Source organism: Kribbella sp. NPDC048837 (genome assembly GCF_055586945.1).
Genome location: NZ_JBVJHF010000006.1, coordinates 1 through 55,257, shown reverse-complemented (window position 1 = coordinate 55,257; position 55,257 = coordinate 1). Strand labels below are relative to the sequence as shown.

Genomic DNA, 55,257 nt, shown 5'->3' with positions numbered 1-55,257 from the left:
CGACCAGCTGTCGTACGACGACTTCCTCGCCCGCGGCCTGCGGGTGGCCGACGCGACCGCGATCAGCCTGGCCCGCGACAACGCGCTGCCGATCGTGATCTTCGGCCTCGAGGAGGGCAATATCGCCCGGGTCGTGCACGGCGAGAAGATCGGCACAGTCGTTTCCCCCGGTCAGTAACCCCTGGTACGGCGTACGCGCCCGTACGACTAGGATCGTTCGACACAGGTTGATGTCCGTTATCTGGTAAACCTGCGTCCGTAGGGTTGGAGTGGCCGCGCCGAGGCGGCCCTGAGGAAGCGAGGAATGTCGTGATCGACCAAGCTCTCCGCGAAGCCGAGCAGAAGATGGCGAAGGCCGTGGAGGTCGCGAAGGACGACTTCGCCGCGATCCGCACCGGCCGTGCGCACCCGCAGATGTTCGCCGGCATCCTGGCCGACTACTACGGCAGCCCGACGCCGCTGCAGCAGCTGGCCGGTTTCCAGGTGCCCGAACCCCGGACCGTGCTGATCTCGCCGTACGACAAGGGTGCGATGGCGGCGATCGAGAAGGCGATCCGCGACTCCGACCTCGGGGTGAACCCGGGCAACGACGGCGCGGTGATCCGGGTCGTGATGCCGCAGCTGACCGAGGAGCGGCGCAAGGAGTACATCAAGGTCGCCAAGACCAAGGCCGAGGAGGCCAAGGTCTCGGTGCGCAACATCCGCCGGCACGCCATGGACCAGGTGCACAAGACGGTCAAGGACGGCGACGCGGGCGAGGACGAGGGCAAGAGTGCTGAGAAGCGGCTCGACGGGTTGACGAAGAAGTACGTCGACTCGATCGACGAGCTGCTCAAGCACAAGGAAGCCGAACTGCTCGAGGTGTGATGGGCGTCGAGAGCACGCCCGCGCCGAGCCCGAGCCGCGCCGGGCGGAACCTGCCCGCGGCCATCGCGGTGGGTGTCGGCCTCGGCGCTCTGATCCTCGGATCGCTGTTCTGGCAGAAGGTCCTGTTCACCGTCCTGGTGCTGGCCGTCGTCCTGATCGCTGTCGACGAGATGATCAAGGCCCTGCGCACCGGCGGTGCGGTCATCCCGCGGGTCCCGGTGTTCGCCGGTACGGCGGCGATGCTGGTGTCGGCCTACTTCGGTGGACCGATGGCACTCTTGGTCGCACTCGCGATCACGGTGCTGGCGACGATCTTCTGGCGGATGCCGGGAGGATCGGTCGGCTTCGTCCGCGACACCAGCGCCGGGGTGTTCCTGATCGGCTACGTGCCGCTGCTGGCCGGGTTCGCGATCCTGCTGGTCCAGCCGGAGACGGACGGTCCCGAGCGGGTGGTCACGTTCTTCCTGGTCGTGGTCGCCAGTGACGTCGGCGGTTACGCGGCCGGTGTGCTGTTCGGCAAGCACCCGATGGCTCCGACGATCAGCCCGAAGAAGTCCTGGGAGGGCTTCGCCGGCTCGGCCCTCTTCTGTATCGGGGCCGGCATCGGGTCCGTCGTCTGGCTGCTCGACGGGGACTGGTGGGCCGGTGCGATCGTCGGCGCGGTCGCCGTACTGACCGCCACGGTCGGCGATCTCGGTGAGTCGATGATCAAGCGCGACCTCGGCATCAAGGACATGTCGAACCTGCTGCCGGGGCACGGCGGTGTGATGGATCGTCTGGATTCGTTGCTGGCCACGGCCCCCGCGGTCTGGCTGCTGCTGCACGTGCTGGTGAAGTCGTGACGGTCGCGCCGGACGGACGGTCCTTGGTGGGCGACGTCGTACGGCTGGATCGCTTGCAGGACGGCGATATCGAGGAGTTGTACGCCGCGATCGGCAACGAGCAGGTGTATGCCGGGGGATTCGGCGGCGGTGGTGTGCCGGAGAGCGCGGAGGCGATGCGGGCCGAGTGGATCCCGGCCGCGGAGAAGCGGTTCGCCTACGCGGTCCGGTTGGTTGCCGATGGCACGGTCGTGGGTACGTCGAGTCTCGGCGATGTCGACGTACCCAACGAGAGCATCCACCTCGGCTGGACCGGCTACGCGCCGGCGGTGTGGGGGACGGCGGTCAATCCGGCGACCAAGCTCCTGCTGCTCGGGCACGCCTTCGAGGACTGCGGATTCGGCCGGGTGAAGATCCAGACCGGGTCCAAGAACACCCGGTCGCAGGCGGCTATCGCCAAGCTCGGTGCGACGCGTGAGGGAGTGCTGCGCCGGCACAAGCGACTGGCGGACGGATCGTTCCGCGACACCGTGGTGTTCTCGATCCTGGCCGATGAGTGGCCCGAGGTCCGCAAGCGCCTAGAGGCGCGCATCAACCGGTAGCGCGAGTTCCGCAAGAGCTGCGTACGACGCCAGCAGGTCGGCGCGCTCGTACGTGTTCGTGGTGATCAGCACCTCGTCAGCGCCGGTACGACCTACCAGACCGCCGAGTGCCGCATCCACCTCGTCAGGTGTGCCGTAGATCTGACCGCGGAGCGACTGGTCGAAGAACTCTTGCTCGCGAGCGGTCAGGTCAGACGGCACGGTCGGCTGCAGTGGCGGGAACACACCGCGGGTGCGTGAGTACGCGCTGGCCCATGCCTCGGGCAACAGGATCTGCCGGGCAGCTTCGGTGGTGTCCGCGACCGCCGCGGTGACGGCGAGGATGACGTAGGGTTCCGGCGCCCAGGCCGATGCTTGGAAGGTCGTGCGGTACTGGTCGAGGGTCGCAAGCACCTCAGCCTCGGAGCGAGCGGCGAGGACCACCGGCAGGCCCAGCGATGCTGCGATCGCAGCGCCTTCGCCGACCGCGAGGATGAACGGCGGGATGTGCAGACCTTCGCCGGGACGCGCGTGGACCTGGTTCTGCTGCGTGCCGGCGAGGAAACCAAGGAGCTCGCGGACCTGCTGCGCGAAGTCTTCGGTCGCGTCCTTCTCGACGCCGAGAGCGCGACGGATGCCGTTCGTGAAGCCGACCGAGCGGCCGAGACCCATGTCGATACGGCCCGGGTACAGCGACTCCAGCACCCCGAACTGCTCGGCCACCACGAGTGGCCGGTGGTTCGGCAGCATCACGCCGCCCGTGCCTACCCGGATCTGTTGTGTGCGGGCAGCGACCGCGGCCGCCAGCACTGTGGGAGCGGAGCCGACCACTCCGGGGACGCTGTGGTGCTCTGACACCCAGAAACGCTTGTAGCCAAGCGCTTCGACCTGTTGCGCCAACTCGACGGTCGCCCGCAGTGTCTCGGCTTCCGTCTCGCCCACCCGCGTTCGCGAGCGGTCCAGGACGGACAGGGGAACGCCGGACAGGGAAGCCATGATGCACAGTCCAACGGCCGTGTCCGGGCCCTCATTCCCCCAACAGGTCCCGTAGATCGGAGCGGAAGCGGTCGCCGTCGCGCAGGGGAGCGAGGAACTCGCGTTCGACCTCCAGCCGGATCCGCTCCGCCGTTTCGAAGGTGGACTCTCCGAGTGCGGTCAGCACCACCACGTTGCGGCGCCGGTCCTCCGGACTGCGCCGGCGTTCGACGAATCCGCGCTCCTCCAGGCCGTCGAGCAGATCACCGATCGAGGTCCGGTCGACCCGCAACCGGGCGGCCACCTCGAGCTGCGACAGCGGATCCCCGGCCGCGACCGCGGACAGCACGGCCAGATCGCGGCCGTTCAGCCCGTACGGCGCCAGCGCCTTGGTCTGCGCTTCGGTCAGCCGCGCGAGGACGTGTTTGAGCAGATACCCCAGCCGGTCCGACGCCATACGGGCAAATCTACCGGGAAGCTGATCGTCAGGAGAGCTGATCATCAGTTACCCTGACGATTATGGAACTGACCTTCGGTCTGAAGACCACCCCGATGCACGTCCCGTACGCCGACATCCAGCGCGTCTGGCGGGAGGCCGACGAGATCCCGCAGATCCGCGACGCCTGGCTCTGGGACCACTTGCTCCCGCTCGTCGGCCCCAAGGACGGGGACGTACTGGAGGGCTGGACGCTACTCACCGCGCTCGCCGCGCAGACGATCCGGCTCCGCCTCGGTCTGCTCGTCACCAGCAATCGGATCCGGCCGCCGGCGGTGCTCGGCAAGATCGCCAGCACGCTCGACGTGATCTCCGGCGGACGGCTCGTCATGGGGCTGGGCGCGGGCGGTACGCATCAGCCGGCCGGTACGGGCGGCATCCCCGGACCGAACCCGGCGGTCGCGGAGTACGCGGCGTACGGACTGACGCTGGTTCCGCCGGGAGAGGGCGTGGATCGGCTGCGCGAGACGATCGAGATCCTGCGCGGGATGTGGACGCAGGACGTCTTCGACTACCACGGGCGGTACTACACGCTGGAGCAGAACCGGAACGAGCCGAAGCCGATCCAGCGCCCCGGTCCGCCGTTGCTGATCGGTGGATGGGGCAACCGGATGATGCGGCTGATCGCGGAGCACGCCGACATCTGGAACATCAGCGGACCGCCACACACCGACTTCGCCGTCCTGGAAGACCGGGTACGGCGACTGGACGCCGAGTGCGCGCGGATCGGCCGCGACCCGGGCGCGATCGGCCGGTCGCTGCAGCAGATCGTCTCGTACGACGATCCGGCCGCGACGCGCGCGATCGTCCAGCGGGCCGTGCGACTGGGGTTCGATCACATCGTGCTGTCGCTGCCTCGGCCGTATCCGGAGCGAGCCGTGCACTGGCTGGTCCGGGAGATCATCGAGCCGGTCGAGGAGGCCGCCGCCTGATCTGTTTCGACCTCGATGGAAAGGTTGTCAGATTTTCACCATGCATCGCCCTGATGTGTAAACATCAAACGAGGGATGATCCGCCCCGGTCGTCCCCACGCGAGGCTGAGGAGCTGACATGAGGAGGAGCAGCACGAAGTTCAAGGCCGCACTCGGCGGTCTGACCCTGGTCGCGGCAGCAGCCATGCCGCTGGCGTCCACACCGGCGATCGCCGTACCGACCTCGATTTCGGCCGAGTCGGTCGCGGCCGCGAAGGCGGTGCCGACGCTCGGGTCTTCGACGCAGACCCTCAAGACGCTGAACATCGACTTCCAGTACCAGCAGACCGGCTACTGGTGCGGTCCTGCCGCAACCCGGATCGCGCTGTCGGCCCGGATCTCGCCGCCGAGCCAGCAGCAGCTGGCCAACGAGCTCCCGACCACCACGAACGGCACCGACTGGATCGGGCAGGTGACCCGGGTGCTCAACAACCACCTCGGCACCGGTTGGTACGAGACCAAGGAGATGCCGAACGACCCGCCCGCCCAGGCGCAGCGCGACCTGCTCTGGCGGGACGTCGTACTGGACATCGACAACAACTACCCGATCGTCGCCAACATCGTCGCCCCGGCGAGCAACCACCCGCCGGGCTACCCGAACTACACGATCTACCACTACTTCACGGTGATCGGGTACGACTCCAGCGACATGACCGTCCTGATCGCCGACCCGGCCGGCTTCGCCCCCACGGCGACGTACTGGCTCACCTTCAACCAGCTCGCCACCCTCATCCCGCCGAAGGGCTACTCGGCCTGAGGTCAGCTCTCGTCACGGCGATACCTTTGTCGCCGTGACGAGAGAGCCGCGGTTGGAGATCGAGTACTGCACGCAGTGCAGGTGGTTGCTCAGGGCGGCGTGGACGGCGCAGGAACTGCTGACCACGTTCCCGCAGGAACTGGGGGAGGTCGCGCTGGTTCCGGGCAGTGGTGGGGTGTTCGACGTCAGCCTGGACGGGGAGCTGCTGTGGTCGCGGAAGACCGAAGGCGGGTTCGCCGAGATTCCACTGCTGAAGCAGATGGTGCGTGATCGGATCGCCCCCGGCCGCAAGCTCGGGCACTCGGATCGCAAGGAGCCGGCCGGCGAGTAGGCCTGTGATCCTCGGCACGTGGCGGATGTGAATTTGTGAACCATCGCCGCGGCAAGCGACAATAGGTCGGTTATGACTACCTCCCTTCCTCTTGTCTTCGATGAGCCGCGCCGTGCCAAGAAGCCGCCGCGGCACCTGGCCGACCTCACCGGGGAGGAGCGGCGTACGGCGGTCGCCGCGCTGGGGGAGCCCGCGTTCCGGGCCAAGCAGCTGTCGAACCACTACTTCTCCCGGCTGGTGTCCGACCCCGCCGAGATGACCGATCTGCCGGCCGCGACCCGCGACAAGCTGGTCGCCGACCTGATGCCGCCGCTGCTGAACCGGGTCCGCGACCTGGAGTGCGACAACGGGCAGACCCGCAAGACGCTGTGGAAGCTGCACGACGGTTCGCTCGTCGAGTCCGTCCTGATGCGGTATCCGGACCGCGCCACGATGTGCGTCTCGTCGCAGGCCGGTTGCGGGATGGCGTGCCCGTTCTGCGCGACCGGTCAGGCCGGGCTGACCCGCAACATGACCACGGCCGAGATTGTCGAGCAGGTCGTCGACGGTGCGCGGGCGCTCGCGCGCGGTGAGATCGCCGGCGGGCCCGGGCGGGTCAGCAACATCGTCTTCATGGGCATGGGCGAGCCGATGGCCAACTACAAGGCCGTGATCGGCGCGGTCCGGCGGTTCACCGATCCGTCGCCCGAGGGTCTCGGGATCTCGGCGCGCGGTGTGACGGTGTCGACCGTCGGCCTGGTGCCGCGGATCAACCAGCTCGCGACCGAGGGGATCCCGGTCACGCTCGCGCTGTCGCTGCACGCGCCGGACGACGAGCTGCGCGACGAGCTCGTGCCGATCAACAACCGCTGGAAGGTCGACGAGGTGCTCGACGCGGCCTGGGGGTACGCGCGGCAGACCAAGCGTCGCGTGTCGATCGAGTACGCGATGATCCGCGACATCAACGACCACGCGTGGCGGGCCGACCTGCTCGCGGAGAAGCTGTCCGCCCGCGGCGACTGGGGCTGGGTGCACGTCAACCTGATCCCGCTGAACCCGACGCCCGGCTCGAAGTGGACCGCCTCCGACCCGGCCGACGAGCGCGAGTTCGTCCGCCGCCTCGAGGCCGGTGGCATCCCGACGACCGTCCGCGACACCCGCGGCCAGGAGATCGACGGCGCCTGCGGACAGCTCGCCGCCGCCAACAAGTGATCACGCGAGGTTGCTGAGGACCTTCGCCAGCGCTGCGGGTTGGGAGAACATCGGCCAGTGGCCGGTGGGTAGCTCCGCGAGCTCCCAGGACGGCGACGTGAGTTGCTCGGCCACGTCGGACGACGGCGTGGCGCCGTCCATCAGGCACTTGATGTAGGTGGTGGGGAGCTCGCCGATCGGCCGGACCAGTTGGGCCGGCTCGGTGATGGACCGGCCGGGGTGCGGCGTACTGCGGGAGACGATCAGGGTGATGGTTTCGTCGGAGAGGTCCTGGCCGACGTAGTCCTCGGGCGTCAGGGGCGGCCAGTAGCCGCCGGACTCCTCCATCTGCCCCCGCACCCACGCCTGCCCCTCCTCGGACCAGCCGTCGACGAACGACTTGCCGTCGGTGGGGATGTTCGAGTCGACGTACACGACCCGCCGCAGCCGGTCCCCGATCCGCCCCGCTGCCTGGCCCGTCGGGATCCCGGAGTAGCTGTGGCCCGCGAGCACGACGTCCTGCAGGTCGTGCTCCTCGATCATCGCCACGATGTCGTCCACGTGCTGCTGCTGACCCGCGTCCGGCCCCTGCCGCTCCGCGAGCCCGCTCAACGTCACCGGATACACCTCATGCCCCTCAGCCCGCAGCGCCGAAGCCACCTCGTCCCACGCCCAAGCCCCCAGCCAAGCCCCCGGCACCAACACAAAGTTCGTCATGCGCCGCACCGTAAACCACCCCACCGACAATCCTCACCGGACGAGGTCGGTGGCTTCTTCGATGGTGTTGACCAGGTGGATGGAGTGGGTCATTGGGCTGTCGGTGGCCAGGGAGTGGAGGAGGGGCCAGACGGGGAGGGTGGTGGTCCAGTGGGTGATGCCGACGAGGATGAGGGGGATCTGCGTGGCTGCGTCGCCGTAGTAGTTGGGGGTTGCGGCTTGGAAGACCTCTTGGACGGTGCCGGCGGCGCCGGGGAGGTAGATGATGCCGGCGCGGGCGCGGCTGAGGAGGACGTCTTCGCGCTGGGCGTTGGAGAAGTACTTCGCGATGGCCGAGGCGAACACGTTCGGCGGCTCGTGGCCGTAGAACCAGGTGGGGATCGACACACCGCCGTCCCCGGGGAGCTCACGCCGTACGGCGAGACCCGCGGCGGCCCACGCGGCCACGGAGGGCCGGAACGACGGTACGCGCGCCAGCCCGGTGAGTGCACGGTCGACGGCGGCGTCGTCGTACCCGGAGAGTGACGCGCCGAGGTTGGCGGCCTCCATCGCGCCGGGGCCGCCGCCGGTGACCACCATCCTCTTCCGGCGGGCGAGCGTACGACCGAGCAGCACCGCGGCTCGGTAGTTGTCGTCGTCCCGCAGTACGCCGTGACCGCCCATCACACCCACCCAGGGCTTGTCACCGGGTAGATCGTCGAGCGCATCGGCGATCGCGTGGTCGTGCAGCGCGGCAGCGAGGGTCCGGCTGGTGTCACCCTTCTCGTCGTGCTGCCGGGACCAGGCGTAGATCCGGGCGTCCGGTGTGGCGTCGTACCCCTGGTGGAGGCCGGCGTACAGCTCCTCCGCGTCGTACAGCGTGCCGCGGTAGGAGTCGAAGGGCAGGGACGGGATCGCGGGGAACACCAGACCGCCGCCGTCGCGGATCCAGGTCTCGGCCTTCTCCTCCAGCGCGCAGCCGAGGAACAGGCCGCCCATGGGACGCAGCTGCAGCAGCTCCGCCGTCCGCCCGGTCAGATCGACCGACTGCACCCGCCATCCGGCCATCGAGGTGGCCCCGGCGGCCACGATCCGGTCGAAGTGCTCCAGCGACTCGATGTCCACGTGCGGAATGCTCGGCATTGTCACGCAGAGCACCCTAACCGCGATAGATGCCCACTATGAGCGAACGGCGCGATGAGGTAATGCTTAGACATGACACATGCGGAGCTCTGGGAGCGTCACAAGGCCGTCATGCCGGACTGGCTCGCGTTGTACTACGAGGAGCCGATCGAGATCGTGCAGGGGTCCGGCCGCCGGGTCACCGACGGTGAGGGCAACACCTATCTCGACTTCTTCGCCGGCATCCTGACCAACGCGATCGGCTACGACATCGCGGAGATCTCCGAGGCGGTGCGCGAGCAGCTCGGGACCGGGATCGCGCACACCTCGACGGTGTACCTGATCCGCAAGCAGATCGAGCTGGCCGAGCAGATCGCCGAGCTGTCGGGCATCCCGAACGCCAAGGTGTTCTTCGCGAACTCCGGCACCGAGGCGAACGAGACGGCACTCCTGCTCGCCACCCAGAACCGCCGCTCCAACCAGGTGCTGGCGATGCGCAACTCCTACCACGGCCGCGCCTTCGGTACGGTCGCCATCACCGGCAACCGCGGTTGGTCCGCGAGCAGTCTGTCGCCGGTGAACGTGCAGTACGTGCAGGGCGCGTACCGGTACCGCAGCCCGTTCCGCGACCTGCCCGACGCGGACTACGTCAAGGCCTGCGTCGACGACCTGCGCAACGTCATCGAGACCACCACCGCCGGCGATGTCGCCTGCCTGATCGCCGAGCCGATCCAGGGTGTCGGCGGGTTCTCGTCACCGCCCGACGGCCTGTACGGCGCCTTCAAGGAGGTGCTCGACGAGTACGGGATCCTGCTCATCTCCGACGAGGTGCAGACCGGGTGGGGGCGGACCGGTGAGCACTTCTGGGGGATCCAGGCGCACGACGTCGTACCCGATGCGATGACGTTCGCGAAGGGACTCGGCAACGGGTTCGCGATCGGCGGAGTGGTCGCCCGGGCCGACCTGATGGACAGCATCAAGGCGAACTCGCTGTCCACCTTCGGCGGCAACCCGATCTCGACCAGCGCGGCGAAGGCGACGATCGACTACCTGCTCGACCACGACCTGCAGGCGAACGCGGCCAAGCGCGGCGCCCAGCTGGCCGACGGGCTGCGCGGGATCTCCGAGGAGTTCCCCGAGCTCGGCGACGTTCGCGGCAAGGGCCTGATGCTGGCCGCCGAGATCGTCAAGCCGGAGGACCGGGCACCCGACGCGGCCAGCACCGCCAAACTCCAGCAGGAGACCAAGAACCGCGGCCTCCTGATCGGCAAGGGCGGTCTCTACGGCAACGTCCTCCGGATGGCCCCGCCGATGACCCTGACCGAAGAAGAAGCCGCCGAAGCCCTCGACATCATCCGAGACTCCTTCAACACCCTCCGCTGACCAGAGAAGAGCCCCTCCGGGAAGGAGGGGCTCTTCGTGTGTCAGACCGGGGGGATGGCTCCGGCGGCTGCGGTGGCGACGGCGGTCTGGTCGATCTGGTCGGGCGGGATGGGGCCGCCGGCCGAGCGGCCGCGGCGGCGCGTCAGCGCTTCCACCCGCTGGGCGAGCAGGCCGAGCAGGTAGTTCAGGATGACGAAGATCGCGCCGACGACGATCAGGGCCGGGAGCAGGTTCGACTTGTAGTTGCCGATCTGCTCCGCCTTCCGGAGCAGTTCCTCGTACGTGATGATGTAGCCGAGCGCGGTGTCCTTGAGGATGACCACGAGCTGGCCGACGATGGCCGGCAGCATCGCGGTGATTGCCTGGGGCAACAGGATCAGCCGCATCGTCTTCGCGTTGGTCAGGCCGATCGCCATCGCCGCCTCGCTCTGCCCCTTCGGCAACGAGTACACGCCGGAGCGGACGAGTTCGGCGACCACCGCGCCGTTGTACAGCGTGAGGCCGGTGACGACGGCGGCGAGCGCGAGCCGCTCCGGCGGGACGACCTCGTAGTGCGCGTACAGGGCGTAGGTGAACAGCATCATCAGCAGCACGGGCACCGCGCGGAAGAACTCGACGATCACGCTGCAGGGCCACCGGATCCAGGCCGCGACAGACAGGCGCCCGACCCCCAGCAGCGTCCCGAAGACCAGCGCCAGAACGACCGAGATGGCGGCGGCGGTGAGCGTGCCGATCAGGCCGGGGATCAGGTACTGGGTCCAGATCTCACCGGTCAGGAACGGCGTCCACTTCGCCGCGGTGAGCTGCCCCTTCTCGTCGAACTTGTCGATGACGAACCACAGCACCAGGATCAGGACGATGACGCTGCCCACGCCGACGGCGGCGTACAGGCGCTTGGCGCGCGGGCCGGGCGCGTCGAACAGAACGCTGCCGCTCATCGCTTCACCGCCAGTCGCTTGGACATCGAGGTGAACAGGATGCCGACCGGCAGGGTGAGGATGACGAAGCCGATCGCGAAGATGCCGAACACCACGAAGATCACGTCGGGCCGGTTCTCCATCATCACCTTCATCACCGCGGACGCCTCCGTGACACCGATGACGGAGGCAACCGTCGAGTTCTTGGTCAGCGCGATCAGCACGTTGCCCAGTGGCGCGATCGCACCCCGGAAGGCTTGCGGGAGCACGACGTACCGCAGCGTCTTCAGGAACGGCAGGCCGATCGCGCGCGCCGCCTCGGCCTGGCCCAGCGGCACGGTGTTGACACCGCTGCGGATCGCCTCGGCCACGAACGACGCGTGGTACACCGACAGGCCGAGGACGGCGAGCCGGAAGTTGTTGTCGGTGATGAACGTGTTCGAGTCCTTGTTCGCCAGCGAGACGCCGAGCTGCAGGAACAGCCCGAGGTTGCAGAACACGATGACCAGGGTCAGCGGGGTGTTCCGGACGATATTGACGTAGGCGGTGCCGATCACCTGCAGCACCCGAACCGGGGAGACCCGCATCACCGCCACCCCGGTGCCGATCAGCAGCGCGAAGAACGCCGACAGCAGCGTGAGGTAGATGGTCGTCCGGAAGGCTTGCAGACCGTCGTACTCGACGAAGAACTCCGAAATCACGTCCATGTTTCTCCAGCTGGGAACGAGGTGGAGATCAGCACGCCGGGGAGAGACCGCGCGAGCGGCCCCTCCCCGGCGATGTCAGATCAGGCGCAGGCGTCGAAGGTCTTCGGCGGGTTCGTCGCCGGGTCGAGCTTCAGACCGGACGGGCCGAGGTTCTTGTCGAAGGCCTTCTGCCACTCACCGGAGTCGACCATCTTCTTCAGCGCGTCGTTGACCTTGGTGCAGGTCTCGGTGTCGCCCTTCTTCAGGCCGACGCCGTACCGCTCGGTCGAGAACGTCTTGCCGACCACCTTGAACTTGCCCTTGTTGGCTTCCTGGGAGGCGTAGCCGGCCAGGATGGTGTTGTCGGTGGTGACCGCGTCGATCGCGCCGGCGCCGAGGGCCTCCACGCACTTGGAGTAGGTGTCGTACTCCTGCAGCTGCACGGTCTTGGCGAACTTGTCCTTGACCTTCTGCGCCGACGTGGAGCCGGTCACCGAGCACAGCTTCTTGCCGTTCAGCGTCTCCGGACCAGTGATATCGGTGTTGTCGGCCTTGACCAGCAGGTCCTGGCCGGCCGTCAGGTACGGACCGGCGAACGAGACCTTCTCCTTGCGGGCGTCGGTGATCGAGTAGCTCGCGAAGATCATCTTCACCTGGCCGTTCTGCAGCAGCGTCTCGCGCTGTGCCGACGGCGATTCCTTGAAGGTGATGTCGCCGTAGCCGAGCTCCTTGGCGACGTAGTTGGCGACGTCGACGTCCATCCCGGTGTAGTTCGCGCCTTCCTTCAGGCCGATACCGGGCTGGTCGAACTTGATGCCGATGGTGACCTTCTCGCCACCGCTGGATCCGGAGCCGGAGCTCGAGTCGTCGCCGCAGGCCGCCAGTCCGGTCGCAGCCAGACCCGCGATCCCGAGGGCAGCGATGATTCGCTGTCGCATTGTCATTTCCTCCGTTGGTTCGGTACTGCGCTGGGAACGGCCAGAGCGGTCAGTGGGTGAGGATCTTCGACAGGAAGTCCTGGGCCCGCTTGGTCTGCGGATCGGTGAAGAACTTCTCCGGCTCGGCTTCCTCGACGATCTGCCCGTCGGCCATGAAGACGACTCGGTTGGCCGCCCGGCGGGCGAAGCCCATCTCGTGGGTGACCACGACCATGGTCATGCTCTGACCGGCCAGGTCGACCATCACGTCGAGGACCTCTTTGATCATCTCCGGGTCCAGAGCCGAGGTCGGCTCGTCGAACAGCATCACCTTGGGATCCATCGCCAAGGCGCGGGCGATCGCAACCCGCTGCTGCTGACCACCGGACAGTTGCGCCGGGTACTTGTCGGCCTGGGCACTCACCCCGACCCGGTCCAGCAACGCGCGGGCCTTCTCGTCCGCTTCCGCCTTGGACAGACCGCGCACCTTCGTGGGACCGAGGGTGACGTTCTGCAGGATCGTCTTGTGCGCGAACAGATTGAACGACTGGAACACCATGCCGACGTCGGCGCGCAGCTTGGCCAAGGCCTTGCCCTCGCTGGGCAGCGGCTGGCCGTCCAGCGTGATGCTGCCGTTGTCGATCGGTTCCAGCCGGTTGATCGCGCGGCAGAGCGTGGACTTTCCGGACCCGGACGGACCGATCACCACGACGACCTCGCCCTTGGCGATGGACAGGTTGATGTCCTTCAGGACGTGCAACTCGCCGAAATGTTTGTTGACGTCGGTCAGCGCAACCAGACCGGTTTTCGTCAAGGTACCGGAATCGCTCATGGCCAGAACCTAGCGGAGCCTAGGGTTCGGTCGCAGCGCTGAGTGGTTCCACGGTGGTAACGATCTGCAATATATGGGGCGGCCTGTGATCGAATCCTCACAGGCCGTTCATCTGTATTACCGGCTGATATTAACCGGTCAACAGCGACCCGTCAGGTGACGATTCCGTACTCGCGGATCTTGCGGTAGATGGTCGCCCGCGACATCCCCAGTGCGGCCGCCGCGGCCTGTTTGTCGCCGTCGTACATGGACAAGGCGTCGACGATCGCGTCCCGTTCGAGGGCTTCGATCGGGGTCAGTTGGCGGCGGGTGGTGGCGCGGCACTCGGGTGGGAGGTCGGCGAGCTCGACCACGCCGGAGCGGCGTCGGCGGGCGACCGCGGTGAGGACTGCGCGAAGGTGGGTGATGTTGCCCGACCACGGCAGTCGCATCAGCTGGTTCATCGTCGTGGTGGAGAACGTCAGACCGCTGATCCCGGCCTTCGCCAGCAGCGATCGAACCAGGGCCGGAATGTCTTCCAGGTGGTGCCGCAGCGGCGGCACCTCGATCGTGCGCGGGAAGAAGGCCAGCAGCCGGCCGGCGATCTCGGACCGGTCCGCCGGACGGGTCAATGCGACCCAGGCGTCCCCGGCGATCGCGCCGTCGCGGACGTTCTGCAGCAACTCGGTGAGCCCGTCGAGGACCTCGCCGCTCACCAGATGCGCCCGCCGGATGATCAGGTCGGCTCCGGACTCCAGCTCCGCCCGCGCCTCGGCCAGCAGGTCTTCGCCCGCCACCTCGGGATCGAGAACGGCCAGCCGCCGGCTCGGTGCCACATGCCGACGGACCGCGCGCAGCAGGGACAACTTGCCGGCCCCCGGCTCGCCGTCGGCGATCAGCCACTCGGACCGGCTGCACGCGTCGAGCATCTCCTGGGTGACGTGCTGCCAGACCGCACTGGTCCCGGTCGTCCCGGGAACCAAGGGGAACCGGGCGACTTGCTGACTGCGCGCCGGCGGCCGTTGCTCCTTGATCTGGATCACCCCGCCGGCCAGGGTGTCGCCGACGAACGTCGGCCGGTACGCCATCCGCGCGGTCGTCCCGCTCGGCAGATCGGTCACGAAGACCTGTGGCTTCGTGCCGCCCCGCGCGTCGCGGGTGCGGTCGATCAGTGCCGCCTGGTCGATCGCGTCGAACCGGGCCTGCGCGTAGGCGTTCATCATGAACACCTCGTCGCCGAGCGCGAGCACCGGACCGCCACTGTGCCGGCAGGCGGCGTAGTAGTCGCTCAGCAGGGCGTGGTCGAGCGCGTTCGCCTCCTCGACGACCCGTTCGTGGATCCGCCGGGCGGCGAGTTTCGCGAACGACAGCAGGATCGAGTTCGAGTTCCGCGCCTGGGTGGTGATGTCCAGTACGCCGAGCAGCCCGCCGGTGATCGGATGCGTGATCGTCGCCCCGGCACACGAGAACATCCGGAGTTTCCCGTTGTAGTGCTCGGCCCCGTGGACCAGGATCGGCCCGCCGACCTCGAGCGCCGTACCGATCCCGTTGGTCCCGACCTCGGACTCGGCGTACTGGAACCCGGGCGCGAGGTCGACGGAGTCCAGCCGCCGGAGCAGGGCGGGGTCGCCGCCGCGGCGGTCGAGGACGACGCCCTTCGCGTCGGTCAGGATGATGCAGACGGGCTCGTTGTGGAGCTCCGACGACAGCGCGTCGATCACCGGCCGGGCCGCGCGCATCAGCGTGGTCTCCCGGTCGATCCGGTCGAAGTACGTCGGAGCCGGGCGGTCGATGTCCACCCGGGAGGCGTGCGAGCGCTCCCATGAGACCCGGATGGGGTCCCGGACCGGCAGTGCAGCGTCCATGGCTGCCTCCTTCACGTCCGTCACCAGCGGAACTGCCCTCCACGGTAGCGGTCCGATGTGTGACCGCCATCTCACATTGAGACACAGATCCGCCCACCTGACGGCTTTCATCCCTGTTTAACGCAGCCCGCCGTACCGCAGGAGCCGCCGGAGACGCCGGCTCCCGATCATGGAGGCACACATTGAGCAGGCAGAGTCTCACCAAGGCGCACGCCAAGATCACCGAGCTGTCGTGGGAACCGACCTTCGCGACGCCGGCGACCCGGTTCGGGACCGACTACACGTTCGAGAAGGCGCCGAAGAAGGACCCCCTCAAGCAGATCATGCGCTCCTACTTCCCGATGGAGGAGGAGAAGGACAACCGCGTGTACGGCGCCATGGACGGCGCGATCCGCGGCAACATGTTCCGCCAGGTGCAGCAGCGCTGGCTGGAGTGGCAGAAGCTGTTCCTCAGCATCATCCCGTTCCCGGAGATCTCGGCGGCCCGGGCGATGCCGATGGCGATCGACGCCGTGCCGAACCCGGAGATCCACAACGGGCTCGCGGTGCAGATGATCGACGAGGTCCGGCACTCGACGATCCAGATGAACCTCAAGCGCCTGTACATGAACAACTACATCGACCCGGCCGGGTTCGACATGACCGAGAAGGCGTTCGCGAACAACTACGCGGGCACCATCGGCCGGCAGTTCGGCGAGGGGTTCATCACCGGTGACGCGATCACCGCCGCGAACATCTACCTCACCGTGGTGGCCGAGACGGCCTTCACCAACACGCTGTTCGTGGCGATGCCGGACGAGGCCGCGGCCAACGGTGACTACCTGCTGCCGACGGTCTTCCACTCGGTGCAGTCCGACGAGTCCCGGCACATCAGCAACGGCTACTCGATCCTGCTGATGGCCCTGGCCGACGAGCGCAACCGGCCGCTGCTCGAGCGCGACCTGCGCTACGCGTGGTGGAACAACCACTGCGTCGTGGACGCGGCCATCGGCACCTTCATCGAGTACGGCACGAAGGACCGTCGTAAGGACCGGGAGAGCTATGCGGAGATGTGGCGCCGCTGGATCTACGACGACTACTACCGCAGCTACCTGCTGCCGCTGGAGAAGTACGGCCTCACCATCCCGCACGATCTGGTCGAGGAGGCCTGGAAGCGGATCGTGGACAAGGGCTACGTGCACGAGGTGGCCCGGTTCTGCGCCACCGGATGGCCGGTCAACTACTGGCGGATCGACGCCATGACCGACAAGGACTTCGAGTGGTTCGAGTCGAAGTACCCGGGCTGGTACTCCAAGTACGGCAAGTGGTGGGAGAACTACAACCGCCTCGCGTACCCGGGCAAGAACAAGCCGATCGCGTTCGAGGAGGTCGGGTACCAGTACCCGCACCGCTGCTGGACCTGCATGGTGCCGGCGCTGATCCGCGAGGACATGGTGGTCGAGAAGGTCGACGACCAGTGGCGCACGTACTGCTCGGAGACCTGCTACTGGACCGACGCGGTCGCGTTCCGCAGCGAGTACGAAGGCCGTCCGACCCCCAACATGGGCCGGCTGACCGGCTTCCGTGAGTGGGAGACCCTGCACCACAACAAGGACCTGGCCGACATCGTCCAGGACCTCGGGTACGTGCGTGACGACGGCAAGACGCTGATCGGCCAGCCGCACCTGGACCTGGACGACCCGAAGAAGATGTGGACCCTCGACGACGTCCGCGGCAACACGTTCATGAGCCCGAACGTGCTGCTGAACGAGATGTCCGACGCAGAGCGCGAGGCCCACGTCGCGGCGTACAAGGCCAACGGCACCCGCGCGGCCTGACCCACCCCCGAGCCGGCTGGTGGCGCCGCGGACGCATCGGCGCCACCAGCCGTTCCACCCCAGCCTGAGGAGGCCCGACGTGGCCGACACCCACCGGATCCGGTTCGAACCGGTCGACATCGAGATGGACGTCACCGAGGATGACAAGATCCTCGACGCGGCGTTCCGGCAGGGCATCCACCTGATGCACGGCTGCAGGGAGGGGCAGTGCTCCGCCTGCAAGTCCTACATCCTCGAGGGTGACCTGCAGATGGAGCGCTACTCGACCTTCGCCTGCAACGACGCCGAGGTCGCCGAGGGCTACGTGCTGCTGTGCCGGGCCCACGCGTTCAGCGACTGCACGATCGAGCTGCTCAACTTCGACGAGGACGAGCTGCTCGGCGGCATCGCGATCCAGACCGTGACCGCCCGGGTCGCGGCGATCGAGCCGGTCACCCGCGACATCGTCTCGCTGCGGCTGACCACCGGGCAGCCGTTCGAGTTCAGGCCCGGCCAGTACGCCGACATCACCATCCCGGGCACCGACGACCACCGGTCGTTCTCGATGGCGACGACGCAGTCGACCCCGGACCAGCTCGAGTTCCTGATCAAGAAGTACCCGGGCGGACGGTTCTCCGCGCTGCTGGACGGCGAGCTCGCGGTCGGCGACGAGCTGTCGCTGACCGGGCCGTACGGTTCGTCCACCCTCAAGGACGGCCACGTGCTGCCGGTGGTCTGTGTCGCCGGCGGGGCCGGGATGGCACCCATTCTGTCCATCCTGCGGCACCTGCGGGAGACCGGGAGTACCCGGCCGGTCCGGTTCTACTACGGCGCGCGGACCGCCGCCGACCTGTTCTACCTCGACGCGATCCGCGAGCTCGGTGCGGACCTGACCGGGTTCGAGTTCGTCGCCTGCCTGTCCGAGTCGGCCGACGGCGCGGACGGCCTGCAGGCCGAGATCGGCAACGTCACCGACATCGTCGAGCGGCGGGAGGCCGAGCTGCACCGCAGCGAGGTCTACCTGTGCGGCCCGCCGCCGATGGTCGACGCCGCCCTGTCATTGCTGGAGGCAAGCAACGTGCCGAAGGACCAGGTCTTCTACGACAAGTTCACCAGTCCCGTGACAACCGATGGAGTCTGAGATGGCGCAATCGACAGCACCGAAGCAGCGCAGTTTCCCGACGATCGAGTTCACCGACTCCGAGGCCGGCGCGCTGGAGTTCCCGAGCTCGACGAGCCGGTCCTACAACTACTACAAGCCGGCCAAGCTGCGCGCGACGATGTACGAGGACGTCACGGTCGACGTCCAGCCGGACCCCGACCGGCACCTGAGCCAGGGCTGGATCTACGGCTTCGGCGACGGTCCCGGCGGCTACCCGAAGGAGTGGACGGCGGCGAAGTCGTCCAACTGGCACGCCTTCCTCGACCCGAACGAGGAGTGGAACCAGACGATCTACCGGAACAACTCCGCGATCGTCCGGCAGGTCGACCTCGGCCTGCAGAACGCCAAGCGGGCGCGTGCGTACGACGGCTGGAACGCGGCCTGGCTGAAGTTCATCGAGCGCAACCTCGGCGCCTGGATGCACGCCGAGAACGGTCTCGCGCTGCACGTCTTCACCAGCATCCAGCGGTCCGGCCCGACGAACATGATCAACACCGCGGTCGCGGTCAACGCGGCGCACAAGATGCGGTTCGCCCAGGACCTCGCCCTGTTCAACCTGGACCTGTCCGAGGCCGACGTACCGTTCGACGGCGCCGCCCACAAGGAGGTCTGGAAGAGTGCGCCGGAGTGGCAGCCGACCCGCGAGGTGGTCGAGCGGCTGACCGCCGTGGGCGACTGGTGCGAGCTGTTGTTCGCCACCAACATCGTCTTCGAGCAGCTGGTCGGATCGCTGTTCCGGACCGAGCTGGTGATGCAGATCGCCGCCCGCAACGGCGACTACGTCACGCCGACCATCGTCGGCACCGGCGAGCACGACTACGACCGCGACCTCGGCTACACCCGCAACCTGTTCCGGCTGCTGACCCGGGACGCGGAGTTCGGCGAGAGCAACAAGGCCCTGTTCGGCGAGTGGATGGCGACCTGGGTGCCGCGCTGCCTCGACGCCGCGCACGCGCTGCAGCCGATCTGGTCGCAGCCGGCCGACAAGTCCGTCACCTTCGCGGTGAGCCTGGACACGGCCAAGCAGAAGTTCCGTTCCCTGCTCGAGGACCTCGGGCTCGACACTCCGAAGGAGCTGGACCAGTGAGCATGCAGTTCGGATCTGACACCGAGTTCTCCAACAAGTGCGGTGTGACCCTGATGAACACCCCGATCGGCCGCGTCGTCGCCGAGGTGATGGGGGCCAAGGACGGCGTCGAGCTCACCGAGTACCCCTCGATGATCCGGGTGGACGGGGTCGGCCTGCTCGACTTCGACTACGCCGAGCTGTCCGACGCGCTCGGCTCGGAGTTCGACGGGTCGGTGTTCGAGGAGATCTCGTCCACCCACTACGGCCGGATGGTGCACCTGGACGACAAGACCATCCTGTTCGCCAGCCCCGAGGACGCCGCCGAGTACATCGGCTTCGACCTCACCGCGAAGTGAGTGCGCATGTACGAGAAGAACGGTGAGAAGTACTTCGTCGTCGACGCGCACATCGCCCTGTGGGACGCGCGCGCGGCGAACCAGAAGAACATCCACGGCAAGCAGTTCATCGACTGCTTCTACGACTACCACAAGAACCTCAGCCCCGAAGAGGTCGTCTGGGACTACGACACCTACACCTACTACGGCGGCCAGCGGCTGCTGAAGGACCTCTTCGAGGACGGGTACGTCGACCACGCGATCTTCCAGCCGGCCATCCTGGGCGACTTCTACGAGAACGGGTTCGGCCAGACCGAGGAAGCCCTCGCGCTGACCAGGGCGAACCCGGGCAAGCTCACCTACAACCACGCCTGGGACCCGCGGCACGCGGAGGCGGGGCTCGAGCAGCTGCGCAAGGACGCGGCCCGGATGAACCTGCAGGGCGTCAAGCTCTACACCGCCGAGTGGTACGGCGACTCCCGCGGCTGGAAGCTCGACGACCTGTGGTCCAGGCGCTATCTCGAGGAGTGCATCGACCTCGGCATCACCAACATCCATGTCCACAAGGGCCCCACCATCCGGCCGCTGGACCGGGACTCGTTCGATGTCGCCGACATCGACAAGGTGGCGACCGACTACACCGAGCTGAACTTCATCGTCGAGCACGTCGGCCTGCCGCGGCTCGAGGACTTCTGCTGGATCGCGACCCAGGAACCCAACGTGTACGGCGGTCTCGCGGTGGCGATGCCGTTCATCCACAGCCGGCCGGGCTACTTCGCGCAGATCATCGGTGAACTGCTCTACTGGATCGGCGAGGACCGGATCCTGTTCTCCAGCGACTACGCGCTGTGGACGCCGAAGTGGCTGGTGGAGAAGTTCGTCGACTTCCAGATCCCCGCGGAACTGACCGAGTACGCGCCGATCACGGTCGAACAGAAGAAGAAGATCCTCGGACTCAACGCCGCGAAGCTGTACGGCCTCGACGTCCCCGAGGAGCTCAGGCTGCCGGCCGGTGCCGGATCGCGGGAAGAAGCCGTGGCGTCATGATCACGGTCGCCACGTCGCTGCCGTCCGAGGTCGTCGCGGCCCTGGCGACCGTTGTCGACCCCGAGCTGGACCAGCCCATCACCGACCTCGGATTCGTCCGGTCGATCCGGATCGACGACGCCGGCGTGACCGTGCACCTGCGGTTGCCGACGTCGTTCTGTGCCCCGAACTTCGCCTACCTGATGGCATCCGACGCGGTCGACGCCCTGCGCCGGGTGCCTCAGGTGGGGAAGGTGACCGTCCGGCTGGACGACCACCACGACTCGGACAAGATCAACGCCGGCCTGGCCGCGGACGCGGGCTACGTCGGCACCTTCGGGTCCGAGGCGGAGCGGGACCTGGACGACCTGCGCCGGATCTTCCAGCGCAAGGCGCACACGGCGGCGATGGAGCGCAGCGTGATGGCGCTCCTCACGTCGACCGGCACCACCGTCGAGCAGTTGCCCGGGCTCACGCTCGGGCAACTGCCCGGCGGTCCGCACAAGGAGGCCCTGCTGCGCCGCCGGACCGACATCGGGCTCGGCATCCGCCCGGACGACCTGGTGCTCGTCGACGACGACGGCGTACCCGTGCCGCCCGAAGCGGTGCCGCTGCGGTTGCGGTTCGCGAAGGCGGTGCGGATCTCGGTCGAGGGCAACGCGCACTTCTGCCGGGGCCTGCTGGCCACCAGGTACGACGACGAGCCGGGCGGCCTGGCCACCCGGATCACCAATACGAGGAGGACCGCATGAGAGCCGTCCAGGTCATCGGCTATCACAGCAAGCTTCAACTGGCCGACGTTCCCGAGCCGAAGGTCACCGGGCCGCTCGACGTCGTGGTCAGGATCGGCGGCGCGGGTGTCTGCCGGACCGACCTGCACATCCTCGAAGGGCAGTGGGCCGAGAAGAGCGGCGTACGGCTCCCGTACACGATCGGCCACGAGAACGCGGGCTGGGTGCACGCGGTCGGCGACGCCGTCACGCACGTCTCCGTCGGCGACAAGGTGATCCTGCACCCGCTGATCACCTGCGGGCTGTGCCGGGCCTGCCGCTCGGGCGACGACGTGCACTGCGAGTCCAGCAGCTTCCCGGGCATCGACACCGACGGCGGGTACGCCGAGTACCTGCACACCACCGCCCGCAGCGTCGTACGGATCGACGATCGCCTGGAGCCGGCCGATGTGGCGGCGCTGGCCGACGCCGGGCTGACGGCGTACCACGCGGTGGTCAAGGCCGCCCGGGCACTGCGGCCGGGTGCCGTCTGCGTGATGATCGGCGCCGGCGGGCTCGGGCACATCGGGGTCCAGGTGATGAAGGCGATCTCGGCCGCCACCGTGGTCGTCGTCGACCGCAACAAGGCCGCGGTCGACCTGGCCGTCGAGATCGGCGCCGACCACGGAATAGTTGCCGATGGCACCCATGTGGACCAGGTCCGGGAGCTCACCCGCGGGCAGGGCGCCGAGGCCGTCGTCGACTTCGTCGGCGAGGGCGGCGCGACCGCCGACGGGGCGGCGATGCTGCGGCGGGCCGGCAACTACTACGTCGTCGGGTACGGCGAAAACCTCGACGTACCGACCATCGACGTCATCTCGACCGAGATCAACTTCATCGGGAACCTGGTCGGGTCCTACAACGACCTGCAGGACCTGATGGAGCTCGCGGCGCAGGGCAAGGTCGCGCTGCACACCACGAAGTACCCGCTGGAGAAGTTCCAGCAAGCCCTCGACGATCTCGACCACGGCCGGGTCCGCGGCCGGGCGATCCTCATCCCGTGACAGCGAAGGCGGTCTGACCATGGCGAAGGAAGTACGGTTCAACACGGATGCGCGACGGTTGCTCGAGTCCGGGGTGAACGCGCTCGCGGACGCGATCAAGGTGACGCTGGGCCCGAAGGGCCGCAACGCGGTGCTGGAGAAGCTGACCGGTCCACCGACCATCACCAACGACGGAGTCACCATCGCGCGGGAGATCCAGCTGCGCGAGCCGTTCGCCAACATGGGCGCGCAGCTGGTGAAGGAAGTCGCGATGAAGACCAACGGCGTGGTCGGCGACGGCACCACCACCGCGACCGTGCTGGCCCAGGCGATGGTGCGCGAGGGTCTGCGCGCGGTCGACGCCGGCGCGAACCCGATGCGGGTACGGCGTGGTATCGAGCAGACCGTACCGGTCGTGATCGAGGCCCTCCGGAGCCGGGCCGTTGCCGTCGGCGCGCGGGACGAACTGCGGCACATCGCGACGCTGGCGGCCAGCGACGACGAGACCATCGGCACGGTGATCGCCGACGCGGTCGACTGGGTCGGGCGCAACGGTGTCGTCACCACCGAGGAGTCCGACACACTGGGGATGTCGGTGGAGGTTGTCGACGGCATCGAGTTCGACCACGGGTACGTGTCGGCGTACATGGTCACCGACCGGGAGCGGATGGAGACCGTCTACGACAACCCGGTGATCCTGCTGACGAACAAGAAGATCACCCAGGTGCAGGACATCATGCCGACCGTCGAGGTGGCGCAGCGCGCGGAGCGGCCGCTCGTCGTCCTCGCCGAGGACGTCGACGGACCGGCGTTGCAGCTGCTGGTCGGCGGCAACATGCACAACACGATGCGGTCCGTCGTCGTGCACGCCCCCGGCTTCGGCCACCGCCGGATCGCGGAGCTGGAGGATCTCGCGACCGCGCTCGGCGGCACGGTGATCGCGAAGGACACCGGCCTCGACCTGCACGAGGTCACCCGCGAACACCTCGGGTCCTGCGACCGGATCACGATCACCGAGAACAGCACCACGATCGTCGGCGGCCACGGCGACGCGTCCCTGGTGGAGGCGCGGATCGCCCAGCTGGAGAAGCAGTTCGAGCGGGCCAAGATCGACGCGGACCAGGACAGCCTGCAGCTGCGGATGGCACGGCTGGCCGGCAAGGTCGCGGTGATCCGGGTCGGCGGCGCGACCAGCGTCGAGCTGAAGGAGCGGATGCTGCGGGTCGAGGACTCGCTGGCCGCCACCCGGGCCGCGCTCGAGGAAGGCGTCGTCGCCGGTGGCGGGACCGCCCTGGTGCAGGCGCAGGCCGCGCTGGCGAAGCTCGAGCTGACCGGCGACGAGGCGATCGGGCGGGACGTCGTACGACGCGCCCTGCCGGAACCGATGCGGTGGATCGCGATCAACGCCGGGTACGACGGCGACGAGGTGGTGGCGCGGGCCGCCGAACTGCCCCTCGGCCACGGTTTCAACGCGCTCACCGGCCGGTACGCCGACATGGTCGCCGACGCGGTCATCGACCCGTTGAAGGTCACCCGGGCGGCGTTCGAGAGCGCGGCCTCGATCGCCGCGCTGCTGATCACCACCGAGACCGCTGTGGTCGAAGAGATCCTGGGCAACCCGGGCGCCATCATGGCGCCGGGCTTCGGTGATCTGGCCGAGGGCATGGTCCGCCCGTCCAACATCTACTGAGTGGAGGCTGGTCATGGACAGCAGACGTCAGCAGTTGCTGGAGACCTTCCTGCACCGCGTCCTCGGCGTCGACCTGGCCGAGGTCGGTGCGGAGGCCGCCGTCCTCGGGCAGGGACTGAGTGAGCGGCTCGAGGACCTGATCGACGCGGCGCTCGGCCACCCGACGCGGGACCCGTACGGAACGCCGATCCCGCCCAAGGCTCGCGTCGACGCATGATCGAGCCGACCTCGCCCCAGCTCGCCACCGCCGCCCGGACCTTCGGGCTGCTGATCGCCCCGGTCCGGCTGCACCTGGTGGCGTTGGCGAGCTGTGCCGAGTACGACGTCGGCACGCTGGCGGCCTTGACGGGCGTCAGCGTGCAGACGGCGAGTCAGCATCTCGCCAAGCTCCGGCTGGCCGGACTGGTGCACGCCCGGCGGGAGGGGCGCCGGCTGTTCTACACCGTCGACGACCCGCATGTGATCGCCCTGGTCGAGCAGATCTTCGCCCATGTGGCTCCCGACGGCTCGCTCGCGCCGGATCCTCCGCGGCCCGATCGCCCGCGGGCCGAGCGATCGCGGGCCGACGGACCGTGGGCCGACGGATCGTGGGATTGGGCGCGGCTCGGTTAGGAGCGGCTCCCGGGCCGGTGCGGGCGGGCCCCCGGCCCGGGAGCCAGGCGTGTCAGCGGGACCGGCCACCGCCGCAACAGCCACCGGCGGCAATGGTGGCTGCGGTCGCGGGCTCCTGCACTACCGGCTTGCGGTCTCGTGACGGGGCGGGCGAGGAACTGACGGGGAGAACTGTTCATGCCCCTCACTGTTCTCGGCGGGAGCTGGCCGGTCAGGGGGTTGCAGGCAGCCGGTCCCAGGTAGGGATTTGTCTACCGGGGGACGTACTCTTGGTGGCTGTCATGCGTACTTATGAGGTCCGCACCTACGGGTGTCAGATGAACGTCCACGACTCCGAGCGCCTGCGCGGGCTGCTGGAGGACGCTGGTTATGTCCGCGCGCCCGAGGGTGACCAGGCCGATGTGGTCGTCTTCAACACGTGCGCGGTCCGGGAGAACGCCGACAACAAGTTGTACGGCAACCTCGGTCACCTCGCGCCGGTGAAGGCCAAGAACCCCGGGATGCAGATCGCGGTCGGCGGCTGCCTGGCGCAGAAGGACAAGGCCTCGATCGTGGGCAAGGCGCCGTGGGTCGACGTGGTCTTCGGCACCCACAACATCGGCTCGCTGCCGGTGCTGCTGGAGCGGGCCCGGGTCGAGCGGGAGTCGCAGGTCGAGATCCTCGAGTCGCTCGAGGTGTTCCCGTCGACCCTGCCGACCCGGCGCGAATCGCCGTACTCGGCCTGGGTGTCGGTGAGCGTCGGCTGCAACAACACCTGCACGTTCTGCATCGTCCCGGCGCTGCGCGGCCGCGAGAAGGACCGCCGGCCGGGGGAGATCCTGGCCGAGGTCGAGGCGCTGGTCGCCGAGGGCGTGCTCGAGGTTACCCTGCTCGGCCAGAACGTGAACTCGTACGGCGTGGAGTTCGGCGACCGCTACGCGTTCTCGAAGCTGCTCCGGTCGTGCGGCGGGATCGAGGGCCTGGAGCGGGTCCGGTTCACCTCGCCGCACCCGCGGGACTTCACCGCGGACGTGATCGAGGCGATGGCCGAGACGCCGAACGTGATGCCCTCGCTGCACATGCCGCTGCAGTCCGGGTCGGTCCGGGTGCTGAAGGCGATGCGGCGCTCGTACCGTCGTGATCGGTATCTTCGGATCATCGAGGACGTCCGCGCCGCGATGCCGGATGCGGCGATCACGACCGACATCATCGTCGGGTTCCCGGGGGAGACCGAGGAGGACTTCCAGGGCACGCTCGACGTGGTCCGGCAGGCCCGGTTCGCGGGCGCGTTCACCTTCCAGTACTCCAAGCGCCCGGGCACGCCGGCCGAGTCGATGGAGGACCAGGTCCCGCGCGAGGTCGTCCAGGAGCGGTACGAGCGTCTCGTCGCCCTGCAGGACGACATGGCGTGGGACGAGAACAAGGCGATCGTCGGGCGGTCGCTCGAGGTGCTCGTGGCGGAGGGGGAGGGGCGCAAGGACGCCGCCACCCACCGGCTCAGCGGCCGGGCGCGCGACAACCGGCTCGTTCACTTCGCGCTCCCGTCGGGTGTCGAGGCGCCGCGTCCCGGCGACCTGGCGACCGTCGAGGTCACGTACGCCGCGCCGCATCACTTGGTCGCCGATGTCTTCGGCGCCGTACGCCGTACTCGCGCCGGCGACGCGTGGGAGCGCGCCCAGGACGCACCGGCCGCCACACCTGGCGTGATGCTAGGCATGCCGACAATCGGCGCCAAGCCTCTCGAACCGGCAGCCGGCGGCTGCCAGGTCGGTTGACGGCCCAGCCAGGCGGAGGGTCATCTCTCCTTCCGCCCGACGCCGAGCCGTTCGCCTCCGGGCGGGACGCGGACATCTTCTCGATCGACGACCAGTGGGTCCTGCGCCGCTACCGCGACGGCTTTCCCGTCCGCGACGAGGCGGACTACATGCGGCACGTCGCGAAGTACGACTACCCGGTTCCGGCGGTCCGCGAGATCGTCGGCCCGGACATGGTGATCCAGCGCCTGAACGGTCCCACCCTCGCGGACGCGGCGATCGCCGGTGACCTCACCGGGACCGAGCTCGGCGAGATCCACGCCGACCTGCACCGCCGCCTGCAAGCGATCCCCGCACCCAGCGGCACGCCGGGTCACGTCGTGGTCCACGGCGACCTTCACCCGCTGAACGTGATCGCCACCGACTCCGGCCCGGTCGTCATCGACTGGCGCAACGCCCACGAAGGCACAGCGGCGTACGACGTCGCGATGACCGCGATCATCTGCGCCCAGGTCGCGCTCGACCCGTCCTTCGAGGCGCTGACCCCACTCGTGCGCGAGGCCCTCGGGGCTTACCTCGCCAACTCCATCGACCCCACGCCCGGCCTCCCCGACGCGCTCGCCGTCCGCGGCCGGAACGTCACACTGACCCCCGAGGAACGAGCGCTCCTGCCCGCGCAGGAAGCGCTCATCCGCTCGTATCTCTAGGCGGTTCCGGAACCGCTCTACGCGTTCAGGAACTGTGACGGCTTCAGCGCGCGGGTGACGATCCGGAGCTCGCCGATGTGGCCGGCGAAGGCCTGCTCGATCACGTTGTCGTAGTGGTTGGCGGCCAGCAACCACGGTTTGCCGGCGGTCGCGAGCCCGTTGGACGGGGTCGCCGGATTGCGCAGGAGTGGCGACGAGTCGACGTACAGCGTGCTGTGCTTGCCGTCGTTGACCACCGCGAGGTGGAACCACTTCCCGGCGACCTGCTCGTGGCCCCAGTTCGTGAAGGTGTCGTTGCGGTCGAGCGGGTACACCGCCCACTGCAGCTGGCGTCCGCCGGAGAAGGCGAGGTTCACCACCGGCTCGGACGGGTCGCTCCCGGTCTTGCCGGCGTCGGCGCCCGTACCCATCCGGCTGAGCAGACCCTCCCACGAGTGGTCCGCGTCGTCGTCCGCGAGCTTCACGAACGCCTCGATCGTGTAGCCGTTGGTGAACGTGAGCGCGTTGAGCGGCGCGTTGGCCGCCGTACGAAGGTAGCCGCCGCGGGCCGGGTTCTTGCCACCGGCAAACAACCAGCTGGCGTGACCTGGCTGGTCGGGGTGGAACTCGTTCGACGTCGTCGGCGCATCGCCGCCCAGCTGCACACGCGTCAGATGGTTGCCCTTGCCCGAGTGGTCGACCACCTGGTCGGTGACCGGCCCGTCGAAGCGCCAGTACGCCGCTGTGCCCGGGATCACGAGCTGCTTGGCCGGCCGAGCCGGGCGGAGCGGGACCGGAGCGAATCCGGCGAACCGCTCGGCGAAGTCGATCGGAATGCTGAACCGGTTGGTGTCGTCGGTCAGCTCGAGCTCACCCTCCGCCAGCTCACTGCGCCGGGCCGGGTCCTGGCCCATGATCCACGGTGCGATCGTCTCCACGTCGATCGTGTTCCGCGCCAGGTCGAAGTGGTAGAGCCGGATCATGCCGGACCCGCCGTAGTACCGGTCCTGGTAGTTGGTCAGGTGCAGGTGCACGTCGTGACCGGCCGCGTTCTGGCGGACCACCCGGCCGGGCGGCCAGAAGTGCCCGTTGAGGGTGAGGAAGATCTGGTCGTTGTCCTTGACCAGCTGGTCCCAGACCCGGTTGCCGTGGTCGGTGAAGTACGCCACCGGGTTGCCGTGGTCGGCGTTCACCAGCTCGTGCGTGGTGAGGATCACCGGCAGCTTCGGGTGCTTGGCGATCACGTCGCGCGCCCACGCGAAGCTCGCGTCCGACGGCCGCCAGTCCATTGCCAGCAGCAACCACTGCCGCCCGGCCGCGCGGAACACGTGGTACGAGTTGTACCCGTTGGCCGTCGATCCGCCGTACGTCGCCATCCGCCGGAACCGCTGCGGCCCGAACGTGCTCAGGTACGGCGACGCCCCGCGGGTATCGTCCTTCGACGCGTCGATGTCGTGGTTGCCGGCCAGCACGCTGTACGGGAACCGGGCCCGGTCGAGGATCTTGAACACGGGATCGGCCTGGGCGAACTCCATCGCCAGCGCGTTCTCCACCACGTCACCCAGATGCGCGACGAACACGATGTTCTCGTCCGCCCGCTGCTCGATCAGCCACTCGAAACTCGCCGTCAGCGGCGCCGGGTCCCCCCGATCCTGATCGAACTGATACTGCGTATCCGGCACAACGGCTACCGTGAACCGCGGGTGCTCTGTATCGACCTGCCCGCCCGCCTGGCCCGTCGCCTCCGGTTGGGCGGCCGCGGCACTCCCGGCACCCAACACACCGGGCGCGATCACCGCACCAGCCCCGAGTGCCCCCGCCTGCAGGAGCCGCCGCCGGCTCGTCCCGTCGTACTGCTGATCCATCGCCGCCTCCACGAGCCTCGCTGACACCGCAGCGAACTCTAAAGCGGTTCAGCCCAGCGATCGGTGAACACGAGGCGAATCCTGGAAGCAGAAGTCAGAAGCCGTGCGCAATCACCGCCGGCAGCCCATCACCACCCAACCCCGCCAGCACCCGAGCCTCATGCGGCACCACCGGCTCCGGCAACTTGTCCAGCGAGAACCAATCCAGCCCCGCGGCCTTCTCCGCCTCCATCAACCGCGGCTCACCCGCCCACCGACTCGTCATGAAGAAGAAATCCACCCGCTCATCAATCGGATCCCCGTTCCCCCCGGTCCGGTGCATCGCCGTCACCGCCACCAGATCCGCCGGATCGATCTCCACCCCGACCTCTTCCCGAACCTCCCGCACCGCGGCCTCCAGCACCGACTCCCCCTTCTCCACATGCCCAGCCGGCACCGCCCAATACCCATCCATGTATCCGGTGTTGGCCCGCAGCAACATCAACACCTCATCCCCCCGCCGAAGCACGACGTACGCCGCCGGAACCACCCGAAACCGATCCATGCCCAGCACCCTAATCACCCCCGCCGACACCAAAGGACGCACCTTCGGCGCGACAGTTCCTATTGGCCGGCTCCGCCGGCGCGCGGACTCCTGTCCCGGAGCCACACACTCGGCGGACAACCCCGTGACACGGGGGAAGGACACGCCTTCGGCGCGGCTGTCCTGCTGGCCGCGTACCGCGGCGCGCGGACCGCGTCACGGCTCCACGCACTCGGCGAACAGCCGGGGTGACGAGCTCGGACACCGCTTCGCGGCGGCAGTTCTGTTGGCCGCCTGCGGCGGCGCGGACTCCTGTCCCGGACACACGCACCCCTGCGAACAACTCGTGACTCGAGGAAGGACACGCCTGCGGCGCGGCTGTCCCGTCGGCCGCGTACCGCGGCGCGCCGACTGCGTCACGGCTCCACGCACTCGGCGAACAGTCGGGGCGACGAGCCACGACACCGCTTGGCGGCGGGGGACACGCGGTGGGTCCGCCCCACACCGCGACCGCCCTAGGGTGTGCTCTACGTGAGAGTTCGAGACGCAGGATGGCGGTAGGGAATGGAATACGGCACCCGCGGAGATCTCCTTGGGAGTTTGGCGGAGGCGGTCGGCGCTGTCGCGAACGGGCATCCGACGCGGGTTGCTCTCGATGGAGTGCCGGCTGCGGGGAAGACCACGCTGGCTGATGAGCTTGCCGTCGTACTGCGCGACCGGGGCCGTGAAGTCATCCGCGGGACGATCGAAGACTTCCTGACGCCTCGGTCGCGGCGGTATCGGCGCGGCGAGGATTCCGCCGAAGGTTGCTATCACGACAGCTTTGATTTCGACGCGCTGCATCGGGTGCTGCTCGATCCGCTGGGGCCAGATGGAGACCAAAGGTTTCAGCAGGCGGTGTACGACAAGGTGACGGACACTGCCCGGTCCGAGCGATTCATGACGGCGTCGGCGGACGCCGTACTGCTCTTCGACGGTGTGTTTCTCATGCGTCCGGAGCTGATTGGCCGGTGGGACCTGCGCATCTTCGTGTCAGCGGCGTTCGAGAGGACGCTCGATCGCGCCCGGGTCCGAGATCAGTCTGAGTCCAGAGCCGCCACCGAGGTCGAGCGACGGTATCGCAGCCGCTACATGCCCTCCCAGCAGTTCTACTTCGACACGGTCCGCCCGACCGATCACGCCGACATCATCGTGCACAACGACGACCCCCACCACCCAGCGTGGGAAGCCCGCTCACGCTGATACCGAGCCGGGTGTGGGCTGGTCCTCTGTGGACTCAGAAATGCGGTTCGACCAGGTGTGCGAAACTCGCACACATGGGAGAGGTGGACGAGAAGACGCTGGGGTCCGGGTTCGGGAGGCGCGTGAGTCGGCGGGTTTGACCCAGGGGGAGCTTGCTTCTCGCGTCAACCTCGATCGGACCGCAGTGAACAAGATCGAAGGCGGCATTCGCAAGGTCACTGCCCTCGAGTTGTCGGACATCGCGACAGCGCTCGGGGTGCGCATGGCCTCGTTCTTCTCCGAGCCGATTCCGGCAATCGTGTCGCACCGGTCTGCTCAGGGTTTGGATACGGCTGACTCGAAGATCGGATCGGCTGCTGGCGAATGTCGCCTCCGACGTCGAGTTCGTGCACACCTTGGCTGCGGCGGAACTTGGCCTCCCTGACGGCACCGCGGTGGCGTTGCCCCGGCCGGACGCTCTGTCCGACGCGGACAGCTTGGCGGTCGAAGTACGGACATTGCTTGGGCTTGATGCGGCTGAGCCGGTGCACGACCTCGTGGGGTGCGTTGCCTCGATCGGGCTGTTGGCGTTTTCGTTCGACCTCGGGGTCGATACGGCGGACGCCGGGACGATTCTGCTTCGTCAGGGCGGTGTGAGCCTGATCAACAGTCACAACAAGGTCGGGAGACGGCGGCTCGCGCTGGCTCACGAGCTGGGCCACTTCCTGGTCGCGGACGAGTACACGGTCGATTGGCGCGTCACGGATCTGCGGAGCAGCGACCTGGAGTCGAGACTCGACCGGTTCGCGCGTTCGCTGTTGTTGCCGGAGCCGGGCGTCCGGGCCGCGTGGGATCGGCACGCGTCACGGCACCCTCGAGAGGCGTCAGTACTGCTCGCCAGCGACTTTCGCGTCGACATGGCCACGCTCTCCAGAAGGCTGGACGAGTTGCGGCTCGTCGACAGCTCCGGCGCCGCGCTCATCCGTTGCGTCAAGACGACGCGCACCGACATCGTCGATTTCGGGCTCTACGTTCCCACCGACCTGGAAGGGACCAGCCTTCCCGTGCCGTTCCAGAAGGCAGTACTGCGGGCCTTCCGTGATGAGCGGATCAGCCGCGAACGCGCCCTCGAACTCCTCTACGGAACCTTCGTCGACGACGACCTACCTGCCCTGAGGGAGCGGCGGGAAGACGAGCTCTGGAACTTCGTGTCGTGACGCGGACCTCGGACGGGCTGGTGTTCGACACCGGCCCGCTGCGGCAACTCGCCGTAGAAGGCTGGCTCGGCGTCCTGAAGTTCCTCGCCGGAGACCGGCTGGTTCTCATCCCCGAGAGTGTCGAGCGGGAGCTCAAGAACCAGCTGGATGCGTTACCTGTCTTGCATCAGGTCTTGGACGCGGACTGGCTCAGCGTCGACGCCGTGACGACATGCCGTTCCTGATGGCGTTCGCGGGCTATGAGCAACGACTCGCTGTCGGCCAACGGAACCGCGGCGAGTGCGGCGCACTGGCACTCGGCAAGACGCGCGGCTTCCGCTGCTCTGCAACGCGATGGGCGGATTCAGGAAATGGGCCTGCGAGGAAGGCCTCATCGAGTACGAATGACCCGAGACCGTCTGGCTCGGGTTAGCGGTAGCCGCGTTTGAGGAGGTAGCTGGCTCCTGCGTCGAAGTCTTCGGGAGTGAGTTGGGCGAAGCCGAAGGTGTCGGCCAGGCGGTTGGTGGTGTTGAAGGCGGCGCAGACTGCCAATGCGTCCGTGATCTGCTGGGGTGAGACGCCGGTCGCCAGGACGTCGCGCATGTCGTCGGGGCCGATCTTTCCGTCGCGGGTCAGCTTGCCGAGCATGCGGAGCGTTGCCCGGAGAGGTTCCTCGATCGGGGCCGAGGCCAGGTCGGTGAGTACGGCGGTCACCCGCGGGGCGTCCTCGTACGCCTGACTGGCGGTTGCGGTGTGGGCGCTGATGCAGAACGCGGAGTCGTTCACCTTCGACACGTAGGCGGCCATCAGTTCGCGGTCGCCGACGGCCCAGGCGGACGGGCCGCGCATCGCCTCGTGGGTGAACCGCTTGGCCTGGGTGCCGTAGAAATCGGGTCGGTAGAAGACGAGCTTGGCGGCGTCCGGTACCGGGTGGCGGGAGAACAGCCGGATGACCGCGAACAGCAGCTTGGTGCCGGCGCCGTACCCGTGGTTGAGGATCTCAGGACGCATGATCCGGCCTCCCGTCGGAGGTTGCTTCGGCGAGGGCGGCCAGTCCGGCTTCGTACAGGCGGGAGGACTGGCCGACCGCGGCGCAGACCACCAGTTCGAAGAGCTGGTCCTCGGTGCAGCCCGAGGCCAGTGCTGTAGCCAAGTCCTCGTCGGTGATTTCCGTCGGTCTGTCGGCAACCTTGGCGATCAGTGCGTCCAACGGTGGGGAGAGGCCGTCGTTGTTGAAGGCGTGCGTACGCTGCTCCGCGGGTGCTCTGCCCTTCCCGTTCAGGACGGAATCCACTACGGCTTGCTGCGCTGCTTGCTTCTCATCCAGCACGGCGTTCTCGCCTCCTCGACAGTCCGGGTTCTCTGCCCTCACCTGTATGACGATCGGCGCGGCGCCGATGCGACACACAGCCGAAGACTGGTCAGGCCGGGGTGACGGTGGTGCTCATGACGCAGTGGTTCTTGCCTTTGGGGCGGAGGTAGGTGAAGCCGGCTTGTTCGAAGAGGGTGCGGGTGCCGTTGTAGAGGAAGGAGGCGGTGATCTTCTTGCCGGCGGTGTCTTGGGGGTAGGCCTCGACGGTCCCGCCGCCGGCCTGTGCGATCAGGTCCAGGGCGCCGCGGAGGGCGACTGCGGAGACGCCTTGGCGGCGGTATCTGCGGTCGATGAAGAAGCAGGTCAGGCGGTAGTCGGGCGGGCTTTCCATAGCCGCCTCGTACTCCTTGCGGTGGTTGACGTTCGGCAGCTCGTTCGGTGCGCCGTACTCGCACCATCCGACCGCGACATCTCCGTCGAACACCAGCGCCGCGTGGGCTCGGCCCTCCTCGACCAGCCGTTGTTTGAGGTTCCGGTTGTCCGCCGCCTCGAAGGTCTTCTCCTCATGAAGCGTGTGGAAAAACGTGCACCAGCAGCCGCCCCACACCCCGTTGTGCCGCTCCGCGAGATCCGCGAACGCGTCCCAGGTCTCTGGCGTGAGCGGCCGGACCACCAGTTCGCTGACTGTCGCACTGATCTTGGCCATGAGGTGAGCGTATGACGACATCCGGACAATCTTCGTCCGGAAAGATCTGACATCTTCGTCAACTGAGACCGGGGCTGCCGGACCGCACCCGCAGTAAGGTCGCGCCGGAGCAGGTTTCGGGGCGCGTGCCTCGCCGTAGCGAAGGTAGGAACATGAGAGCTCTCCTCACATCGGGCGGGATCAAGAACAGCAGCATCCACGACGCGCTGGTCGACCTGCTGGGCAAACCGATCTCCGAGTCCAATGCCCTCTTCATCCCCACCGCTCTCTACCCGTTCCCCGGCGGCGCGGGCATGGCGTGGCGGGCGATCAGCGGCAAGAGTCCATCGCGGTTGGCCGAACTGGGGTGGAAATCGCTGGGGATCCTGGAGTTGTCGGTGCTGCCGAGCATCGACGAGGCTGCTTGGGTGCCAGCGGTCCGGGACGCCGATGCCCTGCTGGCCTGGGGCGGCGACCCCGTCTTTCTCGCCAACTGGATGCGGCGCTCTGGGCTGACGGACCTGCTGCCGACTCTGCGTCCCGAGGCGGTCTACGTCGGGGTGAGCGCCGGGAGCATGGCTGCGACCTCCACCTTCGTCGAGACCTACACCGAGCCGCCCCGCGGAAGCGATGGACCGCTGAAGTCGGAGGACGTCGTCTTCACCACGCCCGAGGGCGACATCGACAGAACCCTGGTCACCGCCCAGGGAGCGGGACTCGTCGACTTCGCGGTGATCCCGCACCTGGAGCACGAGTACCACCCGGACGCATCCTTCGCGAACGCCGAGAAGTGGGCGGCACGCATCCCCGCGCCGACGTACGCCATCGACGACGACACCGCCATCAAGGTCATCGACGGCACCCCCGAGATCATCTCCGAAGGCCAATGGAAACTGTTCCAGCCCCTGACTTGATCTGAAGCCCGGCGCGACCTGCGTTGCTCGCCACTGTGCCTCCGTGGCCCGCCGGTGTCGGATCCACACCTGGTTATGCGGCTCCGCCAGATCCGCGAACACGTCCCAAGTCTCAGTCGTGAGCGCCCGAACCGGCAGTTCGCCACCCAACACCCTGGTCCAGGTCATAGGCGGATCGATCGCACCGACTACCGCGCGGTGGTCGTCAAGTGCTCCTCAAGAAGCGTCGCCGCGATTGGGTGCCGGCCGAGTGCTGGTTGTTGGCTTCGGTGGGGCAACGGCTGCCACGAACTCATGCATTGTTGATGAGGGGTTGTCCTTAGGGAACGCCGTTCCATTGCCTTCGTGCCGCTTCGCCAGGGCTCTGGCGCGTCTGGCTGCCTGCTCTCGCTTGGGGAGATAGACCGCAGGATCGATGTGCTTGCCCGAGCGTCCATCCAGTCGACAGCTCATGGCAACCGCGGGGGCCGTGTTGAGGAACGCGGTGTGATCCTTGAAATGCATGATCAGCCAGATCTCGAAACAAGGATTCGAGATCGCGAGACGAACGCCGTGGGAGCGGGCCAGCTCGACTGCCTTCTTCAAATGAGGATGAGGCTTCGGCGATTCGACGTCGAAGATGCACCACACCTCATCGATCTCCGCGTCGTCCTTCTTTGCGAGAGCTTTCTGCACCAGCGTGTACGGTACGCCGTGCGCCGGATCGATCTCGATCTCGATCGCAGTGTTTCTTTCGACGTCTGGCAGCCGCTTCAGCCCGTTGATGTAGTCCGGTTCTGAGTTCTCACCTTCGCAGAACACAACGATGGTCTTCCTCTCGGCCCTCGTCCCCGAGGTGCGTCTGAGGCTCTTCGGCCTCGAGCGCCGAGCTGCCCGCTCGCCCGCACGGGTCTGCCTCTGCGGTGTCGTCATCCCCCGTCAGCCGATCAGGCCGAGCGTGCGCAGGAGCTCGGTTCGATCGACATCTGGCAAGGCTCCGAACCGGCCGTGCAAATAGGCCGACTCGAGATTCAGTGACCTGCGTACACGTTCGCCGGCGAAGTCTGCCAGCGCGCCGAGCCGTGTGGCGCCGTCGCTTCCCTTCTCGGTCAGCCATACCTCGTCGCGGTTCAAGTGGCTCAGCAGGCTGGTGTCATGCGAGGTGAAGATCAGCTGTGCGCCGCGTGGATTGGTGGCCGGGTCGTGAAAGAGCCGGATCAACTGGGTGGACAAGGTCGGGTGGAGGCTGGCGTCGAGTTCATCGAAGAGAAGTAGAGAACCCTGCTTCAGCGCGGCCAGAACCGGACCGATGAGCTGGTACCAGGTACGTGTTCCTTCGGATTCTTCGGCCAGCTCGAAGGGGACGTGTTCCTCCGCCCCTCGGTGGATGAGCCGGACCACGCGCCGTCGCATCGATTCGCCATCGATCGTCTCTGCGTCCTCGAAGTCGATACGGACGTCGTCAATTCCGAGATCGGCCAGCTTAAGTAGGGCCAGAGCTTGTTCGCGATCCTCGGGAGGGGCAACCTTCGTTAGGCTCACGCGTGACGAAGACGGTGACTCGTCGGCGGAGATGAAGAGACGCTCAGTGAGTTGCTGAGGTGAGAAAGCCCTGCGCCAACGTCGCCTGAGGCCCCGAACCTGGATTTGTTGAATGGCGCGGGCGAATTCGCTCACCAGCGGCTCGTGGAACCTGCGTGCCGCCGACAATGTCAGAGTCTGGTCGGTCAGCAATTCACGGGTGCCGGAGATACTTCCGAGCCCGCGTTGGAGTTTGAGTCCGTCCGGGTCTCGCTCGAAGATGCGCCGACGCTTCTTCTCGGGATAGTGGAACAGGGCCTCGTACTGCACTTCCTGAGAATCCAGCTCGAGAAGGTATTCGAAACGCACATCGTCGATGAGAAAGTCGATCGCGAATGTCGAGGGATCGTCGCCGGCGTCTGCGAACCTGAAGCGATCCAGGGGGATCTCGTCTTCCCAGAACCTGAGGGAGTTCTGGATCGCATCCTGAAGCCAGGCGAGGGCGGCGATGATGTTCGATTTCCCGGATGCGTTGGGGCCGTAGATCGCCGCGACCGACAGCAGGCTCTCGCCGAGGCTGGGTGCTTCGCGGGCCTCGGGGCGGTCGCGGTCGATGGCTACCATGCTCAACTCGACGGGAGAGAGGATCGAACGGAAGTTCGACACCTCGAAGCGGATCAGCAAGGCAACTCCTGCGGTCGTCGTCCCTGCAATCATACCGCCAATTTTGTCGATTGTGGACGAAAATGGCAGTTTGTCTGCATGTGAAGTGCGCTCCAGGACTGCTGGCTGTCGCCTCGGTCGAGAGATTTGTGCATCGGCCGCCGGACCCCTGTGTTGCGCCCAGACCTCTTGCCCCCATGTCGACGGAGCAGCCGTCCAGCTCCACAACGCCCGGGCTATGGGCACGGGTATCCGCTGCGTTGCGGGGTTCTCCGCTCGTGCATTACGACAGAGCCCAAACTTCAGGGGGATACGGCCCGGCTGGCCAGCATCGCGCGGTCCGGCGTCGGGCGCCGGCCGGTCACTTCACGCCTGAGCGCGTCCACCACGCGTCGTGTCGGCGATTTCCTTCGCGGAGTACGCCGGTCCGTGTCACAGGTGGGCGCGCCGGCGGAGCCGGCCAACAAGACAGCCGCGCCGAAGGCGTGTCCTTTGTCCGATTACCCGGTCAACACATGACGAAGGGCCGCAAGGGATGTCCTTGCGGCCCTTCGGTGGTGGTCAGGCGGGCTGGCTCGGGGTGCCGGGGATGTCGTCGTTCTGGCCGTCGAGGCCGTCGAGGCCTTCCTTGGCCTTCTCGACACCCTGGTCGATCTTGTCGCCGTACTTGCCGCCCGTCTTCTCGTCGACGAATTCACCGGCCTTGTCCAGACCTTCGCCGACCTTGTCGCCGTGCTGGTCGACCAGGTCGCCGGCCTTTTCCTTCAGGTCCTCGGCCTTGCCCTTGAACTTGTCGAAGATGCCCATCGCGGGGGCTCCCATTCCTGCGTAGTTGAATGCTTACAGACAGCTAGCGGCGATCTTCGCATCTATAACGCCGGAACTGTGGGATCTCCGCGAGTGCCATGCAGGCGGGCCCGAGGGCTGCTTCAGACCCCGTCGCCCGACGGCTCCGACTCTACGTCGCCGCCGCTGTCTTCGCTCGCACCTCCGGTGGCCTCGACGTCCCCGCCGCTGCGCGACTCGACATCGCCACCACTGCGGGACTCGACGTCCCCGCCACTGCGCTTGAACTCGGCATCAGCACTCAGCGACTCGACATCGCCACCGCTGCGCGACTCCACATCACCGCCGCTGCGGGACTCGACGTCGCCACCGCTGCGCTTGAACTCGACGTCACCGCCGCTCTTGGCCGCGAACTCGTCCTCGCCCCCCAGGTCAAGAGCGTCCTTGGCCGCGTCGGACTCTTCATCGAACGGATTGCTCACTGGATTCCTCCCGTAGACATGATGCAGCGTGTTTACCGAACTTTCCGGGTCATCCACAAGGCCGGTGCGACCCTCTTGGCCGAGTCTTCATCCGGACCCTGACAGACTGGAGCGATGGCCGAACCTCTCGTCGTCGCGGTCGTCGGCCCCACCGCGGCCGGCAAGTCCGACCTGTCCGTTGCCTTGTGCAAACGCTTGGGTGGCGAGGTGGTGAACGCCGACGCCATGCAGGTCTACCGCGGCATGGATATCGGTACGGCGAAGATCAGTACGACGGAACGCGCCGGCGTACCGCATCACCTGCTCGACATCCTCGACGTCACCGAGACCGCCACCGTGGCGGAGTTCCAGCAACTCGCCCGGGCCGCGATCGACGACTGCGTCACGCGCAAGGTAGTCCCCGTGCTGGCCGGTGGCTCGGCGCTGTACGTGCGAGCAATCCTCGACGACTTCGTCTTCCCCGGCACCGACGCGGAGGTCCGCGCCCGGCTGGAAGCGGAGCTCGAGCGCGACGGGTCCGGGGCTCTGCACAGGAAACTGGCGGAGATAGACCCCAAGGCGGCCGAGCAGATCCTGCCGAGCAACGGCCGCCGGATCGTCCGCGCGCTCGAGGTCATCGAGATCACCGGCGGTCCGTACGTCGCCACCCTGCCCGAGCACCACTACGTCTATCCGGGCGCGATCCAGCTCGGTCTCGACGTACCGCGGCCGGAGCTGGACGAGCGGATCGGGCGCCGGGTGGATCGGATGTTCGACGCCGGCTTCGTCGACGAGGTGCGGGGTCTGCTGAACAAGGGTTTGATTGAGGGGAAGACGGCCAACCGGGCACTCGGGTACTCGCAGGTGATCGCGTTGCTGAACGGTGAGATCGACGAGGTGGAGGCGCGGGAGCGAACCGCGCAGGCCACGCGCCGGTTCGCGCGCCGGCAGGACTCGTGGTTCCGTAAGGACCAACGAATCAGTTGGCTGCCGTACGACGCCCCCGATCTGCTGGAGAAGGCCGTACAAGTGATAGCCGAAGGCAACCGGAAGGCGAGCAGCGACGTAGTCGGGGTGGAAGAGGGCCTGGGGACCGTCGATGCGAGGGGGTGACCGTGAGGCCGAGTTCCGCGAGTACCTGCTCGCGGACCGCACCCGACTGATGCGGACGGCGTTGTTGCTCACCGCGGGGGATGTGCACACCGCCGAGGATCTGGTCCAGACCGCATGCACGAGGGTGTATGTGCACTGGCACCGGATCAAGCACGAAGGCGCCGGCCCGTACGCCCACCGCATCCTGGTCAACGCCTTCCTGGACGAGCGCCGCCGCGCCGGCCGCCACCCCGAGGTGGTGACCGCGGAGACGCTCGAACCGCGGCTGACCGACGAGGCGGACCCGGCGGACACGCTGGCCGTCCGTGGCGCGTTGCTGGATCTCGCGCCGCGGCAGCGGGCGGTCCTGGTGCTGCGGTACTTCCAGGATCTCGACGTGGCCACCTGCGCTCGGATCCTCGACTGCACCGAGGGCACGGTGAAGAGCCAGACGGCGAAGGCGCTGAAGCGTCTGAAGGAACTGATGAGCGAGGAAACGGATCGGACGACGGGGAGCGGTTGATGAACCAACGGGGCTGCGGTACGGGGAGGACTTGAGGTAGTGGACGAGGTCAAGAAGTTGCTGCAGGGATTCGCGGACAGCGCGGTCGACGGACTGCCGGACGCGGATATCGAGGCGGACGTCGCCCGTGGGCGGCGGGCGCTGCGCCGGATCAAGCGACGGCGCCGGGTCGCCGGCGTGCTGTGCGTGGCCGCCGTGTCGGCCGCCGTTCTCGCGATCGGCAACCAGGTGAAGTGGTGGGGGACGGGCAACACCGAGGTCGCCGGCAGTGCGGGGGAGACCGGGACCGCCGCGACGACCGGTGCCTCCGCGTCGCCGGCTCCGGCCGAGGGCGAGACGATGTCGATGTTCGGGGCGCCGGTGGTGGAGCTGGTCGCGAACAAGCAGGCCTGGCGCACGATCAACTGCTCGCTCGCCCCGAAGGGGTGGACCGCGGAAACCCCGATCGCCGCCGGTCACGTCGTGCTCTCGCAGCCGGAGATGCGGACCGCGGACACGGCCGCGAAGGTGGTGCTGCAGGCGGCTCCGGAGGCGCGCAGTCTGATGGCGGTCCGAGTCACCGACGAGGCCGGCAAGACCTTCCACATCGGAACGCTGGACGGCCGCCCCGCCGGACAGGTGAAGCTCGCCGACCAATGGCTCCTGGTCGAGCTGCCGACCGGCACCGCGGACTGGACCGACGACGTCATCCGCCGCTTCATGGGCTCCTGCGCGGTGAACTAGGCGCCCGGGCGGTAACCCGGCGCGCCACGACTGGCGCTCAACGTCACCGTGGGATAGGCAGGGGCATGCCCCTGTCCGCCTACGCCCCGCGGGAGAACTGGTGAAGAAGCTGGTCGCATCTCTGTCTGCAGGTGCCCTTGTCCTGGCCGGTCTGAGTACGAGCGGAGCCGCGGCCAGTCCGCCGAAGCCGCCGAACCAGAGCCCGGTCAAACAGCCGACCTCGATCGGGTTCGGCGGTGCGGTGTCCTCGGTCGACGCGGACGCGACGAGCATCGGGCTCGGCGTCCTGCGGCGCGGTGGCAACGCGGTCGACGCAGCGGTCGCCACGGCCGCCGCCCTGGGCGTGACCGAGCCGTACTCCGCCGGTGTCGGCGGTGGCGGGTACTTCGTTTACTACAACGCCAAGCAACGCAAGGTCTTCACGATCGACGGCCGCGAGACCGCGCCCGCGACCATGCCGTCCGACGCGTTCATGAACAAGGCGACGGGTCAGCCGTACCCCTTCGCGCAGCTGGTGACCTCCGGTGTGTCGATCGGCGTACCGGGAACGCTGGCGACCTGGGACAGCGCGCTGCGGCAGTGGGGTTCGCTGTCGCTCGGCAAGGCGCTGACGCCGGCTGCCGACCTGGCCGATCGCGGCTTCGTGGTCGACTCGACGTTCCGGCTCCAGACGCTCGAGAACAAGGCCCGGTTCGCGCAGGTGGTGCCGACGGCGAAGCTGTTCCTGCCGAACGGCGACGCGCCGCAGGTCGGATCGGTGTTCAAGAACCCGGAGCTCGCCGACACCTACCGCCTGATCGGCAAGCAGGGCCCGTCGGTGTTCTATCGCGGCCCGCTGGCCGGTGAGATGGCGGCGGTGGCCAAGAACCCGCCGAAGACCGCCGACGCCACGCTGCCGTTCTTCTCCGGGTACCTCGCCACGGGCGACCTGGCGAACTACAAGGCGATCGACCGCCAACCGACCAAGGTCAGGTACGACGGCCTGGACGTGTACGGCATGCCGCCGTCGTCGTCCGGTGGCACCACGGTCGGCGAGGCGCTCAACATCCTGCAGCCGCAGCACTTGGCGCAGCAGAGCACCACGCAGGCGCTGCACACCTACCTCGAGGCCTCCGCGCTGGCCTTCGCGGACCGCGGTGCGTACGTCGGTGATCCGGCGTACGTCGACGTACCCCAGAAAGAGCTGCTGTCGAAGGGCTTCGGCGCCGAGCGGTCGTGCTTGATCGACCCGCAGAAGGCCGCGGTCAAGCCGGTGCCGGCGGGCTCGCCGGACGGTGAGTACTCACCTTGCGCGACGGGTACGGCCGTCGAGCAGCGGCCGGACACCGAAGGCCGTTCGACCACGCATCTGGTCGCCGCGGACAAGTGGGGCAACGTCGTCTCGTACACGCTGACGATCGAGCAGACCGGTGGCAGCGGCATCACCGTCCCCGGCCGCGGGTTCCTGCTGAACAACGAGCTGACCGACTTCTCCGCGGTCCCCGACCCCAAGGACCCGAACATCGTCCAGGCCGGCAAGCGGCCGCGGTCCTCGATGTCGCCGACGATCGTGCTGCGCGGCGGCAAGCCGTTCCTGGCTCTCGGTTCGCCGGGTGGCTCGACCATCATCACCACGGTTCTGCAGACGCTGACGAACCGGCTCGACCGTGGCATGACCCTGCCGGAGGCGATCGCCGCACCACGCGCGTCCCAGCGCAACACCGTGTCGGTCACCGCCGAGCAGTCCTTCATCGACACCTACGGTCCGGCGCTCACGCCGTACGGCCACACCTTCGTCCCGGCCGGTGCTCCCGGCACCTCGGCGGCGGAGATCGGGGCACTCGAAGCGCTGGAGTTCCTGCCCGGCGGCGCGATTCTGGCGGCCGCGGAGCCGGTCCGCCGCGGTGGTGGATCCGCCGGAACGGTCAAGCAGGTCTATCCGTAGTCAGAGCGATGTGATGATCGCGGCGACCAGGTCGGCCCGCTCGGCCAGGCTCGCCGCGATCACCTGTTCGTGAACGGCATGAGCGCCCTGACCCACCGGCCCCAGGCCGTCCAGGGTCGGGACGCCCAGCCAGCCGGTCAGGTTGGTGTCGGCGGCACCTGATGCCGCCGCGCCACCGATCTCCTGACCGACGGACCGTGCGGCCGCGACGACCCGGTCCAACAGCTGCCCGGTCGCCGGCGACGGCCCCCAGGCCGGGCGGCTCGACATCACGCGTACCTTCAGCTCGGCATCCGTGCGTACCGGTTCGAGACCGGTGATCGCGTCGAGCACCGCGCGCTCGGCCTGCGGGTCGACGAACCGGAACCCGATGTCGGCCGCGGCAGAACCCGGTACGACGTTCGTCCGCCCGCCGCCCGTGATCGTGCCGACGTTGCACAACACGTGGTCGTACCTGCTGACCACCGCGCGGACGAGGATCAGTTGGTCCACGAGTTCGTCGATCGCGGAGACACCGCTGCCGGGGTCGAGAGCGGCATGCGCTTCGCGGCCGGTGACCTCGATCCGGACCCGGGTGCTGCCACGGCGGGAGGTCTTGAGATCGCCGTTCGGGTGCGGCGGTTCCAAGCCGAAAGCGGCGTACACGCCGGCCGATTCCGCGGTGACGAGGTCGCGCGCCGAGGGTGACCCGATCTCCTCGTCCGCGACCACGATGATGCGCACCGGCCGGTGATCGGCCTCCGCGATCTGCGCGAGCGCGGTCTCCAGGACGACCAGTCCACCCTTCATGTCGAAGACGCCGGGGCCGTGGATGACGCCGTCCTCCTCGCGCCACGGCATCGCGTCCCGTAGTCGTCCGACCGGCCAGACCGTGTCGTGGTGGGCGAGAAAGAGCAGTGGTGCCTCGCCGGCTCGTGGACCCCGTCCCGGGAAGTCGGCGACCACGTGATCGCCGGTCGGCATCGGCACGCGGCGGGCGGTGCCGCCGAGCTCGGCGTACCGCGCGAGGAGCCGGTCGGCGAAGGCGTTCAGCGCCTCGGCGTCACCGGTCGGCGTCTCGTGCCCGACGTACTCGCGGAGGCGATCGGTCATCATGGATAGGAAACGTATCATGATGTGAGCCGCGATTGACTAGCAGATCCATGGCGGGATCTACTCAGGATATGAATCGTATGGCGGAGGACGGCTATCGGGCTGTCTCGCTCACCACGGCGGCGCGGTTCGCCGAGGCCTCGACGCTGTACCGCGAGGTCTTCGGCTACCAGGACCCGGAGTACGGGCTGAACCCGCGGCTGCTCGGTGCACTGGCGAGCAACGGTGGTTCGGTGGTCGGCATCCTCGACCGGAGCGACCGGCTGGTCGCCTTCGCGTACGGGTTCTGCGGCACCGATCGGCGCGGTTTCTACCACTACTCGCAGTCGGCCGTGGTCGCGGTCGGGCAGCAGGGCCACGGACTCGGCCGGATGCTCAAGCACGCCCAGCGAGAAGTTGCCCTGAGCCACGGTCTGTCGCGGATGCGGTGGACCTACGACCCGGCCCAGATCCGCAACGCGCACTTCAACCTCGATGTGCTCGGTGCGCGCGGCCGGTGGTTCGCTCCCGACATGTACGGTCCCGGCACCGACCGGGTGATCGTCGAGTGGGACCTGACGCGCGAGCACCGCGGTGAGCTGGACGACGCCGAGCTGACCCGGCTGGTGGTGCCGGCCGAGAGGGCCGAGCTCCGCAGGTCGTTCGAGGAACTGCTCGGCAAGAACCTCGTCGCCGTGTCCTGCCGCCGGCTGCCCGACGGCACGGCCGCCTACTACTTCGGGTCGGTGGACGATGCCTGACGACCCGCGCAACCGCGAGCTCACCAGTCCGCACGAGCGGTACGACGCCCGCCTGCAAAGGCGATCGTCCGCGCAGTTGCAGCGTCGCGTGGTCGAGCAGGAGCGCGCCTCGATCGAGGAAGCGCTCGACCTGATCCTCGCCGACGACTCGATCGCCCAGGCTGCCGCCCGGATCGTCGCCGCCCGCCGCCGCTTCATCATCGGCTCGGCAAAATCGTTCTCGTACGCGTCGCTGCTGGCCTTCGACCTCGGTGTCGGCCTGTCCCAGGTCACGCTGATCGACGGTACGGTCGTGCGCGGCGTCGACGTACTGTCCGACGTGCGGTCGAGCGACCTGATGGTCGCGTTCTCGTTCCGCCGCTATCGCCGCGACACCGTCGAGATCGCGCGCCGGTTCACCGAGGCCGGGGGCGAACTGGTCGCCGTGACGGACTTCGAGGACGCGCCCCTGGCCAAGCTCGCCGACCAGTGCATCTACGTCGCCACCGGCAGCGCTTCGTACGTCGACTCTCCGACAGTCGTCGCGTCCGTGTTGCACGTGCTGGCGACCCTGACCACCGCCAGCGCGAAGGGAGCCCGCCGTCGGCTCGTCGAACGCGACCGGCTGAACACGGAGCTGGGGCTGTATGTCAACTGAGGTCAAGGTGACCGCAGCACGGCTGCATCGGGTGCGGATGCCGCTGGTGCACGAGTTCCGGACCAGTTCGCACCGCAAGGCGTTCCTCGACCACATCCTGGTCGAGCTGGAGGATGCCTCGGGAGCGGTCGGCTGGGGCGAGATCGCCTCCTCCTCCGATCCGTACTACGCGCCGGAGACGGTCGAGACGTGCTGGCACATCGCCTCGCGTTACCTGCTGCCCTCGGTGATCGGCCAGGTGTGGGACCGGCCCGAGCAGGTGCCACAGCTGTGGGCCAAGGTCCGGGGGAATCAGTTCGCCAAGGCCGGCGTGGATGTCGCCGCCTGGGTGCTGTGGTCCAACGTGCAGGGTGTCTCGCTCGCGGAGGCACTCGGCGGGACGAGAACCGAGGTGGTCGCCGGTGTATCGCTGGGGATCGAGCCCACGATCGACGACCTGCTGGCCGAGGTCGAGCGGCAGACGGCGGCCGGCTATCCGCGGGTGAAGCTGAAGATCGCGCCGGGCTGGGATGTCGAACCGGTCCGGGCCGTGCGGGCGGCGTACCCGGAGCTCGATCTGCATGTCGATGCCAACGGCATCTACACCGAGGACCACCTGACGCAGCTGCGGGCGCTGGACGCGTTCGGCCTGACGATGATCGAGCAGCCGTTCGCGCCGCGGGACCTGCTCGCGCACGCCCGGCTGCAGCGGACGATCTCGACCCCGGTCTGTCTGGACGAGAGCATCGAGACGCCCGACGACCTGGAGACCGCGCTGTCCGTCGGAGCGCTACAGGTACTGAATATCAAGGTGTCGCGGATGGGTGGCCTGACCGCCGCCCGCGCCGCGCACGATCGGGCGCAGCAGGCCGGGATCGCCGTCTGGTGCGGCGGCATGCACGAGTTCGGCATCGGCCGGCTCGCCAACGTCGCCGTCTCCAGCCTCCCCGGGTTCACCCTCCCATCGGATGTGTCCGCCTCGGAGAAGTACTACGCCCGGGACATCGTCGAACCCGCGGTCGTCGCCGTCCGGGGCGTCGTACAAGTGCCCGAGGCAACTGGTCTGGGGCATAGGGTCGACACGGAGCTGATCGCGGCGAACGCGGTCGACACCCTCGCCCTCTGACCGGAACAGGAGCGGTTCGATGACCATCGCGCTGACCGGCGGGCAGGTGATCGACGGGACCGGCGCGGAGCCGGTGATCGGGACGGTGCTGGTGGACAGCGGCCGGATCATCGCGGTGCTGCCACCCGGCGACGTACCCTCCCGGGCCGAGGTAATCGATGCCACGGGCAACATTGTGGCACCCGGGTTCATCGATCTTCACTCACATGCGGATTTCAGTCTTCGATCGACTCCGGACGCGCCGACACAGCTGTCCCAGGGCGTCACCACGCTCGTCGCCGGGAACTGTGGCTGGTCGCCGTTCCCGATCACCGATCTGGAGTCCATGCGCGCGGGTACGGCGTTCCTGGACCCTCGGCACGACTGGTCGTGGCGCGATCTCGGCGGCTTCGCCGCAGCGTTGGAACCGGCGGTGAACCTCGCGCTGCAGGTCGGGCACTCGGCGCTCAGACTCGCAGTCATGGGCAATGCCGAGCGGACGCCGTCGCCGGACGAGCTCCGGCAGATGCAGGACCTGCTGCGGATCGCCGCCGATCAAGGGGCCGTCGGCTTCTCCACCGGGCTGATCTACGCGCCGGGGGCCTATGCCGAGTCGGCCGAGGTCGCCGTGCTGGTGGCGACGGCGGCCGAGTGCGGTCTGCTCTATTCGACGCACATCCGCAATGAAGGCGCCGGACTGCTCGGAGCGTTGGACGAGGCGATGGCCGTGGCTCGGTCCGGTGGCGCGCGACTCGAGGTCTCCCACCTGAAGGCCGTCGGTGCGCCGAACCACGGCCTCGTCACCGCCGCCCTCGAACGCCTGGACGAGGCCCGCTCGGACGGTCTCGACGTCGCGTGGGACGTCTATCCCTACACGGCATCCAGTACGACGCTCACCGCCAGGCTGCCGACCTGGGCACTGGCCGGCGGCACCTTGCTCGACCGCCTCGCAGACCCGGCCGAACGGCAACGGATCGCCGAGGCCCTCCGCTCCGACCGGCTCCTCGATCCCAAGGCCGTGGTGATCGCATCCCTGCCGCCCGGGCCGTACGAGGACTGTCGCGGCCGAAGCCTGGCCGACATCGCCCAACGCGACGACGTGGACGCCGCCGAGGCGGTCCTCCGGGTGCTCGAGCAGCACCGGGCGGCGGTCAGCGTGGTCAACCACGCGATGAGCGAGGAGGACGTCGTCACCGTGCTGCGACACCCGTGCACGAGTGTCGCGAGTGACGGCTGGATCATGGACGCCACCGGCCCCGGGCACCCGCATCCGCGCAACTTCGGCACCTTCCCCCGGGTCCTCGGCCGATACGCGCGCGACCTCGGCGTCCTCACGCTTCCCGAGGCGATCCGCCGGATGACCTCACTGCCCGCGTCGCGGCTCGGCTTCACGGACCGCGGCGTGATCAAACCCGGTGCCGTTGCGGACCTCGTCGTACTCGACCCGTCCGAGATCGCCGACCGGTCGACGTACGACGACCCTTGGCAGCTGTCCGTCGGCGTCGGTCATGTGTTGGTCGCCGGTGAGCCGGTGCTGTCGGACGGGGTGCCGACAGGCCGTCGGCCGGGACGCGTTCTCACGCTTTCTTGAAGCGCATGGGCTCGCTCGGCAGCGGGGGAGGAGCGGTCGCCGCGTCCTCGGTCGTCTCGAGCCACCCGTCGTGCTCATGCACCAGGTTGTCCACGGTTTCCGGGTCCACGTCACGCAGGACGACGATCCACGGATGGTCCTCGTCGTCGTCCTCACCGTGGAAGCGCCCGCGCCGGACCACGCCGCCCAGGCGGTCGGCCACCGTCCGCGCGTCCTCCTGCTCCCAGAAGTAGGCGATCTGCTCCATGGGGAACACCGTACGATCTTCTCCATGAGCACGTTTCCCTGGTTGAAGGGGCATGGCACCGAGAACGACTTCGTGATCCTGCCCGACCCCGACGGCTCGGTCCACGGGGACCTGGACGCCGGTCTGGTGCGGTTCCTCTGCGACCGGCACGCCGGCCTGGGGGCGGACGGCGTCCTCCGGGTGATCCAGGGCGACCAGCAGACGTACGTCGACGACGGCGGCGACTGGTTCATGGACTACCGCAACGCCGACGGCTCGATCGCGGAGATGTGCGGGAACGGGATCCGGGTGTTCGTGCGGTACCTGGCCGAGGCCGGGCTGACCGGGGACAAGCCGGTTCGGGTCGGCACCCGCGCGGGGGTCAAGGACGTCGTACTGAACGACGACGGCACGCTGACCGCGGACATGGGTGAGCCCAGGCTCCCCGCGGCCGCCGGCGTCGTGGTCGAGGCGAGCGGGCACCAGTGGCCGGCCGTGCACGTGGACATGGGCAACCCGCACGCGGTGGCCTTCGTCGACGACCTGCGGGAACTCGGAAACCTTTGTGACCAGCCCACCTGGTCGCCCGAGGAAGCGTTTCCCGAGGGCGTGAACCTCGAGTTCGTCGTCCGGCGGGGTCCGCAGGACGTCGAGATGCGGGTGTACGAGCGCGGCGCGGGGGAGACGCGGTCCTGCGGGACCGGGACGTGCGCGGTGACGGTCGCGGCCGCGCGGGCGGCCCGGGACGAGCTCCCGGTCACGTACCGGGTCGGCGTACCGGGCGGTCAGGTGAGCGTGACGTGGCGTGCGGACAACCACCTGGAGCTGACCGGACCGGCCGTTATCCACGCTCGGGGCGACTTCGACCGGGCCTGGCTGCCTGCCTGAACGGGAATTCAGGCTGTCTGAACGGAATTGGGGAAGGGCGTGGGGCGTTGACGGAGTTAATCGGGTCGCTTGTACTGGGGGCCCGTGCCACGATGGAAGGTATATGACGACCCATTCGAACTTTTACGACGAGACCACCGACGTCGAACTTGACCTCACTGAGGGCGATGACTCCGGCGATTCGTTGACGGGTCACGACTCGTACGACTCCGAGCTCGGGACCGAGGGCCTCGAGCTCGAGGAACGCCAGGCACTGCGCCGCGTAGTCGGGATGTCGACCGAGCTGACCGACATCAGCGAGGTCGAGTACCGCAAGCTGCTGCTCGAGCGGGTGCTGCTGGTCGGCGTCTGGACCGAGGGCAGCGCCGAGGACGCCGACAACTCGCTGGCCGAGCTGAAGCTGCTCGCCGAGACCGCCGGTTCCGAGGTTCTGGACGGCGTGATCCAGCGGCGGAAGAAGCCGGACCCGGCGACCTTCATCGGCTCCGGCAAGGTGGCCGACCTGCGCAACCTGGTCGCGTCGCTCGGCGCCGACACGGTGATCGCCGACGGTGAGCTGGCCCCCGCGCAGCTGCGCAACCTGGAGGACAAGCTCAAGGTCAAGGTGGTCGACCGGACCGCGCTGATCCTGGACATCTTCGCCCAGCACGCGAAGAGCAAGGAAGGCAAGGCCCAGGTCGAGCTGGCCCAGCTGCAGTACATGAAGCAGCGCCTGCGTGGTTGGGGTGGAAACCTGTCCCGCCAGGCCGGTGGACGCGTCGGCGCGGCCGGTGGCGGTATCGGTGGCCGTGGTCCCGGTGAGACCAAGATCGAGACCGACCGGCGCCGGATCAACACCAAGATCTCCAAGCTGCGGCGTGAGCTCAAGGACATGAAGGGCACGCGGTCGACGATGCGCCAGGAGCGCCGCCGGCACTCGATCCCCTCGGTCGCGATCGCAGGCTACACGAACGCGGGCAAGTCCTCGCTGCTGAACAAGATCACCGGAGCCGGTGTCCTGGTCGAGAACGCGCTGTTCGCGACCCTGGACCCGACGACCCGGCGGACGACGACCGCAGACGGGCGCGTGTACACGTTCACCGACACGGTCGGGTTCGTCCGGCACCTGCCGCACGACATCGTCGAGGCTTTCCGCTCGACGCTGGAGGAGGTCGCGGACGCGGACCTGCTGCTGCACGTGGTCGACGGTTCGCACCCCGACCCGTTCGCGCAGATCCAGGCGGTCCGCGAGGTGCTCAGCGAGATCGGCGCCTCGGACGTCCCGGAGATCATCGTGATCAACAAGGGCGACATCGCCGACCCGATGGCGCTGGCCCCGATCCTGCACCGCGAGCCGCGGGCCCTGGTGGTCTCGGCCCACACCGGCGAGGGCATCGACAAGCTGCGCTCCCTGGTCGAGGCGTCCCTGCCCCGGCCGGATATCGCCGTCGACCTGCTCCTGCCGTACGAACGCGGCGACCTGGTCTCCCGGATCCACTCCGAAGGCTCCGTGGACCAGCTCGAGCACACCGCCGACGGCACCCGGCTCACCGCCCGGGTCCACCCGTCCCTGGCCGGCGACCTGACGCCGTACCAGGTGGCCGCGGCAAAGTAAGTCAGACAAGGAACTGCCCCCGAGGATCATCCTCGGGGGCAGTTCTTGTTTCCGTTGCTGTTACTTGCGCTTGGAGACCTGGACCGTGACCGAGGTTCCGTTCTTGGAGAGGACTTTGATGTTCACTCCGTTGTTCGGGACCTTGACGCCGGCCTGGGGCTGCTCCGGGTACCAGTACTGCTTGCTGTCGTTGAAGGTGGTCACGCCGTTCTGGCCGCGGACGTAGCTGGCCTGACCGTTGATGTGCAGCGTGAACGAGTCCGCCTTGTCCGCACCGAACGGAGCGTCGTACCCGCCGACCCGCGGCCGCCAGATCTGGCCGTCGAGGCGGTTGATCGGGACCGGGTGGCTGTCGATCGGCAGCACCAGACCCTGACCGGGGTGCTCGTTGGTGTTGTTGTCCTCCTGCGAGGTGTCCCAGTACCAGATCAGCAGGCCGTCCTGGTACGGGAAGTGCTCGACCTTGTCCGGCAGCGTGCTCGCCCAACCGAAGTTGTACGGGCCGGTCTGCAGGTACTGGTCCTGGTCGACGTAGTTGATGTTCGACGCCAGGTAGTAGTTGTCGTGCAGGGTGGTGAAGTTGGCGCCGGCCGCACTGAAGCCGTTCAGTGTCCAGCCGTCGGGCGAGGTCTCGGCACCGGACGTGACCACCGTGGTCGCGCCCGAGGTCACCGCGATCTCGTCGGCGAAGAAGCCCTTGCCGCCGGCGGCGGGGTCGGTGGTGTAGCGGAACTGCAGGCCGATCGTCTTGCCGGCGTACGTCGACAGGTCGAAGGTGGCCGGCTTCCAGCCGCCGCTGATGCCGTCGATGCCGTTGCCCTCGGCGGCGTTGGTGATGGTGCCGGCGATCGGCTTGTAGCCGGTGCCGTCGTTCACCTCCACGTAGGCGTAGTCACAGGCCTCCGGACCGCAGTCCTCGATGTCCCAGTTGGCCTGGAACGTGAGACTGGCGGGCTGACCCGCCGGCAGGGTGACCTGACGGTTCATCGTGTGGGTGAAGTTGTTGCCCTCACCGCTCCACCAGGACTTGGTGCCGGCCGCCGGCGGCACCAAGTCGTGCACCAGCGGCTTCTTCGGCAGTGTCACCACCAGGCCCTGGGCCTTCTTCGAGTTGTACTCGTGCGGGCCGAGCTCTACGGTCCGGTTCTGGCCGGCCGCGACGATCTCGTAGTCCAGCCAGCCCAGCTGCAGCTTGTCCCAGATGCCGAAGTCGGCCGCCTGCTCGCCGAGTCCGCCGTCGGTGGGCTTGTTGACCCGGCTCTGCGCCATGATCGTCCACCAGTTCACCCCGTTCTCGACCGCGGCACCGGAGGTGTCGTAGTGGTCCGGCAGGCCGAGGTCGTGGCCGTACTCGTGCGCGAAGACGCTGATGCCGCCGTTCTCCGGCTGGATCGTGTAGTCGCCGACGTACAGGCCGGTGTCGCCGATCTGGGCGCCGCCGCGGTTCGGCTGGTTCACCGGTCCGCCGGGGAAGTTGGCGTACCAGCGGTGCGACCAGATCGCGTCCTCGCCCTGCTGCGGGTCGCCGTCGGCCTGGTCGCCACCGGCGTGGACGATCTGGAAGTGGTCGATGTAGCCGTCCGGCTCGTTGAAGTTGCCGTCACCGTCGTAGTCGTAGCGGTCCCACTGGTCGAACGTCTTCAGGTCCGCGGTGATCTGCGCGGTGGTCCGGCCGGCCGCCTTCTGGTCGGCGACCCACTGGTTCACCGCGTCCTGGATCAGGAACCAGGTGTTGTTGCAGACGTTGCCGGCGCACGGGAACCCGTTCGACCGGCCGTAGCGGGCCTCGTTGTACCTGACCTTGACCCAGTCGGTGACCTCGCCGTCGACGCTGTACCGGCCCGAGGACTGCTTCTCGTAGTACTTCTTCACCGAGTTGCCGTCGCCGAAGTACAGGTCCTGGAAGTGCTTCTGGTCGTAGTTCGGCTGCCAGACGGTCGAGTTGTCCACCGATCGGTCCGGCGCCGGGATCGCGTTGTGCAGCGGGCCCTCGAAGGTGGCCGGGCCGGGGATGGTGGCGTTCTGGTCCTTGTCCGGGTAGCTCGGGTGCCGCTCGTTGCCGAACTCGGCCAGCACGACGAAGATCTTGTCGGTCTTCTCCCGGCTCAGCTCGACGTACTGGTCGACGCGGCCCTTCGCGTTCTTCACGCCCGTGGCGCCGACCTGCTTGCTGCCGAGGTTGACGACGGTGCTGGCACCGCGCTTCTCGGTCTTGGCGGTCCCGTTCAGGACCTTGGTCAGGGCTTCCTGACGCAGCTCACGGCGCTTGTCCTCCTGCGGGCTGGACAGTTCGTCCGGTGCGGGCGCGGCCTCACTGGCGATCGGCGCCGAACCCTGTTTGGGCGGTGTGGCGGCGTCACTTGCCGAGGCCCACCCGAGCCCGGCCGTTGCCGCCAATGCCAGGCTGAACAGCCCGGCGGGTAGCTTGCGCACGATTCCCCTCCATGCTTGGTCATGCACGCCGGGCGTGGTGACGCGGCGTGTTCATCTGCTCCCCCGAGCGTGTTTTGCGCGAGAGTACGGGGAAAATCGGCAGAGCTGAAGTAGAAGCGGAAAAATCCGGGAAAGCTGCGGGGAATCCTGCGTCATCGGTGGAACTACTCAACGGCCCGGGTACGACGCCTCAACCACGGCGGGCCCCGCGGTTGGCAGACTGTCTCGTGTGGAGCGCGAGACGGTCGACCTGCTGCAGCCGCTGTGGCGTGCGCTGGTCGTGTTCCGCGTCATCACCTGGGCGTTCGCCGTCTTCGGCGTCTGGGCCAGTTGGGACGGGATCGTCAATCCGACCGGGGCGGTTCTGCTGTTGGCGGTGATGGGTGTGTGGACGGTGATCTCGTCGATCGGCTACAGCCGGCGCTGGGGCCGCCGGAACACCAGGCTCGCGTTCGCGGACCTGATCGTGACGGTCGGCTGCATGTACGCCACCTTGTGGGCCCAGCCGCTGACCGACATCCGGACCGGTGCCTCCGTGCTGACTTCGGTCTGGGCGGCCGGGCCGGTGCTCGCGCTCGCCATCTCCCGCGGCCGGGACGGTGGCCTGCTCGGCGCCGCGACGATCAGCCTCGCCTTGCTTTCGCTGCGCGGCGTCGACAATGCGTCGGCGGTGCTCAGCAACGTGGAGCTCCTGCTGGTCGCCGGCCTGGTCGTCGGGTACGCCGCCTCGACCATGCGGCGGGCCGGAAACCGATTGCGGGAGGCGATCGCGGCCGAGAGTGCGACCGCCGAACGGCTCCGGCTCAGCCGGTCCATCCACGACGGCGTACTGCAGGTGCTGGCCCAGGTCCAGCGCCGGGGTACGGCGATCGGCGGCGAAGCGCTCGAGCTGGCCCAACTCGCGGCCGAGCAGGAAGTTGCCCTGCGCACCCTGATGTCGGCCCGGCCGACCGTTGCCGAGGGCGACCGGGTCGACCTGTGCGGACTGTTGTTGCCACTGGCCACGACCCGCGTGGACGTCGTGGTACCGGCCGGTCAGGTGCTGTTGCCCGCCGCAACCGCGACCGAACTGGTTGCCGCGGTCAAAGAAGCGCTGAGCAACGTGACCAAGCACGCCGGCCCCGAGGCGCGGTCGTGGGTGGTGGTCGAGGACCTCGGCGACGCGGTGGTGGTGTCGATCCGCGACGATGGGATCGGTACGACGCCGGCCCGGCTCGAGCAGGCCCGCGTCGACGGGCACCTCGGTGTGAGCCAGTCCATCCGCGGCCGGATCATCGACTTGGGCGGCACCGTCAGTGTCCGGACCGGACCGGGCGAGGGAACCGAGTGGGAGTTGAAGGTGGAGGCCACATGACCCGCGTGATGATCGTCGACGACCATCCGATGTGGCGCGAGGGCGTGGCCCGTGATCTGAGCAGCCGCGGGTACGACGTGTGCGCGACGGCGTCGGACGTCGCCGGTGCGGTGAAGATCGCGCTGGCAACCCGGCCGGACGTGGTGGTGATGGACCTGCAACTCGGCGACGGCTCCGGCGTCGACGCGACCCGCGAGATCACGACAGCGCTGCCGGACACGCGAGTACTGGTGCTGTCGGCCAGCGCGGAGCAGGACGATGTACTGGCGGCGGTCAAGAACGGCGCGTCGGGATATCTGGTGAAGTCGGCGTCCCTGGACGAGTTCGACGACGCAGTACGCCGCACCGCCGAAGGCGACGCGATCTTCAGCGCGGGCCTGGCCGGGCTGCTGCTGGGGGAGTACCGGCGGCTCGGGGCCGGCGGGCCCGAGGTCCCGAAGCTGACCGACCGGGAGACAGAGGTGCTCCGACTGGTCGCCCGCGGGCTGACCGCCCGCCAGATCGCGACCCGGCTGGTGCTGTCACACCGGACCGTAGAGAACCACGTCCAGAACACGCTACGGAAGCTGCAGCTACACAACCGGGCTGAGCTGGTCCGCTACGCGATCGAACATGGGTTGGACGCTCCCGAGTGATGATCTGACCCACGCGTGCTAGGCAGGTGCTCCCTTCGTCGCGCCGCTCCTCAGCGCACCTGCTACGCGCGCTCCCACCCGCCCCCCGGCTCAGCGCCGTGCATCCTTTCCGGCTGCCGCCGGGGGTTTCCGGCTATCGCCGGGGTTTCTCGGCTGCCGCCGGGAGTTGCGGGCTGCCGCCTGCGGGCGACTGCTAAGCCGGCGTGTATTCATGTGGCAGCTGCGATTGAGACTGGGACCGCATCTTTCCCGCGCCACCAGGTCAAGTCCCGTGAGGTGGTGTACGACGTTTGGTCCTTCGTCGTTGTCGGGTTAGGCGCTGATCGCGCCTGCGGTTTGGGAGTTCTCCTCGGTGGTGTTGGTGATG

59 protein-coding genes (1 of these 59 only partly in view) are annotated in these 55,257 nt (G+C 68.0%); 38 read left to right on the top strand and 21 right to left on the bottom strand.

The features are described from left to right. From pyrH to ACZ6O0_RS26805, 4 genes are all read left to right on the top strand, one after another. Positions 1-178, top strand: the 3' end of a protein-coding gene (gene pyrH, locus ACZ6O0_RS26820; RefSeq protein WP_465767746.1) for a UMP kinase. The gene continues 584 nt to the left of window position 1, outside the view; 178 of the gene's 762 nt are visible here — the last part of the coding sequence; its start codon lies beyond the left edge, outside the window; its stop codon occupies positions 176-178. Positions 179-312: 134 nt separating this feature from the next. After that, the gene (gene frr, locus ACZ6O0_RS26815; RefSeq protein ID WP_465768284.1) at positions 313-867 is read left to right on the top strand and encodes a ribosome recycling factor; all 555 of its coding nucleotides are present in this window, start codon (positions 313-315) and stop codon (positions 865-867) included. Then, the gene (locus ACZ6O0_RS26810; RefSeq protein ID WP_465767745.1) at positions 867-1,709 is read left to right on the top strand and encodes a phosphatidate cytidylyltransferase; all 843 of its coding nucleotides are present in this window, start codon (positions 867-869) and stop codon (positions 1,707-1,709) included. Before frr ends, ACZ6O0_RS26810 begins: the two co-directional genes overlap by 1 nt. Then, complete coding sequence (locus tag ACZ6O0_RS26805; RefSeq protein WP_465767744.1) at positions 1,706-2,290, top strand: GNAT family N-acetyltransferase; 585 nt, start codon at positions 1,706-1,708, stop codon at positions 2,288-2,290. The genes ACZ6O0_RS26810 and ACZ6O0_RS26805 overlap by 4 nt, the downstream gene beginning before the upstream one ends. On the opposite strand, the gene ACZ6O0_RS26800 is transcribed toward ACZ6O0_RS26805, so the two are convergent. Both ACZ6O0_RS26800 and ACZ6O0_RS26795 read right to left on the bottom strand, forming a co-directional pair. Beyond that, positions 2,267-3,265, bottom strand: a complete 999-nt coding sequence (locus ACZ6O0_RS26800) for an LLM class flavin-dependent oxidoreductase (protein WP_465767743.1) — start codon at positions 3,263-3,265, stop codon at positions 2,267-2,269. The two genes, ACZ6O0_RS26805 and ACZ6O0_RS26800, sit on opposite strands and share 24 nt — an antisense overlap. A gap of 31 nt (positions 3,266-3,296) precedes the next feature. Then, positions 3,297-3,701: a MarR family winged helix-turn-helix transcriptional regulator gene (locus ACZ6O0_RS26795; RefSeq protein WP_465767742.1), complete on the bottom strand. Its 405-nt coding sequence runs from the start codon at positions 3,699-3,701 to the stop codon at positions 3,297-3,299. Between the two features lie 62 nt (positions 3,702-3,763). On the opposite strand from ACZ6O0_RS26795, the gene ACZ6O0_RS26790 reads away from it, so the two are divergent. The 4 genes from ACZ6O0_RS26790 to rlmN all read left to right on the top strand — a co-directional run bounded on the left by ACZ6O0_RS26790 (position 3,764) and on the right by rlmN (position 6,990). Beyond that, complete coding sequence (locus ACZ6O0_RS26790) at positions 3,764-4,672, top strand: LLM class flavin-dependent oxidoreductase (protein ID WP_465767741.1); 909 nt, start codon at positions 3,764-3,766, stop codon at positions 4,670-4,672. 118 nt (positions 4,673-4,790) lie between these two features. Then, positions 4,791-5,468, top strand: coding sequence for a C39 family peptidase (locus tag ACZ6O0_RS26785; protein ID WP_465767740.1), 678 nt, complete (start codon positions 4,791-4,793; stop codon positions 5,466-5,468). A gap of 34 nt (positions 5,469-5,502) precedes the next feature. Next, positions 5,503-5,799, top strand: a complete 297-nt coding sequence (locus ACZ6O0_RS26780) for an Rdx family protein (protein WP_465767739.1) — start codon at positions 5,503-5,505, stop codon at positions 5,797-5,799. A 72-nt stretch (positions 5,800-5,871) separates the two neighbouring features. After that, on the top strand, positions 5,872-6,990 hold the full coding sequence (gene rlmN / locus ACZ6O0_RS26775) for a dual-specificity RNA methyltransferase RlmN (protein WP_465767738.1): 1,119 nt from the start codon (positions 5,872-5,874) through the stop codon (positions 6,988-6,990). Here the strand turns inward: rlmN and ACZ6O0_RS26770 are convergent, their stop codons facing one another. Next, positions 6,991-7,686, bottom strand: coding sequence for an alpha/beta fold hydrolase (locus tag ACZ6O0_RS26770; RefSeq protein WP_465767737.1), 696 nt, complete (start codon positions 7,684-7,686; stop codon positions 6,991-6,993). 33 nt (positions 7,687-7,719) lie between these two features. Further along, on the bottom strand, positions 7,720-8,808 hold the full coding sequence (locus tag ACZ6O0_RS26765) for an LOG family protein (protein WP_465768283.1): 1,089 nt from the start codon (positions 8,806-8,808) through the stop codon (positions 7,720-7,722). Between the two features lie 72 nt (positions 8,809-8,880). On the opposite strand from ACZ6O0_RS26765, the gene ACZ6O0_RS26760 reads away from it, so the two are divergent. Beyond that, positions 8,881-10,170 carry an aspartate aminotransferase family protein gene (locus ACZ6O0_RS26760; protein ID WP_465767736.1) on the top strand — a complete coding sequence of 430 codons (1,290 nt, stop codon included), beginning with the start codon at positions 8,881-8,883 and terminating at the stop codon, positions 10,168-10,170. Positions 10,171-10,211: 41 nt separating this feature from the next. On the opposite strand, the gene ACZ6O0_RS26755 is transcribed toward ACZ6O0_RS26760, so the two are convergent. From ACZ6O0_RS26755 to ACZ6O0_RS26735, 5 genes are all read right to left on the bottom strand, one after another. Beyond that, entirely contained in the window at positions 10,212-11,108 is an 897-nt protein-coding gene (locus ACZ6O0_RS26755) for an amino acid ABC transporter permease (protein ID WP_465767735.1), read from the bottom strand. After that, positions 11,105-11,794 (bottom strand): amino acid ABC transporter permease, encoded by a 690-nt coding sequence (locus ACZ6O0_RS26750; protein ID WP_465767734.1) that lies wholly within the window; start codon positions 11,792-11,794, stop codon positions 11,105-11,107. Before ACZ6O0_RS26750 ends, ACZ6O0_RS26755 begins: the two co-directional genes overlap by 4 nt. 80 nt (positions 11,795-11,874) lie before the next feature. Further along, complete coding sequence (locus ACZ6O0_RS26745; protein WP_465767733.1) at positions 11,875-12,711, bottom strand: glutamate ABC transporter substrate-binding protein; 837 nt, start codon at positions 12,709-12,711, stop codon at positions 11,875-11,877. A gap of 49 nt (positions 12,712-12,760) precedes the next feature. Further along, positions 12,761-13,522: an amino acid ABC transporter ATP-binding protein gene (locus ACZ6O0_RS26740; RefSeq protein WP_465767732.1), complete on the bottom strand. Its 762-nt coding sequence runs from the start codon at positions 13,520-13,522 to the stop codon at positions 12,761-12,763. A 152-nt stretch (positions 13,523-13,674) separates the two neighbouring features. After that, on the bottom strand, positions 13,675-15,366 hold the full coding sequence (locus ACZ6O0_RS26735; protein WP_465767731.1) for a sigma-54-dependent Fis family transcriptional regulator: 1,692 nt from the start codon (positions 15,364-15,366) through the stop codon (positions 13,675-13,677). A gap of 182 nt (positions 15,367-15,548) precedes the next feature. On the opposite strand from ACZ6O0_RS26735, the gene ACZ6O0_RS26730 reads away from it, so the two are divergent. The 12 genes from ACZ6O0_RS26730 (at position 15,549) to ACZ6O0_RS26675 (ending at position 27,249) form a co-directional block, all read left to right on the top strand. Further along, positions 15,549-17,183, top strand: coding sequence for a ferritin family protein (locus ACZ6O0_RS26730; protein ID WP_465767730.1), 1,635 nt, complete (start codon positions 15,549-15,551; stop codon positions 17,181-17,183). Between the two features lie 79 nt (positions 17,184-17,262). Further along, the gene (locus ACZ6O0_RS26725) at positions 17,263-18,303 is read left to right on the top strand and encodes a 2Fe-2S iron-sulfur cluster-binding protein (RefSeq protein ID WP_465767729.1); all 1,041 of its coding nucleotides are present in this window, start codon (positions 17,263-17,265) and stop codon (positions 18,301-18,303) included. A 1-nt stretch (position 18,304) separates the two neighbouring features. Beyond that, positions 18,305-19,411: an aromatic/alkene monooxygenase hydroxylase subunit beta gene (locus ACZ6O0_RS26720; RefSeq protein WP_465767728.1), complete on the top strand. Its 1,107-nt coding sequence runs from the start codon at positions 18,305-18,307 to the stop codon at positions 19,409-19,411. 2 nt (positions 19,412-19,413) lie between these two features. Further along, entirely contained in the window at positions 19,414-19,749 is a 336-nt protein-coding gene (gene mimD / locus ACZ6O0_RS26715; RefSeq protein WP_465767727.1) for a propane 2-monooxygenase effector subunit MimD, read from the top strand. A gap of 6 nt (positions 19,750-19,755) precedes the next feature. Then, positions 19,756-20,775, top strand: a complete 1,020-nt coding sequence (locus ACZ6O0_RS26710) for an amidohydrolase family protein (RefSeq protein ID WP_465767726.1) — start codon at positions 19,756-19,758, stop codon at positions 20,773-20,775. Then, positions 20,772-21,506 carry an iron-sulfur cluster assembly protein gene (locus tag ACZ6O0_RS26705; protein WP_465767725.1) on the top strand — a complete coding sequence of 245 codons (735 nt, stop codon included), beginning with the start codon at positions 20,772-20,774 and terminating at the stop codon, positions 21,504-21,506. The genes ACZ6O0_RS26710 and ACZ6O0_RS26705 overlap by 4 nt, the downstream gene beginning before the upstream one ends. Then, positions 21,503-22,528, top strand: coding sequence for an NAD(P)-dependent alcohol dehydrogenase (locus ACZ6O0_RS26700; protein ID WP_465767724.1), 1,026 nt, complete (start codon positions 21,503-21,505; stop codon positions 22,526-22,528). Before ACZ6O0_RS26705 ends, ACZ6O0_RS26700 begins: the two co-directional genes overlap by 4 nt. 19 nt (positions 22,529-22,547) lie before the next feature. Beyond that, on the top strand, positions 22,548-24,197 hold the full coding sequence (groL, locus tag ACZ6O0_RS26695; RefSeq protein WP_465767723.1) for a chaperonin GroEL: 1,650 nt from the start codon (positions 22,548-22,550) through the stop codon (positions 24,195-24,197). A gap of 13 nt (positions 24,198-24,210) precedes the next feature. After that, complete coding sequence (locus ACZ6O0_RS26690; RefSeq protein ID WP_465767722.1) at positions 24,211-24,414, top strand: iron dependent repressor, metal binding and dimerization domain protein; 204 nt, start codon at positions 24,211-24,213, stop codon at positions 24,412-24,414. Further along, entirely contained in the window at positions 24,411-24,809 is a 399-nt protein-coding gene (locus tag ACZ6O0_RS26685) for an ArsR/SmtB family transcription factor (protein WP_465767721.1), read from the top strand. Before ACZ6O0_RS26690 ends, ACZ6O0_RS26685 begins: the two co-directional genes overlap by 4 nt. Before the next feature lie 281 nt (positions 24,810-25,090). Next, positions 25,091-26,563: a tRNA (N6-isopentenyl adenosine(37)-C2)-methylthiotransferase MiaB gene (gene miaB / locus ACZ6O0_RS26680; protein WP_465767720.1), complete on the top strand. Its 1,473-nt coding sequence runs from the start codon at positions 25,091-25,093 to the stop codon at positions 26,561-26,563. Then, entirely contained in the window at positions 26,560-27,249 is a 690-nt protein-coding gene (locus tag ACZ6O0_RS26675; RefSeq protein WP_465767719.1) for a phosphotransferase, read from the top strand. Before miaB ends, ACZ6O0_RS26675 begins: the two co-directional genes overlap by 4 nt. A 17-nt stretch (positions 27,250-27,266) precedes the next feature. On the opposite strand, the gene ACZ6O0_RS26670 is transcribed toward ACZ6O0_RS26675, so the two are convergent. Further along, positions 27,267-29,120 carry a LamG-like jellyroll fold domain-containing protein gene (locus ACZ6O0_RS26670; RefSeq protein WP_465767718.1) on the bottom strand — a complete coding sequence of 618 codons (1,854 nt, stop codon included), beginning with the start codon at positions 29,118-29,120 and terminating at the stop codon, positions 27,267-27,269. A gap of 67 nt (positions 29,121-29,187) precedes the next feature. Then, the gene (locus ACZ6O0_RS26665) at positions 29,188-29,637 is read right to left on the bottom strand and encodes an NUDIX hydrolase (RefSeq protein WP_465768282.1); all 450 of its coding nucleotides are present in this window, start codon (positions 29,635-29,637) and stop codon (positions 29,188-29,190) included. A 543-nt stretch (positions 29,638-30,180) separates the two neighbouring features. Here ACZ6O0_RS26665 and ACZ6O0_RS26660 point away from each other — a divergent pair. From ACZ6O0_RS26660 to ACZ6O0_RS26645, 4 genes are read left to right on the top strand one after another with little or no spacing between them, the layout of a single operon-like run. After that, positions 30,181-30,858: a cytidylate kinase family protein gene (locus ACZ6O0_RS26660; RefSeq protein ID WP_465767717.1), complete on the top strand. Its 678-nt coding sequence runs from the start codon at positions 30,181-30,183 to the stop codon at positions 30,856-30,858. A 40-nt stretch (positions 30,859-30,898) separates the two neighbouring features. Beyond that, on the top strand, positions 30,899-31,282 hold the full coding sequence (locus ACZ6O0_RS26655) for a helix-turn-helix domain-containing protein (RefSeq protein ID WP_465767716.1): 384 nt from the start codon (positions 30,899-30,901) through the stop codon (positions 31,280-31,282). Further along, a complete protein-coding gene (locus ACZ6O0_RS26650) occupies positions 31,245-32,054 on the top strand; it encodes an ImmA/IrrE family metallo-endopeptidase (protein WP_465767715.1) in 810 nt (269 codons plus the stop codon). The genes ACZ6O0_RS26655 and ACZ6O0_RS26650 overlap by 38 nt, the downstream gene beginning before the upstream one ends. After that, positions 32,051-32,278, top strand: coding sequence for a PIN domain-containing protein (locus tag ACZ6O0_RS26645; RefSeq protein WP_465767714.1), 228 nt, complete (start codon positions 32,051-32,053; stop codon positions 32,276-32,278). Before ACZ6O0_RS26650 ends, ACZ6O0_RS26645 begins: the two co-directional genes overlap by 4 nt. Positions 32,279-32,462: 184 nt before the next feature. Here the strand turns inward: ACZ6O0_RS26645 and ACZ6O0_RS26640 are convergent, their stop codons facing one another. The 3 genes from ACZ6O0_RS26640 to ACZ6O0_RS26630 all read right to left on the bottom strand — a co-directional run bounded on the left by ACZ6O0_RS26640 (position 32,463) and on the right by ACZ6O0_RS26630 (position 34,051). Then, positions 32,463-33,044, bottom strand: coding sequence for a carboxymuconolactone decarboxylase family protein (locus ACZ6O0_RS26640; RefSeq protein ID WP_465767713.1), 582 nt, complete (start codon positions 33,042-33,044; stop codon positions 32,463-32,465). Further along, the gene (locus ACZ6O0_RS26635; RefSeq protein WP_465767712.1) at positions 33,034-33,363 is read right to left on the bottom strand and encodes a hypothetical protein; all 330 of its coding nucleotides are present in this window, start codon (positions 33,361-33,363) and stop codon (positions 33,034-33,036) included. Before ACZ6O0_RS26635 ends, ACZ6O0_RS26640 begins: the two co-directional genes overlap by 11 nt. 91 nt (positions 33,364-33,454) lie before the next feature. Next, positions 33,455-34,051, bottom strand: a complete 597-nt coding sequence (locus ACZ6O0_RS26630; protein WP_465767711.1) for a GNAT family N-acetyltransferase — start codon at positions 34,049-34,051, stop codon at positions 33,455-33,457. A gap of 152 nt (positions 34,052-34,203) precedes the next feature. On the opposite strand from ACZ6O0_RS26630, the gene ACZ6O0_RS26625 reads away from it, so the two are divergent. Next, positions 34,204-34,944, top strand: a complete 741-nt coding sequence (locus ACZ6O0_RS26625) for a Type 1 glutamine amidotransferase-like domain-containing protein (RefSeq protein WP_465767710.1) — start codon at positions 34,204-34,206, stop codon at positions 34,942-34,944. Between the two features lie 216 nt (positions 34,945-35,160). Here ACZ6O0_RS26625 and ACZ6O0_RS26620 read toward each other — a convergent pair whose 3' ends face one another. From ACZ6O0_RS26620 to ACZ6O0_RS26605, 4 genes are all read right to left on the bottom strand, one after another. Beyond that, entirely contained in the window at positions 35,161-35,856 is a 696-nt protein-coding gene (locus ACZ6O0_RS26620; RefSeq protein WP_465767709.1) for an RloB family protein, read from the bottom strand. Positions 35,857-35,862: 6 nt separating this feature from the next. Next, on the bottom strand, positions 35,863-37,128 hold the full coding sequence (locus tag ACZ6O0_RS26615; RefSeq protein ID WP_465767708.1) for an AAA family ATPase: 1,266 nt from the start codon (positions 37,126-37,128) through the stop codon (positions 35,863-35,865). 540 nt (positions 37,129-37,668) lie between these two features. Further along, on the bottom strand, positions 37,669-37,914 hold the full coding sequence (locus ACZ6O0_RS26610; RefSeq protein WP_465767707.1) for an antitoxin: 246 nt from the start codon (positions 37,912-37,914) through the stop codon (positions 37,669-37,671). 122 nt (positions 37,915-38,036) lie between these two features. Then, positions 38,037-38,375, bottom strand: coding sequence for a hypothetical protein (locus ACZ6O0_RS26605; RefSeq protein WP_465767706.1), 339 nt, complete (start codon positions 38,373-38,375; stop codon positions 38,037-38,039). A 114-nt stretch (positions 38,376-38,489) separates the two neighbouring features. On the opposite strand from ACZ6O0_RS26605, the gene miaA reads away from it, so the two are divergent. The 4 genes from miaA (at position 38,490) to ggt (ending at position 42,616) form a co-directional block, all read left to right on the top strand. Next, positions 38,490-39,467 (top strand): tRNA (adenosine(37)-N6)-dimethylallyltransferase MiaA, encoded by a 978-nt coding sequence (gene miaA / locus ACZ6O0_RS26600; protein WP_465767705.1) that lies wholly within the window; start codon positions 38,490-38,492, stop codon positions 39,465-39,467. Then, positions 39,454-39,969: a SigE family RNA polymerase sigma factor gene (locus ACZ6O0_RS26595; protein ID WP_465767704.1), complete on the top strand. Its 516-nt coding sequence runs from the start codon at positions 39,454-39,456 to the stop codon at positions 39,967-39,969. The genes miaA and ACZ6O0_RS26595 overlap by 14 nt, the downstream gene beginning before the upstream one ends. A gap of 39 nt (positions 39,970-40,008) precedes the next feature. After that, positions 40,009-40,692, top strand: a complete 684-nt coding sequence (locus tag ACZ6O0_RS26590; protein WP_465767703.1) for a hypothetical protein — start codon at positions 40,009-40,011, stop codon at positions 40,690-40,692. Between the two features lie 100 nt (positions 40,693-40,792). After that, a complete protein-coding gene (gene ggt / locus ACZ6O0_RS26585; RefSeq protein ID WP_465767702.1) occupies positions 40,793-42,616 on the top strand; it encodes a gamma-glutamyltransferase in 1,824 nt (607 codons plus the stop codon). Here ggt and ACZ6O0_RS26580 read toward each other — a convergent pair whose 3' ends face one another. After that, positions 42,617-43,711 (bottom strand): M20/M25/M40 family metallo-hydrolase, encoded by a 1,095-nt coding sequence (locus ACZ6O0_RS26580; RefSeq protein WP_465767701.1) that lies wholly within the window; start codon positions 43,709-43,711, stop codon positions 42,617-42,619. Between the two features lie 68 nt (positions 43,712-43,779). On the opposite strand from ACZ6O0_RS26580, the gene ACZ6O0_RS26575 reads away from it, so the two are divergent. From ACZ6O0_RS26575 to ACZ6O0_RS26560, 4 genes are read left to right on the top strand one after another with little or no spacing between them, the layout of a single operon-like run. Next, on the top strand, positions 43,780-44,448 hold the full coding sequence (locus ACZ6O0_RS26575; RefSeq protein ID WP_465767700.1) for a hypothetical protein: 669 nt from the start codon (positions 43,780-43,782) through the stop codon (positions 44,446-44,448). Then, positions 44,441-45,085, top strand: coding sequence for a MurR/RpiR family transcriptional regulator (locus ACZ6O0_RS26570; RefSeq protein WP_465767699.1), 645 nt, complete (start codon positions 44,441-44,443; stop codon positions 45,083-45,085). The genes ACZ6O0_RS26575 and ACZ6O0_RS26570 overlap by 8 nt, the downstream gene beginning before the upstream one ends. Further along, positions 45,075-46,190 carry an o-succinylbenzoate synthase gene (gene menC, locus ACZ6O0_RS26565; RefSeq protein ID WP_465767698.1) on the top strand — a complete coding sequence of 372 codons (1,116 nt, stop codon included), beginning with the start codon at positions 45,075-45,077 and terminating at the stop codon, positions 46,188-46,190. Before ACZ6O0_RS26570 ends, menC begins: the two co-directional genes overlap by 11 nt. Positions 46,191-46,209: 19 nt before the next feature. Beyond that, a complete protein-coding gene (locus ACZ6O0_RS26560; RefSeq protein WP_465767697.1) occupies positions 46,210-47,760 on the top strand; it encodes an N-acyl-D-amino-acid deacylase family protein in 1,551 nt (516 codons plus the stop codon). Here ACZ6O0_RS26560 and ACZ6O0_RS26555 read toward each other — a convergent pair. Beyond that, positions 47,747-48,007, bottom strand: coding sequence for a hypothetical protein (locus ACZ6O0_RS26555; protein WP_465767696.1), 261 nt, complete (start codon positions 48,005-48,007; stop codon positions 47,747-47,749). The two genes, ACZ6O0_RS26560 and ACZ6O0_RS26555, sit on opposite strands and share 14 nt — an antisense overlap. 24 nt (positions 48,008-48,031) lie before the next feature. Here ACZ6O0_RS26555 and dapF point away from each other — a divergent pair, with 24 nt between their 5' ends. Both dapF and hflX read left to right on the top strand, forming a co-directional pair. Continuing rightward, a complete protein-coding gene (gene dapF / locus ACZ6O0_RS26550; RefSeq protein ID WP_465767695.1) occupies positions 48,032-48,874 on the top strand; it encodes a diaminopimelate epimerase in 843 nt (280 codons plus the stop codon). A 103-nt stretch (positions 48,875-48,977) separates the two neighbouring features. After that, the gene (gene hflX, locus ACZ6O0_RS26545) at positions 48,978-50,468 is read left to right on the top strand and encodes a GTPase HflX (RefSeq protein WP_465767694.1); all 1,491 of its coding nucleotides are present in this window, start codon (positions 48,978-48,980) and stop codon (positions 50,466-50,468) included. A gap of 60 nt (positions 50,469-50,528) precedes the next feature. On the opposite strand, the gene ACZ6O0_RS26540 is transcribed toward hflX, so the two are convergent. After that, on the bottom strand, positions 50,529-52,901 hold the full coding sequence (locus ACZ6O0_RS26540) for an immune inhibitor A domain-containing protein (RefSeq protein ID WP_465767693.1): 2,373 nt from the start codon (positions 52,899-52,901) through the stop codon (positions 50,529-50,531). A gap of 229 nt (positions 52,902-53,130) precedes the next feature. Here ACZ6O0_RS26540 and macS point away from each other — a divergent pair, with 229 nt between their 5' ends. Beyond that, positions 53,131-54,255: a MacS family sensor histidine kinase gene (gene macS / locus ACZ6O0_RS26535; RefSeq protein ID WP_465767692.1), complete on the top strand. Its 1,125-nt coding sequence runs from the start codon at positions 53,131-53,133 to the stop codon at positions 54,253-54,255. Beyond that, on the top strand, positions 54,252-54,890 hold the full coding sequence (locus ACZ6O0_RS26530) for a response regulator transcription factor (protein WP_465767691.1): 639 nt from the start codon (positions 54,252-54,254) through the stop codon (positions 54,888-54,890). The genes macS and ACZ6O0_RS26530 overlap by 4 nt, the downstream gene beginning before the upstream one ends. Positions 54,891-55,257: the final 367 nt, after the last annotated feature.

Bases quoted from the DNA above. Each gene is read 5' to 3' on its own strand.
- ACZ6O0_RS26810 (WP_465767745.1), top strand. From the start codon at position 867: ATGGGCGTCGAGAGCACGCCCGCGCCGAGCCCGAGCCGCGCCGGGCGG.
- ACZ6O0_RS26800 (WP_465767743.1), bottom strand. From the start codon at position 3,265: ATGGCTTCCCTGTCCGGCGTTCCCCTGTCCGTCCTGGACCGCTCGCGA.
- ACZ6O0_RS26795 (WP_465767742.1), bottom strand. From the start codon at position 3,701: ATGGCGTCGGACCGGCTGGGGTATCTGCTCAAACACGTCCTCGCGCGG.
- ACZ6O0_RS26790 (WP_465767741.1), top strand. From the start codon at position 3,764: ATGGAACTGACCTTCGGTCTGAAGACCACCCCGATGCACGTCCCGTAC.
- ACZ6O0_RS26785 (WP_465767740.1), top strand. From the start codon at position 4,791: ATGAGGAGGAGCAGCACGAAGTTCAAGGCCGCACTCGGCGGTCTGACC.
- rlmN (WP_465767738.1), top strand. From the start codon at position 5,872: ATGACTACCTCCCTTCCTCTTGTCTTCGATGAGCCGCGCCGTGCCAAG.
- ACZ6O0_RS26770 (WP_465767737.1), bottom strand. From the start codon at position 7,686: ATGACGAACTTTGTGTTGGTGCCGGGGGCTTGGCTGGGGGCTTGGGCG.
- ACZ6O0_RS26765 (WP_465768283.1), bottom strand. From the start codon at position 8,808: ATGCCGAGCATTCCGCACGTGGACATCGAGTCGCTGGAGCACTTCGAC.
- ACZ6O0_RS26760 (WP_465767736.1), top strand. From the start codon at position 8,881: ATGACACATGCGGAGCTCTGGGAGCGTCACAAGGCCGTCATGCCGGAC.
- ACZ6O0_RS26755 (WP_465767735.1), bottom strand. From the start codon at position 11,108: ATGAGCGGCAGCGTTCTGTTCGACGCGCCCGGCCCGCGCGCCAAGCGC.
- ACZ6O0_RS26750 (WP_465767734.1), bottom strand. From the start codon at position 11,794: ATGGACGTGATTTCGGAGTTCTTCGTCGAGTACGACGGTCTGCAAGCC.
- ACZ6O0_RS26745 (WP_465767733.1), bottom strand. From the start codon at position 12,711: ATGCGACAGCGAATCATCGCTGCCCTCGGGATCGCGGGTCTGGCTGCG.
- ACZ6O0_RS26740 (WP_465767732.1), bottom strand. From the start codon at position 13,522: ATGAGCGATTCCGGTACCTTGACGAAAACCGGTCTGGTTGCGCTGACC.
- ACZ6O0_RS26735 (WP_465767731.1), bottom strand. From the start codon at position 15,366: ATGGACGCTGCACTGCCGGTCCGGGACCCCATCCGGGTCTCATGGGAG.
- ACZ6O0_RS26720 (WP_465767728.1), top strand. From the start codon at position 18,305: ATGGCGCAATCGACAGCACCGAAGCAGCGCAGTTTCCCGACGATCGAG.
- mimD (WP_465767727.1), top strand. From the start codon at position 19,414: ATGCAGTTCGGATCTGACACCGAGTTCTCCAACAAGTGCGGTGTGACC.
- ACZ6O0_RS26710 (WP_465767726.1), top strand. From the start codon at position 19,756: ATGTACGAGAAGAACGGTGAGAAGTACTTCGTCGTCGACGCGCACATC.
- ACZ6O0_RS26705 (WP_465767725.1), top strand. From the start codon at position 20,772: ATGATCACGGTCGCCACGTCGCTGCCGTCCGAGGTCGTCGCGGCCCTG.
- ACZ6O0_RS26700 (WP_465767724.1), top strand. From the start codon at position 21,503: ATGAGAGCCGTCCAGGTCATCGGCTATCACAGCAAGCTTCAACTGGCC.
- groL (WP_465767723.1), top strand. From the start codon at position 22,548: ATGGCGAAGGAAGTACGGTTCAACACGGATGCGCGACGGTTGCTCGAG.
- ACZ6O0_RS26690 (WP_465767722.1), top strand. From the start codon at position 24,211: ATGGACAGCAGACGTCAGCAGTTGCTGGAGACCTTCCTGCACCGCGTC.
- ACZ6O0_RS26685 (WP_465767721.1), top strand. From the start codon at position 24,411: ATGATCGAGCCGACCTCGCCCCAGCTCGCCACCGCCGCCCGGACCTTC.
- miaB (WP_465767720.1), top strand. From the start codon at position 25,091: ATGCGTACTTATGAGGTCCGCACCTACGGGTGTCAGATGAACGTCCAC.
- ACZ6O0_RS26665 (WP_465768282.1), bottom strand. From the start codon at position 29,637: ATGGATCGGTTTCGGGTGGTTCCGGCGGCGTACGTCGTGCTTCGGCGG.
- ACZ6O0_RS26660 (WP_465767717.1), top strand. From the start codon at position 30,181: ATGGAATACGGCACCCGCGGAGATCTCCTTGGGAGTTTGGCGGAGGCG.
- ACZ6O0_RS26655 (WP_465767716.1), top strand. From the start codon at position 30,899: ATGCGGTTCGACCAGGTGTGCGAAACTCGCACACATGGGAGAGGTGGA.
- ACZ6O0_RS26640 (WP_465767713.1), bottom strand. From the start codon at position 33,044: ATGCGTCCTGAGATCCTCAACCACGGGTACGGCGCCGGCACCAAGCTG.
- ACZ6O0_RS26630 (WP_465767711.1), bottom strand. From the start codon at position 34,051: ATGGCCAAGATCAGTGCGACAGTCAGCGAACTGGTGGTCCGGCCGCTC.
- ACZ6O0_RS26625 (WP_465767710.1), top strand. From the start codon at position 34,204: ATGAGAGCTCTCCTCACATCGGGCGGGATCAAGAACAGCAGCATCCAC.
- ACZ6O0_RS26620 (WP_465767709.1), bottom strand. From the start codon at position 35,856: ATGACGACACCGCAGAGGCAGACCCGTGCGGGCGAGCGGGCAGCTCGG.
- ACZ6O0_RS26610 (WP_465767707.1), bottom strand. From the start codon at position 37,914: ATGGGCATCTTCGACAAGTTCAAGGGCAAGGCCGAGGACCTGAAGGAA.
- miaA (WP_465767705.1), top strand. From the start codon at position 38,490: ATGGCCGAACCTCTCGTCGTCGCGGTCGTCGGCCCCACCGCGGCCGGC.
- ACZ6O0_RS26595 (WP_465767704.1), top strand. From the start codon at position 39,454: ATGCGAGGGGGTGACCGTGAGGCCGAGTTCCGCGAGTACCTGCTCGCG.
- ACZ6O0_RS26580 (WP_465767701.1), bottom strand. From the start codon at position 43,711: ATGATGACCGATCGCCTCCGCGAGTACGTCGGGCACGAGACGCCGACC.
- ACZ6O0_RS26575 (WP_465767700.1), top strand. From the start codon at position 43,780: ATGAATCGTATGGCGGAGGACGGCTATCGGGCTGTCTCGCTCACCACG.
- ACZ6O0_RS26570 (WP_465767699.1), top strand. From the start codon at position 44,441: ATGCCTGACGACCCGCGCAACCGCGAGCTCACCAGTCCGCACGAGCGG.
- menC (WP_465767698.1), top strand. From the start codon at position 45,075: ATGTCAACTGAGGTCAAGGTGACCGCAGCACGGCTGCATCGGGTGCGG.
- ACZ6O0_RS26560 (WP_465767697.1), top strand. From the start codon at position 46,210: ATGACCATCGCGCTGACCGGCGGGCAGGTGATCGACGGGACCGGCGCG.
- ACZ6O0_RS26555 (WP_465767696.1), bottom strand. From the start codon at position 48,007: ATGGAGCAGATCGCCTACTTCTGGGAGCAGGAGGACGCGCGGACGGTG.
- dapF (WP_465767695.1), top strand. From the start codon at position 48,032: ATGAGCACGTTTCCCTGGTTGAAGGGGCATGGCACCGAGAACGACTTC.
- hflX (WP_465767694.1), top strand. From the start codon at position 48,978: ATGACGACCCATTCGAACTTTTACGACGAGACCACCGACGTCGAACTT.
- ACZ6O0_RS26530 (WP_465767691.1), top strand. From the start codon at position 54,252: ATGACCCGCGTGATGATCGTCGACGACCATCCGATGTGGCGCGAGGGC.